This window comes from Cupriavidus sp. 22TCCZM01-5 (genome assembly GCF_057798915.1).
The window spans coordinates 224,740-280,267 of the sequence record NZ_JBYOJR010000004.1; the positions used below are offsets into that span (position 1 = coordinate 224,740).

General features: G+C 66.9%; 53 protein-coding genes, 1 tRNA gene and 2 pseudogenes (2 of these 56 running past the window's edge). 24 read left to right on the forward strand and 32 right to left on the reverse strand.

Annotated features, from left to right (window positions below):
* The 3 genes from AC3FNH_RS06045 to AC3FNH_RS06055 form a co-directional block, all read right to left on the reverse strand.
* A protein-coding gene (locus tag AC3FNH_RS06045; RefSeq protein WP_488719381.1) for a cytochrome c crosses the window boundary here: on the reverse strand, positions 1-1,354 show its beginning. It extends 1,583 nt beyond the left edge of the window; the window shows 1,354 of its 2,937 coding nt (coding positions 1-1,354); its start codon is at positions 1,352-1,354; its stop codon lies off the left edge, out of view.
* On the reverse strand, positions 1,351-1,848 hold the full coding sequence (locus tag AC3FNH_RS06050) for a (2Fe-2S)-binding protein (RefSeq protein WP_488719382.1): 498 nt from the start codon (positions 1,846-1,848) through the stop codon (positions 1,351-1,353). The genes AC3FNH_RS06045 and AC3FNH_RS06050 overlap by 4 nt, the downstream gene beginning before the upstream one ends.
* Positions 1,849-1,975: 127 nt before the next feature.
* Entirely contained in the window at positions 1,976-3,136 is a 1,161-nt protein-coding gene (locus AC3FNH_RS06055; protein ID WP_488719383.1) for an FAD-dependent oxidoreductase, read from the reverse strand.
* Between the two features lie 364 nt (positions 3,137-3,500).
* On the opposite strand from AC3FNH_RS06055, the gene AC3FNH_RS06060 reads away from it, so the two are divergent.
* From AC3FNH_RS06060 to AC3FNH_RS06075, 4 genes are read left to right on the forward strand one after another with little or no spacing between them, the layout of a single operon-like run.
* Positions 3,501-4,253, forward strand: coding sequence for a maleate cis-trans isomerase family protein (locus AC3FNH_RS06060; protein WP_488719384.1), 753 nt, complete (start codon positions 3,501-3,503; stop codon positions 4,251-4,253).
* 10 nt (positions 4,254-4,263) lie between these two features.
* Entirely contained in the window at positions 4,264-5,097 is an 834-nt protein-coding gene (locus AC3FNH_RS06065; RefSeq protein WP_488719385.1) for an alpha/beta fold hydrolase, read from the forward strand.
* A 23-nt stretch (positions 5,098-5,120) separates the two neighbouring features.
* Positions 5,121-6,200 carry a 2,5-dihydroxypyridine 5,6-dioxygenase NicX family protein gene (locus tag AC3FNH_RS06070; RefSeq protein WP_488719386.1) on the forward strand — a complete coding sequence of 360 codons (1,080 nt, stop codon included), beginning with the start codon at positions 5,121-5,123 and terminating at the stop codon, positions 6,198-6,200.
* Entirely contained in the window at positions 6,193-6,849 is a 657-nt protein-coding gene (locus tag AC3FNH_RS06075; protein ID WP_488719387.1) for an N-carbamoylsarcosine amidohydrolase, read from the forward strand. Before AC3FNH_RS06070 ends, AC3FNH_RS06075 begins: the two co-directional genes overlap by 8 nt.
* Positions 6,850-6,876: 27 nt before the next feature.
* On the opposite strand, the gene AC3FNH_RS06080 is transcribed toward AC3FNH_RS06075, so the two are convergent.
* Complete coding sequence (locus AC3FNH_RS06080; protein ID WP_488719388.1) at positions 6,877-7,620, reverse strand: TetR/AcrR family transcriptional regulator; 744 nt, start codon at positions 7,618-7,620, stop codon at positions 6,877-6,879.
* Positions 7,621-7,714: 94 nt separating this feature from the next.
* Between AC3FNH_RS06080 and AC3FNH_RS06085 the strand changes: the two genes are divergently transcribed.
* Entirely contained in the window at positions 7,715-9,994 is a 2,280-nt protein-coding gene (locus tag AC3FNH_RS06085; protein ID WP_488719389.1) for a xanthine dehydrogenase family protein molybdopterin-binding subunit, read from the forward strand.
* A gap of 29 nt (positions 9,995-10,023) precedes the next feature.
* Here AC3FNH_RS06085 and AC3FNH_RS06090 read toward each other — a convergent pair whose 3' ends face one another.
* Entirely contained in the window at positions 10,024-10,503 is a 480-nt protein-coding gene (locus AC3FNH_RS06090) for a MarR family winged helix-turn-helix transcriptional regulator (RefSeq protein ID WP_488719390.1), read from the reverse strand.
* 74 nt (positions 10,504-10,577) lie between these two features.
* Positions 10,578-11,585, reverse strand: a complete 1,008-nt coding sequence (locus AC3FNH_RS06095; RefSeq protein WP_488719391.1) for a Bug family tripartite tricarboxylate transporter substrate binding protein — start codon at positions 11,583-11,585, stop codon at positions 10,578-10,580.
* Positions 11,586-11,844: 259 nt separating this feature from the next.
* On the opposite strand from AC3FNH_RS06095, the gene AC3FNH_RS06100 reads away from it, so the two are divergent.
* The 4 genes from AC3FNH_RS06100 (at position 11,845) to AC3FNH_RS06115 (ending at position 15,073) form a co-directional block, all read left to right on the forward strand.
* Entirely contained in the window at positions 11,845-12,744 is a 900-nt protein-coding gene (locus AC3FNH_RS06100) for a DMT family transporter (RefSeq protein ID WP_488719392.1), read from the forward strand.
* A gap of 65 nt (positions 12,745-12,809) precedes the next feature.
* On the forward strand, positions 12,810-13,598 hold the full coding sequence (locus AC3FNH_RS06105) for an SDR family oxidoreductase (RefSeq protein ID WP_276099816.1): 789 nt from the start codon (positions 12,810-12,812) through the stop codon (positions 13,596-13,598).
* A 64-nt stretch (positions 13,599-13,662) separates the two neighbouring features.
* A complete protein-coding gene (locus AC3FNH_RS06110) occupies positions 13,663-14,055 on the forward strand; it encodes a methylglyoxal synthase (RefSeq protein WP_488719393.1) in 393 nt (130 codons plus the stop codon).
* 40 nt (positions 14,056-14,095) lie between these two features.
* Positions 14,096-15,073: a quinone oxidoreductase family protein gene (locus AC3FNH_RS06115; protein WP_276099818.1), complete on the forward strand. Its 978-nt coding sequence runs from the start codon at positions 14,096-14,098 to the stop codon at positions 15,071-15,073.
* Between the two features lie 43 nt (positions 15,074-15,116).
* Here the strand turns inward: AC3FNH_RS06115 and AC3FNH_RS06120 are convergent, their stop codons facing one another.
* Positions 15,117-15,935, reverse strand: a complete 819-nt coding sequence (locus AC3FNH_RS06120) for a PP2C family protein-serine/threonine phosphatase (protein WP_488719394.1) — start codon at positions 15,933-15,935, stop codon at positions 15,117-15,119.
* A 307-nt stretch (positions 15,936-16,242) separates the two neighbouring features.
* Here AC3FNH_RS06120 and AC3FNH_RS06125 point away from each other — a divergent pair, with 307 nt between their 5' ends.
* Positions 16,243-16,716 carry a lecithin retinol acyltransferase family protein gene (locus AC3FNH_RS06125; protein WP_276099820.1) on the forward strand — a complete coding sequence of 158 codons (474 nt, stop codon included), beginning with the start codon at positions 16,243-16,245 and terminating at the stop codon, positions 16,714-16,716.
* A 273-nt stretch (positions 16,717-16,989) separates the two neighbouring features.
* Here the strand turns inward: AC3FNH_RS06125 and AC3FNH_RS06130 are convergent.
* The 3 genes from AC3FNH_RS06130 to AC3FNH_RS06140 all read right to left on the reverse strand — a co-directional run bounded on the left by AC3FNH_RS06130 (position 16,990) and on the right by AC3FNH_RS06140 (position 17,852).
* A tRNA-Arg gene (locus AC3FNH_RS06130) sits at positions 16,990-17,064 on the reverse strand.
* A 257-nt stretch (positions 17,065-17,321) separates the two neighbouring features.
* Positions 17,322-17,471 carry a hypothetical protein gene (locus AC3FNH_RS06135; protein WP_276099821.1) on the reverse strand — a complete coding sequence of 50 codons (150 nt, stop codon included), beginning with the start codon at positions 17,469-17,471 and terminating at the stop codon, positions 17,322-17,324.
* Positions 17,472-17,519: 48 nt separating this feature from the next.
* Positions 17,520-17,852: a DMT family transporter gene (locus AC3FNH_RS06140; RefSeq protein ID WP_488719395.1), complete on the reverse strand. Its 333-nt coding sequence runs from the start codon at positions 17,850-17,852 to the stop codon at positions 17,520-17,522.
* A 239-nt stretch (positions 17,853-18,091) separates the two neighbouring features.
* On the opposite strand from AC3FNH_RS06140, the gene AC3FNH_RS06145 reads away from it, so the two are divergent.
* Positions 18,092-18,598, forward strand: a complete 507-nt coding sequence (locus tag AC3FNH_RS06145; RefSeq protein ID WP_488719396.1) for a hypothetical protein — start codon at positions 18,092-18,094, stop codon at positions 18,596-18,598.
* 12 nt (positions 18,599-18,610) lie between these two features.
* Here AC3FNH_RS06145 and AC3FNH_RS06150 read toward each other — a convergent pair.
* Positions 18,611-18,847 (reverse strand): annotated as a pseudogene (locus AC3FNH_RS06150) (benzoate/H(+) symporter BenE family transporter); the annotation flags it as partial.
* Positions 18,848-18,983: 136 nt separating this feature from the next.
* Positions 18,984-19,919 carry an amino acid ABC transporter substrate-binding protein gene (locus tag AC3FNH_RS06155; protein ID WP_276099824.1) on the reverse strand — a complete coding sequence of 312 codons (936 nt, stop codon included), beginning with the start codon at positions 19,917-19,919 and terminating at the stop codon, positions 18,984-18,986.
* Positions 19,920-20,414: 495 nt separating this feature from the next.
* Between AC3FNH_RS06155 and AC3FNH_RS06160 the strand changes: the two genes are divergently transcribed.
* Positions 20,415-22,343, forward strand: a complete 1,929-nt coding sequence (locus AC3FNH_RS06160) for an ATP-binding cassette domain-containing protein (protein WP_276099825.1) — start codon at positions 20,415-20,417, stop codon at positions 22,341-22,343.
* On the opposite strand, the gene AC3FNH_RS06165 is transcribed toward AC3FNH_RS06160, so the two are convergent.
* Positions 22,340-22,483, reverse strand: coding sequence for a hypothetical protein (locus AC3FNH_RS06165; RefSeq protein ID WP_276099826.1), 144 nt, complete (start codon positions 22,481-22,483; stop codon positions 22,340-22,342). The two genes, AC3FNH_RS06160 and AC3FNH_RS06165, sit on opposite strands and share 4 nt — an antisense overlap.
* A complete protein-coding gene (locus AC3FNH_RS06170; RefSeq protein ID WP_488719397.1) occupies positions 22,480-23,691 on the reverse strand; it encodes an MFS transporter in 1,212 nt (403 codons plus the stop codon). The genes AC3FNH_RS06165 and AC3FNH_RS06170 overlap by 4 nt, the downstream gene beginning before the upstream one ends.
* Positions 23,692-24,003: 312 nt before the next feature.
* Between AC3FNH_RS06170 and AC3FNH_RS06175 the strand changes: the two genes are divergently transcribed.
* From AC3FNH_RS06175 to AC3FNH_RS06195, 5 genes are all read left to right on the forward strand, one after another.
* Positions 24,004-25,995: a DNA topoisomerase IV subunit B gene (locus AC3FNH_RS06175; protein ID WP_276099828.1), complete on the forward strand. Its 1,992-nt coding sequence runs from the start codon at positions 24,004-24,006 to the stop codon at positions 25,993-25,995.
* Between the two features lie 76 nt (positions 25,996-26,071).
* Positions 26,072-26,851, forward strand: coding sequence for a lytic transglycosylase domain-containing protein (locus AC3FNH_RS06180; protein WP_276100665.1), 780 nt, complete (start codon positions 26,072-26,074; stop codon positions 26,849-26,851).
* Positions 26,852-26,923: 72 nt separating this feature from the next.
* Positions 26,924-29,266, forward strand: coding sequence for a DNA topoisomerase IV subunit A (parC, locus tag AC3FNH_RS06185; RefSeq protein ID WP_488719398.1), 2,343 nt, complete (start codon positions 26,924-26,926; stop codon positions 29,264-29,266).
* A 106-nt stretch (positions 29,267-29,372) separates the two neighbouring features.
* On the forward strand, positions 29,373-29,930 hold the full coding sequence (locus AC3FNH_RS06190) for a chromate transporter (RefSeq protein WP_488719399.1): 558 nt from the start codon (positions 29,373-29,375) through the stop codon (positions 29,928-29,930).
* Positions 29,900-30,457: a chromate transporter gene (locus AC3FNH_RS06195; RefSeq protein WP_276099831.1), complete on the forward strand. Its 558-nt coding sequence runs from the start codon at positions 29,900-29,902 to the stop codon at positions 30,455-30,457. The genes AC3FNH_RS06190 and AC3FNH_RS06195 overlap by 31 nt, the downstream gene beginning before the upstream one ends.
* Positions 30,458-30,467: 10 nt before the next feature.
* On the opposite strand, the gene AC3FNH_RS06200 is transcribed toward AC3FNH_RS06195, so the two are convergent.
* Both AC3FNH_RS06200 and AC3FNH_RS06205 read right to left on the reverse strand, forming a co-directional pair.
* Positions 30,468-32,300: an ABC transporter ATP-binding protein gene (locus AC3FNH_RS06200; RefSeq protein ID WP_488719417.1), complete on the reverse strand. Its 1,833-nt coding sequence runs from the start codon at positions 32,298-32,300 to the stop codon at positions 30,468-30,470.
* 192 nt (positions 32,301-32,492) lie between these two features.
* Positions 32,493-34,169 (reverse strand): L-lactate permease, encoded by a 1,677-nt coding sequence (locus AC3FNH_RS06205; protein WP_276099833.1) that lies wholly within the window; start codon positions 34,167-34,169, stop codon positions 32,493-32,495.
* 364 nt (positions 34,170-34,533) lie between these two features.
* Here AC3FNH_RS06205 and AC3FNH_RS06210 point away from each other — a divergent pair, with 364 nt between their 5' ends.
* Positions 34,534-35,181 carry a LysE family translocator gene (locus AC3FNH_RS06210; RefSeq protein ID WP_276099834.1) on the forward strand — a complete coding sequence of 216 codons (648 nt, stop codon included), beginning with the start codon at positions 34,534-34,536 and terminating at the stop codon, positions 35,179-35,181.
* Positions 35,182-35,201: 20 nt separating this feature from the next.
* Here AC3FNH_RS06210 and AC3FNH_RS06215 read toward each other — a convergent pair whose 3' ends face one another.
* The 8 genes and pseudogenes from AC3FNH_RS06215 to AC3FNH_RS06250 all read right to left on the reverse strand — a co-directional run bounded on the left by AC3FNH_RS06215 (position 35,202) and on the right by AC3FNH_RS06250 (position 40,348).
* The gene (locus AC3FNH_RS06215; RefSeq protein WP_276099835.1) at positions 35,202-35,846 is read right to left on the reverse strand and encodes a glutathione S-transferase family protein; all 645 of its coding nucleotides are present in this window, start codon (positions 35,844-35,846) and stop codon (positions 35,202-35,204) included.
* A 34-nt stretch (positions 35,847-35,880) separates the two neighbouring features.
* Positions 35,881-37,071, reverse strand: a complete 1,191-nt coding sequence (locus AC3FNH_RS06220) for an aminotransferase-like domain-containing protein (protein ID WP_488719400.1) — start codon at positions 37,069-37,071, stop codon at positions 35,881-35,883.
* 42 nt (positions 37,072-37,113) lie between these two features.
* The gene (locus AC3FNH_RS06225; RefSeq protein WP_011298500.1) at positions 37,114-37,443 is read right to left on the reverse strand and encodes a DHCW motif cupin fold protein; all 330 of its coding nucleotides are present in this window, start codon (positions 37,441-37,443) and stop codon (positions 37,114-37,116) included.
* A 19-nt stretch (positions 37,444-37,462) separates the two neighbouring features.
* Positions 37,463-37,918, reverse strand: a complete 456-nt coding sequence (locus AC3FNH_RS06230; RefSeq protein WP_276099837.1) for a RidA family protein — start codon at positions 37,916-37,918, stop codon at positions 37,463-37,465.
* A gap of 11 nt (positions 37,919-37,929) precedes the next feature.
* Positions 37,930-38,184, reverse strand: a pseudogene (locus AC3FNH_RS06235) (EamA family transporter); the annotation flags it as partial.
* 88 nt (positions 38,185-38,272) lie between these two features.
* On the reverse strand, positions 38,273-38,911 hold the full coding sequence (locus AC3FNH_RS06240) for a LysE family translocator (protein WP_488719401.1): 639 nt from the start codon (positions 38,909-38,911) through the stop codon (positions 38,273-38,275).
* Positions 38,912-38,916: 5 nt separating this feature from the next.
* On the reverse strand, positions 38,917-39,630 hold the full coding sequence (locus AC3FNH_RS06245) for an alanyl-tRNA editing protein (RefSeq protein ID WP_276099839.1): 714 nt from the start codon (positions 39,628-39,630) through the stop codon (positions 38,917-38,919).
* A gap of 40 nt (positions 39,631-39,670) precedes the next feature.
* Positions 39,671-40,348: a VOC family protein gene (locus tag AC3FNH_RS06250; RefSeq protein WP_488719402.1), complete on the reverse strand. Its 678-nt coding sequence runs from the start codon at positions 40,346-40,348 to the stop codon at positions 39,671-39,673.
* 84 nt (positions 40,349-40,432) lie between these two features.
* Between AC3FNH_RS06250 and AC3FNH_RS06255 the strand changes: the two genes are divergently transcribed.
* The 3 genes from AC3FNH_RS06255 (at position 40,433) to AC3FNH_RS06265 (ending at position 44,554) form a co-directional block, all read left to right on the forward strand.
* Positions 40,433-41,971 (forward strand): aminotransferase-like domain-containing protein, encoded by a 1,539-nt coding sequence (locus AC3FNH_RS06255; protein WP_488719403.1) that lies wholly within the window; start codon positions 40,433-40,435, stop codon positions 41,969-41,971.
* 105 nt (positions 41,972-42,076) lie between these two features.
* Positions 42,077-43,978, forward strand: coding sequence for a molecular chaperone HtpG (gene htpG / locus AC3FNH_RS06260; RefSeq protein WP_488719404.1), 1,902 nt, complete (start codon positions 42,077-42,079; stop codon positions 43,976-43,978).
* Between the two features lie 72 nt (positions 43,979-44,050).
* Entirely contained in the window at positions 44,051-44,554 is a 504-nt protein-coding gene (locus AC3FNH_RS06265) for a DNA-deoxyinosine glycosylase (RefSeq protein WP_276099843.1), read from the forward strand.
* A 10-nt stretch (positions 44,555-44,564) separates the two neighbouring features.
* Here the strand turns inward: AC3FNH_RS06265 and AC3FNH_RS06270 are convergent, their stop codons facing one another.
* The 4 genes from AC3FNH_RS06270 to AC3FNH_RS06285 form a co-directional block, all read right to left on the reverse strand.
* Positions 44,565-44,936, reverse strand: a complete 372-nt coding sequence (locus tag AC3FNH_RS06270; protein ID WP_488719405.1) for a type II toxin-antitoxin system VapC family toxin — start codon at positions 44,934-44,936, stop codon at positions 44,565-44,567.
* A complete protein-coding gene (locus tag AC3FNH_RS06275; protein ID WP_276099845.1) occupies positions 44,933-45,130 on the reverse strand; it encodes a type II toxin-antitoxin system VapB family antitoxin in 198 nt (65 codons plus the stop codon). The genes AC3FNH_RS06270 and AC3FNH_RS06275 overlap by 4 nt, the downstream gene beginning before the upstream one ends.
* A 152-nt stretch (positions 45,131-45,282) precedes the next feature.
* On the reverse strand, positions 45,283-46,365 hold the full coding sequence (locus AC3FNH_RS06280) for an SRPBCC domain-containing protein (protein ID WP_488719406.1): 1,083 nt from the start codon (positions 46,363-46,365) through the stop codon (positions 45,283-45,285).
* Entirely contained in the window at positions 46,362-46,730 is a 369-nt protein-coding gene (locus tag AC3FNH_RS06285; RefSeq protein ID WP_488719418.1) for an ArsR/SmtB family transcription factor, read from the reverse strand. Before AC3FNH_RS06285 ends, AC3FNH_RS06280 begins: the two co-directional genes overlap by 4 nt.
* 171 nt (positions 46,731-46,901) lie before the next feature.
* On the opposite strand from AC3FNH_RS06285, the gene AC3FNH_RS06290 reads away from it, so the two are divergent.
* Together AC3FNH_RS06290 and AC3FNH_RS06295 are read left to right on the forward strand one after the other, a co-directional pair.
* Entirely contained in the window at positions 46,902-48,044 is a 1,143-nt protein-coding gene (locus AC3FNH_RS06290; protein WP_488719407.1) for a PLP-dependent cysteine synthase family protein, read from the forward strand.
* A 68-nt stretch (positions 48,045-48,112) separates the two neighbouring features.
* Entirely contained in the window at positions 48,113-48,985 is an 873-nt protein-coding gene (locus AC3FNH_RS06295; RefSeq protein ID WP_488719408.1) for a class I SAM-dependent methyltransferase, read from the forward strand.
* Positions 48,986-49,032: 47 nt separating this feature from the next.
* Here the strand turns inward: AC3FNH_RS06295 and AC3FNH_RS06300 are convergent, their stop codons facing one another.
* A complete protein-coding gene (locus AC3FNH_RS06300; RefSeq protein WP_488719409.1) occupies positions 49,033-50,649 on the reverse strand; it encodes an ABC transporter substrate-binding protein in 1,617 nt (538 codons plus the stop codon).
* Between the two features lie 162 nt (positions 50,650-50,811).
* On the opposite strand from AC3FNH_RS06300, the gene trmB reads away from it, so the two are divergent.
* Positions 50,812-51,489, forward strand: a complete 678-nt coding sequence (trmB, locus tag AC3FNH_RS06305) for a tRNA (guanine(46)-N(7))-methyltransferase TrmB (RefSeq protein ID WP_488719410.1) — start codon at positions 50,812-50,814, stop codon at positions 51,487-51,489.
* Between the two features lie 69 nt (positions 51,490-51,558).
* On the opposite strand, the gene AC3FNH_RS06310 is transcribed toward trmB, so the two are convergent.
* The 3 genes from AC3FNH_RS06310 to acnA all read right to left on the reverse strand — a co-directional run.
* Positions 51,559-52,761 (reverse strand): DUF2863 family protein, encoded by a 1,203-nt coding sequence (locus tag AC3FNH_RS06310; protein ID WP_276099852.1) that lies wholly within the window; start codon positions 52,759-52,761, stop codon positions 51,559-51,561.
* Between the two features lie 103 nt (positions 52,762-52,864).
* On the reverse strand, positions 52,865-53,005 hold the full coding sequence (locus AC3FNH_RS06315; RefSeq protein WP_276099853.1) for a hypothetical protein: 141 nt from the start codon (positions 53,003-53,005) through the stop codon (positions 52,865-52,867).
* 228 nt (positions 53,006-53,233) lie between these two features.
* Positions 53,234-55,528 carry the 3' portion of an aconitate hydratase AcnA gene (acnA, locus tag AC3FNH_RS06320; RefSeq protein ID WP_488719411.1) on the reverse strand. 411 nt of this gene lie beyond the right edge of the window, so only the last 2,295 of its 2,706 coding nucleotides appear in the window; the start codon falls outside the window, past its right edge; its stop codon occupies positions 53,234-53,236.

A 55,528-nucleotide genomic window follows, 5' to 3' on the forward strand; every position in this document is an offset into this window, starting at 1 on the left:
TTGCGGCCTGCGCCACCACGTGTTCGAGTGCTGGTGAAGCGGGCGTGGCGCGCTGCGGCACGGCCGCTTCGCTGTCGTGACCGATGGTCACACGCGTGACGGCGAGTTCGCCGGTGGTGCCATCGACTTCCACTTCCGCGACCCACGCCGACCAGCTTTGCGCATCATCGCTCTCTATGGCATGCGCATACGCGAAGCCGCGACCACGACGCACGTTGCCCGAGCGCGCAGCGCCGGCACGCGGCGCTGACGGGTTCCATCCGGCGCGTTCGGCCACGTCGCGAACCAGCGCCGCGCCGCGCGCGTCGTCGAGGTGTTCCAGCCGCAGTGCTACCGGATCGGCGCCGGCACTTGCGGCAATCTCGTCAAGGTGCGATTCCTGCGCGAATACCCGTGCGCGGGCGCTGGCGAGCGGTGCATCCGGCGAGCCGGCATCCGCACCGGCAGCGCTGATGTCGATGTTGGGGATACGGTACGGCGGCAGCACGCTGTCGCTCGCTTGCGCGTCGCCGGCGGCTTCGGTCACCGGCGCCGGCGTAAGGGTCAGCCACAGCGCGAGCGGCAGGACCGGCGCTGCGGTGCCGCCATGCGTGGCGGCGTACGCGTCGATGACGGCGCCGGCGCGCGCGCTGTCGATGTGCCAGTCCAGCGTCGCATCGGCCAGCCCGATGTCTTCAGCGGTAATGGTTCGCCGCACGCAGCAGCCAGCGGCGTGCGCCATCAGCGCGGCGTCGGCGGCGGCATGGTGCGCGAGCAGGCCAGGATCGGCACTGTCGTCGGCGCTTTGCCAGGACACCAGCGTGACTTGATGTTCGGCGATGCCAAGCAGCGCGGCCAGTTCGGCACGCAGCGCGCCCGGACGCGTGCTGGGCAGCCAGACGTGCAGCGTGCCGTCGCGCCAGTCCGCGACCGCCGTGCACGTCGCTGTCGCTGCCTCCACGCCAGCCAGCGGCCACTGGTAGTGCTGTGCCTGGCGTGCGCGCGACTGTGCAAGCGCCCCCGCGGCGTTGCCAAGCTGCGCGAGCGCCTGCCGCCGTACGGGTGCCGTATCCGCTGCTGGCGCAGCGGTCCAGCGCGCGCGCAGTGAAGCAGCCGCGTGCGCGGCCTGTTCGGGGGTGTCCGCCACCACGCCAGCGAAGTTGTTCCTGACGACGATGGCACGCACGCCCGGCGCCGCCGCGGCAGCGTCCTGGTCCTCCGCGCCGAGCAGGCGCGCCACGAGCGGCTCGCCGCCGGCCCAGCGCAGTCCGGGCGGGCGCAGCACATGGGCGGACAGGCAGCGCGGCAATGGCGGCGGGCTCTCCGCCATCATCGAGACCCCGGTGCCGGAGCGGAGTGCCAGCGTGTCGTTCACGGCTGCGCTCCTTGCGTGCATTCGCGCTGCAGGACCGCCGCGCGCTGCACGGCGCGCACGATCTCCACGTGCGTGCCGCAGCGGCACAGGTTGAAGCGCAGCGCCTCGCGGATCTCGGCCTCGCTCGGGTCCGGATTCTCCGCGAGCAGCGCCTTCGCGGTCATGATCATGCCGTTGAGGCAGTAGCCGCACTGCGCGGCCTGCTCGTCGATGAACGCCTGCTGCACCGGGTCGGGGTGCGCGGGCGTGCCCAGTCCCTCCAGCGTGGTCACGTCATGGCCAAGCACGGCCTTCACCGGCAGCACGCACGAGCGCGCGGCGGTGCCGTCCACCAGCACCGTGCAGGCGCCGCACTGGCCCAGTCCGCAACCGTACTTCGGGCCATTGCAGGCCAGGTCGTTGCGCAGGATATAGAGCAGTGGCGTGTCGGGCGCCACGCAGACCGTATGGTCGGCGTGGTTGACATGCAGCGTCAGGGGGCGGGGCGCGTTCATCGGGGGCAGGGGGCGGTTTGAACATCACGCATCGCTGCGCCGCGCCCCTTCATGGCGAGGGGCTGTGGCGCGTCGGACCCATACAGCGGCGACACCGGCCGTACGGGCAAGCCGGCTCAGGCGGACATCATGCAGCCACCGACAGCGGCGGACGTCCGGCCGAAACCAGCGGCACGTTGTACACATCGTAGCCGAAACACCAGTCGGGATTCTCGTTGGTGCGCAGCCACGTGTTGTTGTGCGAGACCAGCTGGACCTTGCTGGCGCGCTCGGCACGGTTGGCTTCGTACAGCGCGAAGGTGGCGGCGTGGTCGTCCGTGCCGGCCTCGACGAAACAGCGCGTGAGCATGGCGGCATCCTCGATCGCCATGGCAGCGCCCTGGGCCATGTGCGGCTTCATCGGGTGGCAGGCGTCGCCGAGCAGCACGAGGCGGCCGCGGCTCCATACCGGCAGCGGATCACGTTCCAGCAGGGGCCACTTGGTCACCTCCACGGTGCCTTCGATCAACGACTGCACGCCCTGGTGCCAGCCGTCGAACGCGGCGCGCATCTCTTCGATGCTGCTGGGCACCCAGCTCTTGCTCATGTCCCACTCGGGCTCGGGCACGCCGGTCACGTAGTAGATCTCGTCGAGCTTGCTGGTGTCGAAGTACACCATCATGTGGCGGTCGTCCGACCACCACTTGGTGCAGCGGTCATGCGTGAAGCCCTTGACGCGCGAGATCGGGAACACCGCGCGGTGCGCGACATAGCCGGTGTACTTGGGCGGCTCCGCGCCGAGCAGCGTTTCGCGGATGCGCGAGTTCACGCCATCCGCGCCGATCACGATATCGGCCTCGTCGACGGTACCGTCCGTGAAGCGCAGTTGCACCACGTCGCCCTGGTCGGTCACGCTTTCGAGCTTCTTGTTGAAGAACAGCGTGCCAGGCGCCACGGAATCGGTGAGCAGCTTGTGGAAGTCGCCGCGGTGCACGGTCAGGTAGCTGGCGCCGTAGTGCTTCAGGGCGTAGTCGCCGAGCGGAATCTGCGCGATCACCTCGCCGCTCTCCCAGTCGCGGCTGTACCAGTAGTCGGGGTGGCAGCCCATGTCATTGAGCGCGTCCTCGATGCCGATGCGCCGCATGATCTTCATCACGTTCGGACCCACGTGGATGCCAGCCCCCAGGCGCGAGAACGCCGGCGCCTGTTCATAGAGCCTGACCTGGAAGCCGGCGCGCTGCATCAGGGCGGCAGCGGCCGTCCCTCCGAGTCCTGCGCCGATGATTGCGATTCGCGGTTTGCCTTGCACGTTATTTCTCCTGGCGGTGACACATGGGTCGATGAGTGGGGGCCGGCTCCGCGGCCAGTTGTTGAAAACGAGTGTACACACTCAAAAAATCAAGGTAAAGCCAGATTTGCATCAACCTATGGAAAACCCTGATGTTGATGTGATCGCCATCGGGTTTCTCCCAGCAATGGCGAATTTATGCGCAAATTAAGGGCGTCAGCTATTCAGTGCGCACTGAATGAGTGCTCTTTTCGGTGCGCAGAATCTGTTTGCGCATATAGAGTGTGTACACTACAATCAATCGCAACCGCGGACGACCGGCATCACTGCCGGGAGCGGCCGGGTAGACAAGGCATTCCCAAGACAACAGATGACGGAGTCGACAGTGCAGAAAGTTTTCCGAATCGGCCAGATCGTGCCGAGCTCCAACACCACGATGGAAACCGAGATCCCGGCCATGCTGACCGCGCGGCAGCAGATCCGCCCCGAGCGCTTCACCTTCCATTCCAGCCGCATGCGCATGAAGAAGGTGGTCAAGGAAGAACTGGCCGCGATGGATGCCGAATCCGACCGCTGCGCCGTGGAGCTTTCCGATGCACGCGTGGACGTGCTCGGCTACGCCTGCCTGGTCGCGATCATGGCGATGGGGCACGGCTACCACCGCAAGTCGGAGCAGCGCCTGAAGGCCCACACCGTCGAGAACGGCGGCGACGCACCGGTGATCACGAGCGCCGGTGCGCTGGTCGACGCACTCAAGGTGATCGGGGCGAAGCGCATCGCCGTGGTCGCGCCGTACATGAAGCCGCTGACCGAGCTGGTGGTCGACTACATCCGCAACGAAGGCTACGAAGTCGTCGACTACCGCGCGCTGGAAATCCCGGACAACCTCGAAGTGGGCCGCCACGATCCGGCCAAGCTGCCGGGCATCGTCGCGCAGATGAATATTGCCGACGTCGATGCCATCGTGCTGTCGGCCTGCGTGCAGATGCCGTCGCTGCCGGCCGTAGCCAAGGTCGAGGCGATGACCGGCAAGCCGGTGATCACCGCGGCCATCGCCACCACCTACGCGATGCTGCGCGCGCTGGATCTGGAGCCGGTCGTGCCGGGTGCCGGCGCGCTGCTGTCGGGCGCCTACTGAGGGCCGCGCCATGAGCACCTTCCTCTATGGCGGCAACGTCCAGGCCAATGGCATCCGTCAACACTATCTGCGCTACGGTGGCAACGATGGCGAGCGCGCGTCGCGCGACGCCGTGATCATCGTGCCGGGCATCACGAGCCCGGCGATCACCTGGGGCTTCGTCGGCGAACAGTTTGGCCAGCGCTTCGATACCTATGTGCTGGACGTGCGCGGCCGCGGCCTGTCTGAAGCGAGCGACACGCTGGACTATAGCCTCGATGCGCAGGCCACCGACGTGATCGCCTTCGCGCAGGCATTGGGCCTGCAGCGCTACGCGATCGTCGGCCACTCGATGGGCGGACGCATCGGCGTTCGTGCCGCGCGGCAGCAACCGGCAGGCCTGACGCGCCTGGTGATGGTCGATCCGCCGGTCTCTGGCCCGGGCCGCCGCGCTTACCCGGCGCAACTGCCCTGGTATATCGATTCGATCCGCCTCGCGCGCGCCGGCATCGACGCCGAGGGCATGCGCCGCTTCTGCCCGACCTGGACGGAAGAACAACTGCGCCTGCGCGCCGAATGGCTGCACACCTGCGACGAACGCGCGATCCTGGCGAGCTTCAACGGCTTCCATGAGGACGACATCCACGCTGACCTGCCGCACGTGTCGGTGCCGACGCTGCTGATGCGGGCGGGCCGCGGCGACGTGGTGCGCGATGAGGACGAACAGGAAATCCGCACGCTGCTGCCGGGCGTGCTGGTGAGCCACGTGGCCGATGCCGGCCACATGATCCCGTGGGACGACGAGGCGGGTTTCTACCGTGCCTTTGGCGATTTCCTCGGCGCGCCGTTGCCCGCGCTGGCCTGATTACCGCGATCGGAGGAGCGAACATGCCCGTAAGCGATTACGACCTGACCCAGGCGTGGAAGCAGGTGCTCACGCTGTCGAAGCTGGAAGCCGGACAGACGGTCACGGTGTTGACCGGTGCCGCCACGCATCCGCAGACCTTGCGTACCGCCATGGTGGCGGCCGCGTCGATGGGCGCCATCGTCAACCGGCTCGACCTGCCGCCGGTCAATGGCGAGAAGGCGCTGAGCCGCGACGCACTGGCCTATCTCGGCACCACGCCGCTGACCGGCAACCGCGCCGCCATTGCAGCGCTCAAGGCGAGTGATCTTGTGCTCGACCTGATGACGCTGCTGTTCTCGCCCGAGCAGCACGACATCCTGAGCGGTGGCACGAAGATCCTGCTCGCGGTGGAGCCGCCCGAGGTGCTCGCGCGCATGGTCCCCACCGAGGCCGACCGCACGCGCGTGAAGGCCGCCACGGCGCGGCTGTCGCGCGCGCGGGAAATGCATATCGTCTCCGACGCGGGCATGGACTTGCGCTGCAGCCTCGGCGAGTTCCCGGCGATCAGCGAGTACGGCTTCGTCGACGAGCCCGGCCGCTGGGACCACTGGCCGAGCGGCTTCGTGCTGACGTGGCCGGACGAAGGGGGCACCAACGGCACCATCGTACTGGACAGCGGCGACATCCTGCTGCCGATGAAATCGTATATCCAGGAGCCGATCCGCATCAAGGTCGAGGCCGGCTATGTGAAGGCGATCGAAGGCGGGCTCGATGCCGAGCTGCTGGCCGACTACATGGCATCGTTCAACGACCCGGAAGCGTATGCGATGTCGCATATCGGCTGGGGCCTGCAGCCGCGCGCGAGCTGGTCCGCGCTGGCCATGTACGACCGGGAGGCCACCATCGGCATGGACGCACGCGCATTCGAAGGCAACTTCCTGTGCTCGTTCGGCCCCAACAACGAAGCGGGCGGCAGCCGCACTACCGCCTGCCATATCGATATCCCGGTGCGCCGCTGCACGGTCAGCCTCGACGGCGAGCCCGTGGTGGTGCGGGGCAAGGTGACGGACGGCCACCACGCACCCGTCAACACATTATTCAAGGACGCCAGCCATGCATGACGAAGTCCAGACCTACCAGCGGCAAGGCTTTGGCACCGCCATGGAGATCCGGCCGCCGTACGGGCTGCTGATCATCGATTTCGTCAACGGCTTTGCCGATCCGGGGGTCTTTGGCGGCGGCAATATCCCGGAGGCCATCCGCAATACCCGGCCGCTGCTGCGCGCGGCGCGCGACCAGGGCTGGCCGGTGGCGCACAGCCGCATCGTGTTTGCCGATGACGATGCCGATCACAACATCTTCACCCTGAAGGTGCCCGGCATGCTGACGCTCAAGGAAGACAGCCACAACAGCGCGATCGTGCCGGAGCTGGCGCCGGCGGCCGGCGAGCTGGTGGTGCGCAAGACCGTGCCGTCGGCGTTTTTCGGCACCTCGCTCGCGGCATGGCTCACGCAGCGCGGCGTGCAGACGCTGCTGGTGGCCGGCTGCGTCACCAGCGGCTGCGTGCGCGCGAGCGTGGTGGACGCGATGTCGCTCGGCTTCCGGCCGCTGGTGCTGTCGGACTGCGTCGGAGACCGCGCGCTCGGCCCGCACGACGCGAACCTGTTCGACATGGAGCAGAAGTACGCCACCGTGCTGACCCGCGACGAAGCGCTCGCGCAGATCGCGCAGATCGCGCAGCGCGCGGCGGGCGTGCGCGCGGCGGCCTGACGCGTGCCGGCGAGACCGATGCGCCGCTCAGCCGGCCATCGCGCTGCGTTTCCGGGCCGGCTTGCCGGAAGGCCTGGCCGGCGCGGGCGGGGCGTCGGGGACGGCGCCGGGCACCGCCACGGCGCGCAGCACCGTCTGCTGGATCACATCGCGCCAGTGCGACACCGCGGCCGGGCTCATCATGGGCTCGCCAAGAAAGGCACTGAGCGTATGATGGTTCGAGTTATAGAAGTAGCCGAGCGAGGCGATCACCATGTAGACGTCGCGCGCGCCGGCGTCGGGCCGGAACAGGCCCGCCGCCTTGCCGCGCGACAGGATGCCGTCGAGCACGGACAGCGCGTAGCTGGAAATGTCGCGCAACCGCACGGACTTGCGCGCGTGCTTGCCCTGGCTGATGTTCTCGCTGGTCAGGATCGCCACGAACTCCGGGTGCTCGAGGTAGTAGTGCCAGATGAAGTCGATGAGCTGCGAGAGCGCGCGCACCGGATCGGCCGCGTCGAGTTCGCCTTCGAGCTTCTGCTCGGCCTCGTTGAGTTGCAGGTAGATGGTCTCCAGCACTTCGACAAACAGCTTTTCCTTGCTGCCGAAGTAGTAGTAGATCATCCGGTCGTAGGTCTTGGCGAGCGAGGAGATGCGTTCGATGCGCCCGCCGTCGTAGCCGCGCTGCGCGAAGACCTTGATGGCCGCCTTCAGGATCCGGTCGCGGCTGTCCTGCGCCTGCCGGGCGCGCGTGCCGACTGCCGCGCGCTGGGTTGCGGTCTTGAGGGTCATGTTGGATGGCTCGGCATGAGGTCTGTGTCTGGCAGGCAGTATAACGGTGGCATCGAGGGTGCCGCCTGAAGCGAAGCGGCAAAATTCACGAGCTATGACTGCGACAATCCTCGATACCGTTCCCGAGGCAGAGGCCTCCACCCCGCGCGCAAAGCGCCTGGCGCTGCTGCAGGCCAGCGGCGTGCTGCTAGTGACGCGCGCCCCGCAGGCGGCGGCGCGTCCCGCGCCAGGCCAGCCGGGCGCCGCGTCGGACTATGTGCCGGCGCTGCCCGATATCTTCGTGGCCGTGCGCGATACCGGCGAGGTGCTCGCCTTCAACGGCCATGTCGACCTGGGCACCGGTATCCGCACCGCGCTGGCGCAGATCGTCGCTGAAGAGCTCGACGTGCCGCTCGCGCGCGTGCGCATGGTGCTTGGCCATACCGAGGCCACGCCCAACCAGGGCCCGACCATTGCCAGCGCGTCGATCCAGATTTCCGCCATCCCGCTGCGGCGCGCGGCCGCGCAGGCGCGCGCATGGCTGCAGGCGCGCGCGGCGCAGCAACTGGGCGTGGCGCCGGAAACGCTGGAGGCCGACGACGGCGTGTTTCGCGTAAAAGGCGTGCAGGACGGCATCGGCTACGGCGCCCTGGTGGCCGGCGGACATGTCGAGCTGCCGCTGGCCGACGACGTGCAGACCAAGCCGGTCGAGGCCTATCGCATTGTGGGCCGTGGCGCGGGCCGCGTGGATATCCCCGACAAGGCGCGCGGGGTGCTGACCTTCGTGCATGACGTGCGCGTGCCCGGCATGCTGCATGGCCGCGTGGTGCGCCCGCCGTACGCCGGCCGCGATGCCGGCGATTTCGTCGGGACCAGCCTGCTGGAAGTCGATCGCGATTCCGTGCGCGATGTGCCGGGACTGGTCGACGTCATCGTGCAAGGCGATTTCGTCGGCGTGGTCGCCGAGCGCGAGGAGTACGCGGTATTGGCGGCGCGGCGCCTGCGCGTGCGCTGGAAGCCGGTCCCGCCGCTGCCGGCGCTCGACGATCCCGAGCCTGCGCTGCGTGCCAATCCGGCCACGCGCCGCGCCTTGCTGGACGACGGCGAGATGCCGGCGGCCAATGCCGGCACTACGCTGGCACGCCACTATGTCTGGCCTTACCAGATGCATGGCTCCATCGGCCCGTCATGCAGTGTGGCGGACTGGCGCGAGGACGGCCTGACGGTATGGTCGGGCACACAGAACCCGCATGTACTGCGCATTGACCTGGCGCGGCTGTCCGGACTTGGCGAGGACAGCATCGAGATCGTGCGCATGGAGGCCGCAGGCTGCTACGGCCGCAATTGCGCCGATGATGTTTGCGCCGACGCCGTGCTGCTTTCGCGCGCGGTGGGCCGCCCGGTGCGCGTACAGCTCTCGCGCGAGCAGGAACACCTGTGGGAGCCCAAGGGTGCGGCGCAGCTGATGGACGTCAGCGCGACGCTTGGCGCCGGCGGCGAATTGCTCGGCTACGACTTCGTCAGCCGCTATCCGTCCAACGATGCGCCGACGCTGGCGCTGCTGTTGACCGGGCAGGTGCCCAATGCGCCGCGCATGCTCGAGATGGGCGACCGCACCGCGGTGCCGCCATACGCCTACGCGGGCCGCCGCATCGGCTGCGACGATACGCCCGCCATCGTGCGTGCATCGTGGCTGCGCGGGGTATCGGCACTGCCGAATACGTTCGCGCATGAATGCATGATTGACGAACTGGCGAGCGAGGCCGGCACGGACCCCGTGGACTTCCGCCTGCGCCACCTGCCGGACGAACGCGCCGCCGACCTGCTGCGCGCCGTCGCGCAAGCCGCGGGCTGGCAACGCGGGGCACAGGGTTCACGCGGCGTACCGGATGCGGACGGCAAGCTGCGTGGCCGCGGCGTGGCCTATGCGCGCTATATCCACAGCCGCTTTCCGGGCTTCGGCGCGGCGTGGGCCGCATGGATCCTCGATGTTTGCGTCGATGCCGACACTGGCCAGATCGCCGTCGAAAAGATCGTCGTGGGCCAGGACACCGGCATGATGGTCAACCCCGACGGCGTACGCCACCAGATCCACGGCAACGTGGTGCAGACGCTGAGCCGCGTGCTCAAGGAGCAGGTGCGCTTTGACGGCACGGGCGTGGCCAGCCGGGAGTGGGGCGGCTATCCGCTGCTGACTTTCCCGGAGATCCCGCCGATCGAGGTGGTGCTGATGCCGCGGCAGTCGGAGCCACCTTTGGGCGCGGGCGAGTCGGCATCATTGCCGGGCGCGCCGGCGATGGCCAACGCATTGTTCGATGCGATCGGCGTGCGCTTGCGGCGGCCGCCGTTTGTGCCGGAGACGGTGCTGGCCGTTCTGCGTAGCCGTCGGCCCTAGCAAACCGGCAGCAGTATTTGCGCTGCCGCTCAGTTCCCGCCGTTTGATTCGTCGATCTCGCTCATCTTGCGTAGCAGGTAAGTTACCGCCACGCGCTCGGCCGGGTTCAGGTTGCCAAACGTCTGTTCGGAAATCTGCTTCGCGAACGGCACCGTCTCGTCGATCAGCGCCAGCCCGGCCTCCGTCACCGTCACCACCACCTTGCGCCGGTCATTCGGATCGTGCGATACCGCAATCAGCTCGCGTGCCTTGAGCCGCTCGATGATGCCGCGCACCGTGGCCTGGTCGATCGCCGTGGCGCGCACCACTTCATTGAGCGAGCACGGTTGCCGGTCCCTGACCGCGCACAGCACCACGAATTGCGAGGCCGTGAGCTGCGAATCGGGAATGGTCTGCTGGAAGATGGCCACGTGGCGCTGGTACGCGCGGCGCAGCAGGTGGCCCACCTGTTCGGTGAAATCGTAGCCGGGGTCGGTCTTGCCGGCGGGCTGGTCGGAGGAGGAGGGCACTTCGATCGTGGTGCGATGGATGGTGTGCCCCGAGTATACCGACGAAGGTGGCGAAGGTGCGCCTGTGGCGAAGCTTAATCGACGGTAATGGCCGCGCTTTTCGCGACCTTGCCGAAGCGCTCATATTCCTGCAGCGTGAGCGTCTGCAGTTCCGCGGCGCTCGAGCCCTTCGGGTTGAAGCCGGCCTGCGTCAGCTTCTCGCGCACGTCGGCGCGGCCCAGCGCTTCGACGAAGGCGGCGTTGAGTGCCTGTGCCACGGGCGCGGGCAGGTTGGCCGGGCCGTAGACGCCGAACCAAGGTTCCACCGCGTAGCCGGGCAGGCCGGCCTCGGCCAGCGTCGGCACGTCAGGCAGCGACGGCGAACGGCTCTTGCCGGCTACGGCCAGCGCGCGCAGCTTGCCTGCCTGGATGTGCGGCAGCGAGGCCGGCAGGTTGTCGAACATCACGGCGATATGCCCGCCGAGCATGTCGTTGATGGCCGGGCTGCTGCCCTTGTACGGCACGTGCGTCAGGCCGGTATGCGTCATCTGCGAGAACATCGCGCCGGCCAGGTGCATCGACGTGCCGGTGCCCGCGGTCGCGTACGTCAGGCCGGGATGCGCCTTGGCATAGGCAATCAGTTCCGGCACGGTCTTCACGGGCAGCGACGGGCTCACCTCCAGCACGATGGTCGAGGTGCCAAGCAGGCTGATGGCGGTGAAGTCCTTGCGCGGGTCGAACGGCACCTGCCTGTAGATATGCGGATTCAACGCATTCGTGGAGATGGCGCCGAAGCCGATGGTGTAGCCATCGGGCGCGGCCTTGGCCACGGCATCCATGCCGATGTTGCCGCCGGCGCCGGGCCGGTTTTCGATGACCACCGGCTGGCCCAGCTTCTCGGCCACGCGCTGGCCGACGGTACGCGCGACTAGATCCGTGGTGCCGCCGGCGGCGTATGGGACGACAAAGCGGATCGGCCTGGCCGGGAACGTGTCGGCCGCGGCGGCGGCCAGCGGCAGGGTGCCGAGCGTGGCGGCCGTGGCGGCGCCGAGCGACAGGGCGATCAGCGTGGCGCGGCGGCGAAGGGCAGGGCGTTGCGGCATGGCGCGGAAACTCCTCTACGGGTTGCGTTGTTCTGTAGTCCCGGCACGGCCATCGGTCCATTGTCGATGGATGTCCGTGCGGAAGCGCCCATTGTAGGCAAATGCGGACGAGCGGAGGCATACCGGGCGGTAGGCCGATGTCCATGCTTCTTTTCGAATACAATCTTCTGGTCGTCTTTGCCGACCCGGCCGGCCACGGTTGCGGCGGCAGCCTCTCCGCCTGAATTCCCCCGTGCCAGTTTCACCAAAATCTCTTGCCATGCCCGCTGCGCTGCCGTTGCCGCAGCGTTCGGGGCTGGCTATCGCGGCCGTTGGCGCCGTGCTGTTCTCCGCCAAGGCCATTGTCGCCAAATTGATGTACCGCTACAGCGTCGACGCCGTCATGGTGATCACGCTGCGCATGCTGTTCGCCGTGCCGCTGTTCATGGCGATCGGCTGGTGGCAGTCGCGGCGCCTGCCGGCGCTGTCGTGGGCCGACCGTGGCCGCGTGGTGTTCCTCGGCTTCATTGGCTACTACCTGTCGAGCTTCATGGATTTCCTGGGCCTGCAATACATCACGGCGGGGCTGGAACGGCTGATCCTGTTCCTGACGCCGTCGTTCGTGCTGCTGGCCACGGCGCTGCTGTTCCGGCGCCCGATCGCCGCGCGGCAGTGGGTGTCGCTGCTGCTGGCCTACCTCGGCATCGTGCTGGTGTTCGCCCATGACCTCGATGTCAGCGGCGCGCAGGTCTGGCTTGGCGGCGCGCTGGTGCTGGCCAGTGCCTTGACGTATGGTATCTACCTGATCCTGAGCGGCGAGCTGGTGCAGCGCATCGGCTCGCTGCGGCTGGTGGCGTATGCGATGTGCGTGTCCACCGCATGCTGCGTGCTGCAGTACCTGGCGCTGGGCCGGCCTGTAGCCGAGCTCGCGCAGCCGGCGCCGGTGATGTGGCTGTCACTCGTCAATGCGGTGTTCTGCACGGTGCTGCCCGTCTCGATGACGATGGTGGCCGTGGCCCGCATCGGTGCGCCGATGGCCTCGCAGGCGGGCATGATCGGCCCGGTATCGACGCTGTTCCTGGCCTTCTGGCTGCTCGACGAACCGGTCAGCGGCGTGCAGCTGGCGGGCAGCGCGCTGGTGCTGGGCGGGATGTACCTGTTGTCGGCGCGCAAGGCATGACCGGGCGGCGACACCACCCCTGACTGACAAACGATACAGGCAACAAGCAACTGGGAGAACGAGAAATGGATCTGGGACTGCGTGGCAAGCATGCACTGGTGTGCGGCGCGAGCAAGGGCCTGGGCTTCGCCTGCGCGGACGCGCTGGCCGCCGAAGGCGTGGACGTGGTGATCGTTGCGCGCGGCGCCGAGGCGCTGGAGAAGGCCGCGGCCGACCTACGCGCGCGCCATGGCCGCCGCGTGATCGCGGTGGCCACCGACATCACGAAGCCGGAAGGCCGCAAGGCCGCGCTCGATGCCGTGGCCAAGCTGGGCGATCTCGACATCCTGGTCAACAACGCCGGCGGCCCGCCGCCGGGCAATTTCCGCGACTGGGACCGCGACGCATGGCTGGCGGCGCTGGACGCCAACATGCTGACCCCGATCGAACTGATCAAGGCCACGGTCGACGGCATGATCGCGCGCAAGTGGGGCCGCATCATCAACATCACGAGCGGTGCGGTGAAGGCCCCGATCGACATCCTGGGCCTGTCCAACGGCGCGCGCTCGGGCCTGACCGGCTTCATCGCCGGGCTGGCGCGCGAAGTGGCGCAGCACGGCGTGACAGTGAACAACCTGCTGCCGGGGCCGTTCAACACCGATCGCCTGGCCAAGACCATGGAAGGCGCGGCACAGAAGGCCAACCTGAGCATCGAAGAAATCGCGCAACGCCGCGCCGCGCAGAACCCTTCGCGCCGCTTCGGCGACCCGGCCGAGTTCGGCGCCACCTGCGCCTTCCTGTGCAGCCGCCAGGCCGCGTACATCACGGCGCAGAACATCCTGCTCGACGGCGGCGCCTACCCCGGCACGTTCTGAACCCGGCGCGGCCCCGCTACTGGCCGCACCTTTTACCTGCAGTCGCTTACCGCAACAAGGATCCTTGATGACCCGCCCACGTATTGCCCTGATTGCACACGACCACAAGAAGGACGACATCGTTGCCTTTGCCACACGGCATCGCGAATTCCTTGCGCAGTGCGAGCTGCTCGCGACCGGTACCACCGGTGGCCGGCTGATCGATGAAGTCGGGCTCGATGTGACGCGAATGCTGTCCGGGCCCTGGGGCGGTGACCTGCAGATCGGCGCCCAGCTTGCGGAAGGGCGAGTGCGCGCCGTGATCTTCCTGCGCGACCCGATGACGCCGCAGCCGCACGAGCCGGATATCAACGCGCTCGTGCGCGCGTGCGACGTGCATAACGTGCCGTGCGCGACCAACGTCGCCACGGCGGACCTGCTGATCGCCGAGCTGTGCCGCATCGAGGCGAAAGGCTGATCCCCAACCCCAATTTGCCTGACTGACAGGAGACATGCAGATGACCAAAGCCATCCGGATCGAACAGACCGGCGGACCGGAAGTGATGCAGTGGGTCGACGTGGAAGTCGGCGAGCCCGGCCCGGGCGAAGTCCGGGTCCGCCATGAAGCGGTGGGGCTCAACTATATCGACGTCTACTTCCGCTCGGGCCTTTACAAGCAGCCGCTGCCCGCCGGGCTGGGCATGGAAGGCGCGGGCGTGGTCGAGGCGGTGGGCGCGGGCGTGACCCACCTGCGCGCGGGCGACCGCGTGGCCTACGCGGGCCGCCCGAACGGCGCCTATGCGCAGGTGCGCGTGATGCCTGCCGATATCGTCGTGCGCCTGCCCGATTCGATTTCCTTCGAGCAGGGCGCGGCCATGATGCTGCAGGGCCTGACCGCGCAGTACCTGATCCGCGACAGCTACCGCGTGCAGGCCGGCGACACCGTGCTGCTGCATGCGGCGGCCGGCGGCGTCGGGCTGATCGCCTGCCAGTGGCTCAAGGCGCTCGGTGTCACGGTGATCGGCACGGTCGGCAGCGACGAGAAGGCGGAGCTTGCGCGCGCGCATGGCTGCACGCATACCGTGGTCTATACGCGTGAATCGTTTGTGGACCGGGTCAAGGAGATCACTGGCGGCAAGGGCGTGCCGGCCGTGTATGACTCGATCGGCGCCGACACCTTCCACGGCTCGCTCGACTGCCTGGCGCCGCGCGGCACCATGGTCAGCTTCGGCAATGCCTCGGGCCCGGTGCCGCCGTTCGATATTTCAGTCCTGGGCAGCAAGGGGTCGCTGCGGCTTACGCGGCCGACGCTGATGACCTATGTGGTTCACCGCGAATTGCTGGAGCCGATGGTGGCGGACCTGTTTGAGGCGGTCGGCAGCGGCAAGGTGAAGATCGATATCCGGCAGAGATATGCGCTGGCCGATGTCGCGCAGGCGCATCGGGACCTGGAGGCGCGCAGGACGACGGGGTCTACGGTTCTGTTGCCGGGATAGAAGGCGATCGGGGGGGGGACGCATGCCACGAACGATGTTGCCCCTATACCTCCGGATTCACCAGCGTCATATCCGAACCGTAAGGATCCTCCGCCCGCACCACCACGACGGTGACGTTGTCATGGCCGCCATGATCCAGCGCCATCTTCACAAGCGCCTCGGCCGCGGCAGCGGGATCGCCGCCTGCGGCCAGTACCGATGCAATGCCATCGTCGTCGACTTCATTGCTCAGGCCGTCGCTGCAAAGCAAGAACACATCGCCATCGGCGACATCGACGAACAGCTGTTCCGGCATGAGCGTGTCGGCCGCGCCGACGGCACGCGTGATGGTGTTGTGCGCAGGGTGGTGCCGCGCTTCCTCCGCGGTGATCAGCCCGCGTGCGAGCAGCCGCTCTACCTGGCTGTGGTCGCGCGTCAGGCGCTGCAGCCGTCCGTCGCGCATCCGGTAGAGCCGGCTGTCACCGGCCCAGAGACATCCGCAGCGGCGGTCACCCACTGCCAACGCCACCACGGTGGTGCCCACGCAGCGCACCTGCAGGCGCGCGGCTTCGGCAATCAGCGTGCGGTTGACGTCCTGCAGCGCGGCGCCCACGTCGGCCAGCCGTTCTTCCAGTGATGGCCGCGCCGCCAGGCCCGCCAGTGCCTGTGTGACGGCCTGGCTGGCGAAATCACCGACCGCGTGGCCGCCCATGCCGTCGGCCACGACCCAGATGCCCAGGTCAGGAAGATCCAGGCACGCATCCTCATTGCGCTCGCGTACGCGGCCCACGTCGGTGCAGGCCGCCGATGTCCAGCGGAATTGCGACACGCCAGTCAAGATGCCCTCCGTCAGTGGAAGCGCTTGCTCGCATCTGATCAGCATAGAAGCTGTTGCTGGTCTCGTAAAAGCGGATCACCCGGCCCCGCCCGATACCTCTTTGCCCGTGGCGAACGGATGGTCCTGCCAAAAACCCGCTGTGTGCAGTTGGCCCGGAGCGTAATGGTGGCGCCCGGCCAACAACCTGGCGGCAATGTTGTTGGTCGCCAGGCAACAGTCGACGCGCCTCCACGACGCCACATTGGCCGCAAACGCCGAGCTGGCGCGACCAGGGGGCACTGGCACGTGTCATGCAGAGGGTCTGGCAACGACGCAGCAATGACTGCAGCGACCAGACACCCCGAGGCCAGCCATGCCACACCAGCACGCACCACAAAACGAACGTCGCCACGATGACGGAAGCCTGGCCGCTGAGCTATCGCCGGGTGCCCATCTGGTGACGAGGCGCTACGGCTATGTGCATCACGGCATCTATGCCGGACACGGCCGCGTCATCCACTATGCCGGCTTCGCCCGTACGCTGCAGGCTGGGCCGGTCGAGGAAACCAGCCTGGAAGCGTTTGCCGCCGGTTGCGCGGTCGCAGTCCGGGCGGAGCCGTGCGCCAGCTTTGTCGGTATCGAGGCGGTGGCCCGTGCGCGTTCCCGCCTGGGCGAGAACCGCTACCACCTGTTTTCCAACAACTGCGAGCACTTCTGCTCGTGGTGCCTGTCCGGCGAGAGTCGCAGCGAACAAGTGGAAACCTGCCTGCGCCACCCCCGCGCCGCGCTGTGCGCCATGTTGCGGCTTGCGGCCAGCATCTTGCAGGTCAGCCTTCGGGTGGCCTGAAACGTTTTCGGTACAGAACACGAAGGAGCCAGCCATGTCCGGACTGATCGTCAGAGCAGATTGCGCCGTGTATCGCGGTCGCCAGAGCCACCGCAACGGCCACGCTGCCGTCGCCTCGGCAGGAGGCCGGCACGTCGGCAGCAGGGTGGGGCGCCACGCGCCGCGCCGGGCGCGACTGGCCTCGCAGGGGCGGTCCCTGGCGGCGGGCGAATGCCGGCGGCGATGAATGGCAGTGGTGTCTGGCGAAGATCCGGTACGGATGAAGCGAGGGATTGGTCCCGCCGACAGGAATCGAACCTGTATCTAGCGCTTAGGAGGCGCTCGTTCTATCCATTGAACTACGGCGAGGGACAGAGTTGTCAGGACCATGGTTCCGCAGGGCTGCGGTGATCCTGAAGACGGGGCGGAGTATATCAAAATCCTCTCGCCCGGAGCGTGTTCCAGCGGCGGGGAAGGCCGATCGGCCGCGGCCGGGGGACGGACAATGCCGGTCGCCGGCGGCGAGCATTTCGCCGAAATTCGCAAGTTTGCGGTAGCCAGCGCGGGTCGGGTGGCACCGCTGCACGGCGGCTTCCATTGCTTTGCCGCCGCGCGGTACCCGGCAACTACTTCTTGTGATGCACCAGCCGGTTCCACCAGTACTGCACCGGATGTTCGTGTTCGGGGTAGAGCGGCGACTTGTGGAAGAACTCGGCCCTCACGGCAAGGATGTACAGGGCGATGATGGCTGCGGCGAAGAGCAGGGCGGTAAGCATGGCGGTCTCCCGTGGCAGGAACCAAATCCATTCTAGGCGCCGCCGCTGCTAGTGCCCGCTGGTTTTCGAGAAAAGCTGGATCACCGCCACGCCGGCGATGATCAGCCCGATGCCCAGGCAGGCCGCCACGTCCGGCACCTGGCGGTACAGCACCATGGCGATCAGCGTGATCAGCACGATGCCGGCGCCGCTCCAGATGGCATAGGCGACCCCGACCGGCACGGACTCCATGACCAGCATCAACAGGTAGAAGGCGCAGGCGTAGCCGGCCACGACCAGCATGCTGGGCACCAGCCGCGTGAAATTCTCCGCAGCTTTCAGGCTGCTGGTGGCAATGACCTCGGCCACGATGGCCAGCGTTAGCAGGAGGTATCCGTTCATATGTGAAAAAGGGTTATATGGGCAAGCGGACGGAGCGCGGCGGGGCGGGCAAGTGTTGCGCAGACACCGCAGCGGACAGGTATGCCCTCCCTTGCGGTGGTTGTGCGAAGCAGTATTGCAGTTTTGAATGATATTGTGCGCTTCAAGCGACATGCAGGCGGTCGCGGCAGTACCCGACCAGGCCGGGCCATCCAAAACAACGTACGGCGGCGGGTGTTTTCAGTTTCCGGGGGAGCGGAATGAGCAATCAAGTCATTGACGGGGCAACGGTCTGGCCAGACACGCGTATGGCGGCCGCCGAGGCTGACGAATCGGGCGTCTGGCAGAACACGATCGCGGCGGCGGATTATGCCCTGGAGGAGGCGACCCGCATTCATCGCGGCGTGCAGAGCAATCTCAAGCTGGTTCAGGAAGTCCGGGCGCTGCGCGAGGAACTGCGCAAGGCGCACGCGGAAGCCGACCGCTACCGCGGCATGCATGCGCGCGTGGTGGTCAGCATGCGCCAGCTCGAGGAGGAGCATGCCGCCGAGATCGGCCGCCTGCAAACCGAGAACGAAATGCTGCTGGTGCGCCACCGCGTCTACAAGCTGCTGGCCGAGCACTACGGTCTGGCGGCGCTTCGCTTTGATACTCCGCAATTCTGCGAACATCGCGACCGTGTGCTCCAGCACGTGCTGTTCCAGCGCCGCAAGGGGGTGGCACTCGAAGATATCCGGTTTCGCGATATCGCCTTCCTGCTGCTCTAGGCTGGTCCGGCCTCAGGCGATCTTGCGGCGCAGCACGAACAGCGCCAGCATGCCGCCTGCCACGCCCCAGAAGGCCGAGCCCACGCCGGCCAGTGTCATGCCGGACGCCGTGATCATGAAGGTGAGCGGGGCGGCTTCGCGTTCGTCCGGCGTCTGCATGGCCACGGTCAGGCCGTTGGCGATCGACCCCAGCAGCGCGAACGCGGCCAGCCGCACCACCACGGCCTGCGGAAAGGCCACGGACAGCGCGCGCATCAGCTTGTCGAACCAGCCGGGCCCCGCCCCTCCCCCCTCTCCCGGATGGGGCCGGTCTGGTCGTGTCGCCCTGGTCGGCTACCTGGCCGCCGCAGGCGGAACGCGTCGCGGCCCGCTTGCGGCGTGGGGTTCAGTCCGCGACCTTGTCGCTGGGGAACTTGAAGGAATCGCGCAGCAGGTAGCTCATGGGGATATCGAGCGTGATGCCATGCGGAGGAATCGGTGCCTGGAACCACTTCCGGTAGAGCTTCGGCGTTTCCTGCTCGTAGACGGAGGCGACCAGGGTCCTGTCCACTAGCTTCTTGAACTCGGCATCGCCCTTGGGCAGCATGATGGCGTAGGGCTCGATGGTCAGCATCTCGCCAGTCACCTTGAAGTCGGCGGGCCGGCTGGCGTTGGCGCGCAGGCCGTACAGCAGCACGTCGTCCATCACGAAGGCGTCGGCCTTGCCGGCTTCGACCATGGCAAAGGCCTGCGCGTGGTCCTTGGCCTCGACCAGGCGCCACTGCATCACGCCGCCTTCGTCCATCTTGCGCAGCATGGCCAGCGGCGTGGTGCCGGACGTGGACACCACGGTCTTGCCGCGCAAGTCGGCCCACCGGGCGATGCCCGAATCGCTCTTGACGATCATGCGGCTGCCGGCGATGTAATGCGGGATGGTGAAGGCGACCTGCTCGCGCCGCTCGCGGTTGTTGGTAGTGGAGCCGCACTCCAGGTCGGCCTTGCCCCCGGCAATCGCGGCAATGCGGTTGGCCGGCGTGACCGGCACCCATTCGACGCGCAGATTGGGCAGGCGCAGCGAGGTACGCACGGCGTCGGCGATCCTCAGGCACAGGTCCACCGCGTAGCCGACCGGCTTGCCGTCGACCACGAAGGAGAACGGCACCGAGCTTTCACGGTGGGCAATGCGGATGACGCCGCTTTGCTGGATGTGCTGGAGGACCGGCGCGGTGGCGGATTCGGCGGGACCGGCTCCCGCGGCCAGCAGCCCGGCACATGCCAGGGAAGACAAGACAAAGGCGACATTGGAGCGCGAAGCCCGGCGCGACAGACCCTTCTGGATCATGGAAACCCCCGTCAAAGGAAAGCAAAAAAACTAATGGCGGCCGTCAGGTGTGGTTCCGTGCGGCTCTGCTCTGAGTTGTCGTTGTCGTGCTGTACCCCGCGGGCTATTGTTCCATGTGCGCCGGGTTGCCGACAACCTGCGGCAAGACCGCCGTGCGACGTACGCAACGGCAGGCCGCCACCCCAGTTGACGGGGCTTTCCCTTACGGATATTTCCGAACTGGAGCGGCGTGCCGGCGATTGATATGCTTGCTTCCGTGTCCTGCGAGCAGGGCACCGAGGAGAGACTCTTGGGCCCGCGCTGCGGGCCCTTTCTTTTCTGCCTGATCCGAGGGGCGGCGCTTTCTTCTTTGGCTCCGGTCACCTGACACAAGACCCGCAGACGGGTTCCGGCGCCGTTGTTCTACAATGCGGCCTGCCTTGCGCCGAAGCCGCCAGCCCTCGCGGTTGCCGGTGCGCGTTCCGATCCTGCACTTCTGCCGCCCGATTTCCTCCCATGGCCCTGTTTTCCATTACCGATGCCCAGCTTGCTTTCGGGCACGTGGCCTTGCTCGACCACACCGATTTTTCGCTGGAAGCCGGCGAGCGCGTCGGCCTGATCGGCCGCAACGGCTCGGGCAAGTCCTCGCTGCTGAAGATCGTGGCCGGCCTGGCGGCGCCGGATGACGGCCTGATCGCACGCCAGTCCGGCGTGACGTCGGCCTACGTGCCGCAGGAGCCGCAATTCGAGCCCGGCATCACGGTGTTCGACGCCGTGTCGCAGGGCATGGGCCAGGCGCATGACCTGCTGGTGCGCTATGAAGCCGCGGCCGAGAGGCTGGCCGACAGCCATGACGAGGCTGCGCTGGCGGAACTGCACCGGCTGCAGTCCGAACTCGACGCCGCCGGTGCCTGGCACCTGCGCACGCGCGTGGAAAGCACGCTGGCCCGGCTCGGGCTGGATCCGCATACGCGCGTCGACGCGTTGTCCGGCGGCCTGCAGAAGCGCGTCGCGCTGGCGCAGGGCCTGGTCGCGGAACCCGACATCCTGCTGCTGGACGAGCCGACCAACCACCTCGACGTGGAAGCCATCCGCTGGCTGGAAGACTTGCTGCTGGGTTTCCGCGGCAGCGTGCTGCTGATCACCCACGACCGCGCCTTCCTGGACCGCGTGGCGACCCGCATCGTCGAACTCGACCGCGGCCGCCTGCTGTCCTTCCCGGGCAACTTTGCCGCCTACCAGGCGCGCAAGGAGGAACTGCTGGCCGCCGAACAGGTGGAGCAGGCCAAGTTCGACAAGCTGCTCGCCCAGGAAGAAGTGTGGATCCGCAAGGGCGTGGAGGCGCGCCGCACGCGCAGCGTGGCGCGCATCCAGCGCCTGGTAGCCATGCGCAGCGAACGCGCCGCGCGGCGCGAGGCGCAGGGCAACGTCAAGCTGGAAGTCTCGCAGGCCGATCGCTCCGGCAAGATCGTGGCCGAGCTGACCGACGTGAACAAGGGCTACGGCGACAAGATCGTGGTGCGCGACTTCAGCGCCACCATCATGCGCGGCGACAAGGTCGGCCTGATCGGCCCCAACGGTGCCGGCAAGACCACGCTGCTGCGGCTGATCCTGGGTGAACTGCCGCCCGACAGCGGCACCGTGCGCAATGGCAGCAACCTGCAGGTCGCGTACTTCGACCAGATGCGCACCCAGCTCGACCTGGAAAAGTCCCTGGCCGACACCATCAGCCCGGGCAGCGACTGGGTCGAGGTCAACGGCCAGCGCAAGCACGTGATGAGCTACCTGGGCGACTTCCTGTTCGCGCCGGAGCGCGCGCGCTCGCCGGTCAAGTCGCTATCCGGCGGCGAGCGCAACCGGCTGCTGCTGGCGCGCCTGTTTGCCCGCCCGGCCAACGTGCTCGTGCTTGACGAACCGACCAACGACCTCGACATCGACACGCTGGAATTGCTGGAAGAGCTGCTGCAGGACTACAGCGGCACGGTGTTCCTGGTCTCGCACGACCGCGCGTTCCTGGACAACGTGGTGACCTCCACGATTGCCGCCGAGGGCGACGGCCAGTGGCGCGAGTCGGTTGGCGGCTATTCCGACTGGGTCGCGCAGTCCGAGCGCAGCGCCGCGCTGCAGGCAGCGCGCAAGCCCGAGCAGAAGACGGCCGAGCCGGTGAGGGCAAAGGACTCCCGCGAGGCGCGCGGCGCCAACCGCACGGTCAAGCTGTCATACAAGGAGCAGCGCGAGCTGGATGGGTTGCCCGAGCGGATTGCGTCGCTGGAAACCGAACAGAAGACGATCTCGGCGCAGCTCGAAGACGGCTCGCTTTATGTCAGCGACGCGGCCAAGGCCGCCACGCTGGCGACCCGCCACGACGAGATCGAGATGGAATTGCTGGAAGCGCTGGAGCGCTGGGAAGTGCTGGAGGCGAAGTCGAAGGGCGAAGCGGGCTAACCGCACCACGCCAGCACCATATTGGTCAGGTCGACCATGAACGAGGGCCGCAGGTAACCGATAAACCCAAGTACCAGCGCCGCCGCCAGCACCAGCAGGCCGGCAGCGCGCAACACGTGCTCGCGGGCGGCGGTAGTCATGCCGCAACCGGCTGCGGGCGCGCCAGCGCGTGCTCGCGGATCGGCAGGTTGACCAGCGCGGCCATCACGCCCAGCGCGATCGCGATCATCCACACCGTGTTGTAGCCGCCGGTGCGGTCATACAGGTAGCCGCCCAGCCAGGCGCCCAGGAAGCTGCCGATCTGGTGCGAGAAGAACACCACGCCGGACAGCATCGACAGGTATTTCACCCCGAACACCTGGGCGATGATGCCGTTGGTCAGGGGCACGGTCGACAGCCACAGGAAGCCCATCAGCGCCGCAAATATCCAGGTGCTGGCGGTCGAGAGCGGCAGCAGCAGGTAGCCGGTAATCACCACCGAGCGCGTCAGGTAGATGGCCGACAACAGATAGCGCTTGGGCATGCGCTGGCCCATGGCGCCGGCGGTGTAGGTGCCGAACACATTGAACAGGCCGATCAGCGCGAGCGCCACGGTGGCGATCTTCGGATCGGTCAGGCCCTGGTCCTTCAGGTAGGGGGCCAGGTGTACGCCGATGAACACCACCTGGAATCCGCATACGAAGTAGCCCAGCGTCAGCAGCTGGAAATTGCGGTTGCCGAACGCCTCGTGGATAGCCTGCCCGATGGTCTGGTGATGCCCGCCGTCATGCGCGGCCATCTTCGGTTCGCGCAGCGTGAACGCCAGCGGCAGCATGACACAGGCCATCAGCGCCATCACGAACAGCGCGTTCTGCCAGCCCATCCCGGAGATCAGCGTCTGCTCGACCGGGATCATCAGGAACTGGCCGAAAGAGCCCGCCGCGGCGGCAATGCCCATGGCCCAGACGCGCTTCTCGGCGCTCGCCACGCGGCCGATGACGCCGTACACCACGCTGTAGGTCGTGCCCGACTGCGCGATGCCGATCATGACGCCGGCGCCGGTCGCGAAGGCCGTGCCGCTGGTCGACAGCGCCATCACCACCAGGCCGCCGACGTACAGCGCCACGCCGATCAGCATGATGCGCAGCGCGCCGAACTTGTCGGCCAGCGCGCCGGCAAAGGGCTGGCTGGCGCCCCACATCAGGTTCTGCAGCGCCAGCGCGAACGCGAAGGTCTCGCGGTTCCAGCCGTGGGCCTGCGTGATCGGCAGGTTGAACAGGCCGAAGCCATGCCGGATGCCCATCGAAAGGGTGACGAGCAGGCCGCCGCACACGAGTACGGTGGTCAGGGAGAGTTGTCGGTTCTGCATATCGGGCTCGCTGCGGGCGGCGGGGTGCCGTAGTTGTTGTCGTTCTTGTTGAGCTGGCCGGGGGCGGCATTGGGGGTGCCGGAGCCGGTCTGCGCGAGTTTACCCCGGCTTTCCGGAACGCGTCGGGCAGGGCCCGCAAGTCCGGACGGGCGGCATGGTAATCCGGACGGCCGGCAAGCAAGCGCGCCGGCGCCGCTGCCTTTTTGCCACGTTTGCCGGTCCGGGCTTCCATTACAATGCAGTGCCCGGCACCCCGGCGCAGCCACGAATGCGCGCCCGAACCGCCGGGATCTCCACTTTCGTAGCGACTCCATGGCGAGCAAAACCAGTCAGTACAGCGAATCCTCCATCCGGGTCCTGAAGGGCCTGGAGCCGGTCAAGCAGCGTCCCGGCATGTACACCCGCACCGACAACCCCCTGCATATCGTGCAGGAGGTGATCGACAACGCGTCCGACGAGGCGCTGGGCGGCTTCGGTTCCGAGATCCTGGTCACGCTGCACCGCGACGGCAGCGTCAGCGTGGAGGACGACGGCCGCGGCATCCCGGTCGGCATCCACCCGGAAGAAGGCGTGCCGGTGGTCGAGATCGTCTTCACGCGGCTGCACGCCGGCGGCAAGTTCGACAAAGGCAAGGGCGGCGCCTACGCGTTCTCGGGCGGCCTGCACGGCGTGGGCGTGTCGGTGACCAATGCGCTGTCGACGCAGCTCGACGTGTCGGTCTGGCGCGACGGCATGATGTCCACGCTGACCTTCTCCGGCGGCGATGTGACCACGCCGCTCAGCTCGCGCAAGCTCGAGCGCGGCGAGAAGAAGAACGGCACGCGCGTCCAGGTATGGCCGGACGCGAAGTATTTCGATTCGGCCGCGATCCCGCAGGCCGAACTGCAACGCCTGCTGCGCAGCAAGGCCGTGCTGCTGCCTGGCGTGAAAGTGACGCTGGTGATCGAGAAGACCGGCGAGTCCCAGACCTGGCAGTACGACCAGGGCCTGAAGGGCTACCTGGTCGAGGCGCTGGCGCAGGGCAGCGGCGCCGAACTCGTGATCCCGATGTTCGAGGGCGAGCATTTCGCCGACCCGGACGCCAACCCCGGCGAGGAAGGCTTTGCCGATGGCGAAGGCGCCTCGTGGGTGGTGGCCTGGACCGAAGAAGGCGCGCCGGTGCGCGAGTCCTACGTCAACCTGATCCCCACGCCGGCCGGCGGCACGCACGAGTCCGGCCTGCGCGAAGGCCTGTTCCAGGCGGTCAAGAGCTTTATCGAGATGCACGCGCTGCAGCCCAAGGGCGTCAAGCTGATGAGCGAGGACGTGTTCGCGCGCGCCTCGTTCGTGCTCTCGGCCAAGGTGCTGGACCCGCAGTTCCAGGGCCAGATCAAGGAGCGCCTGAACAGCCGCGACGCGGTGCGTCTGGTGTCGACCTTCAGCAGGCCGGCGCTGGAGCTGTGGCTGAACCACCACGTCGAGTACGGCAAGAAGCTGGCCGAACTGGTGATCCGCCAGGCGCAGGCGCGCACGCGCGCCGCGCAGAAGGTGGAAAAGAAGAAGGGCTCCGGCGTGGCCGTGCTGCCCGGCAAGCTGACCGACTGCGAGTCGACCGACGTCACGCGCAACGAGATCTTCCTGGTCGAGGGCGATTCCGCCGGCGGCTCCGCCAAGATGGGCCGCGACAAGGAATTCCAGGCCATCCTGCCGCTGCGCGGCAAGGTGCTCAATACCTGGGAAACCGAGCGCGACCGCCTGTTCGCCAACAACGAGGTGCACGACATCGCGGTGGCGATCGGCGTGGACCCGCACGGCCCGCACGACGAGCCCGACCTGTCCAACCTGCGCTACGGCAAGATCTGCATCCTGTCCGACGCGGACGTGGACGGCGCGCATATCCAGGTGCTGCTGCTGACGCTGTTCTTCCGCCACTTCCCGAAGCTGATCGACGCCGGTAACGTCTGCGTGGCGCGCCCGCCGCTGTTCCGAGTCGACGCGCCCGCGCGTGGCAAGAAGCCCGCGCAGAAGCTGTACGCGCTCGACGAAGGTGAACTCGAAGCCATCCAGGACAAGCTGCTCAAGGACGGCGTCAAGGATGGCAGCTGGCAGATTTCCCGCTTCAAGGGCCTGGGCGAAATGAGCGCCGAACAGCTCTGGGAAACCACCATGAACCCGGACACGCGGCGCCTGCTGCCCGTGGCGCTGGGCGAGTTCGACCTGCCGCAGACCGTCGAGATGATGAACATGCTCATGGGCAAGGGCGAGGCCGCGCAGCGCCGCAGCTGGCTGGAAGAGAAGGGCAACGAAGTCGAGGCCGATATCTGACGGGCTATCTGTACGCGGACGGACAAAGGGGGATAATGCCCGCTTTGGCGTCCTCGCACCCAAGCCGGATCGCATGATGACAATGAGACCGACACGCAAACCATGGCATTCAGCGGCCGCGGCCGTGCTGATGGTGGCCGGTCTCGCCTGTGCGCCGGCGGCGCATGCCGAACTCTACGGCTTCATCGACTCGGATGGCATCGCCCACTTTGCCGAACGCAAGCTCGATGAGCGCTACAAGCTCTTCATGAGGAACGGCGGCAGCTTCGATACCTCGCGCGACGCGAATGCCGCGGCGACCGATCTCGAACAGAACAAGCTGTACCGCTACGTCGTCAACCATCCGAATATCGCCAAGGTCGAGCCGATGATCCGGCAGATCGCGGAGAAGCAGGACGTCGACCCGGCGCTGGTCAAGGCGGTGATGGCGGTGGAGTCCGGCTTCAACCCGTCGGCCGTGTCGCCCAAGGGCGCCATCGGGCTGATGCAGGTCATTCCCGACACCGGCACGCGCTTTGGCGTAAGCGCCGACGCGCGCCGCAGCGTGGAGGAAAAGCTGGCCGACCCGCGCACCAACATCTCGGCCGGCGTGCGTTACCTGCGCTGGCTGATGGAGCTGTTTCCCGACAACCTGGAACTGGTGCTGGCCGCCTATAACGCGGGCGAGGGCGCGGTGCAGCGCTACAACAACCGGATTCCGCCGTACCCGGAGACGCAGCAATACGTGAGCACCGTGCTGCAGTTCTACCGGCTTTACAAGCCCGGCGGCGGCCCGGTCGTGACCCGTACCAGCGCGGCAGCCGGCGCGCCGTCGCGCGTGAAGATGGTGATCGGCGGACGGCGCAGCATGCCCTGACCTGAATTCCCGATAAACAAGCCACCCGGCGCGCCGGCTTCACATCATGGCGCGCCGTCTTCTTGCCAATCCATGGAACAACAAGACATCACGTTTCAACCTGAAGAGCCCGCGGATTCGCTGACGCTGGCGCGCTACGCCGAGCGGGCCTACCTCGACTACGCCGTCAGCGTGGTCAAGGGCCGCGCGCTGCCCGAGGTCGCGGATGGCCAGAAGCCCGTGCAGCGGCGCATCCTGTTCGCCATGCACGAGATGGGCCTGCGCGCCGACGCCAAGCCGGTCAAGTCCGCGCGCGTGGTGGGCGACGTGCTCGGCAAATACCATCCGCACGGCGACCAGTCGGCCTATGACGCGCTGGTGCGCCTGGCGCAGGACTTCTCGCTGCGCTATCCGCTGATCGACGGCCAGGGCAACTTCGGCTCGCGCGATGGCGACGGCGCCGCGGCGATGCGCTACACCGAAGCGCGCCTGACGCCGATCTCGCGCCTGCTGCTCGACGAGATCGACGAGGGTACGGTCGACTTCATCGCCAACTACGACGGCTCGATGGAAGAGCCGAAGCTGCTGCCGGCGCGCATGCCGTTCGTGCTGCTCAACGGCGCGTCGGGCATTGCCGTGGGCATGGCCACCGAAGTGCCGCCGCACAACCTGCGCGAAGTGGCCGGGGCCACGGTGGCGATGATCCGCAACCCGAACATCTCGCTGGCCGAACTGCTGGCGCTGATGCCCGGCCCGGACTACCCGGGCGGCGGCCAGATCATCTCGCCGGCCGCGGATATCGCCCAGATCTATGAATCCGGCCGCGGCAGCCTGAAGGTGCGCGCGCGCTGGACCATCGAGGAAATGGCGCGCGGCCAGTGGCAGCTGGTGGTGACCGAACTGCCGCCGGCCACGTCGGCGCAGAAGGTGCTGGAAGAAATCGAAGAGCTGACCAATCCGAAGGTCAAGACCGGCAAGAAGGCGCTGACCCCGGAACAGCAGCAGCTCAAGGCCACGGTGCTGGCGGTGCTGGACGCCGTGCGCGATGAATCGGGCAAGGACGCACCGGTGCGGCTGGTGTTCGAGCCCAAGAGCAAGAACATCGAGCAGCAGGAATTCATCCAGACGCTGCTCGCGCATACGAGCCTGGAATCGGGCGCGCCGGTCAACCTCGTGATGATCGGCACGGACGGCCGTCCGCGCCAGAAGGGCCTGCGCGACATCCTGCGCGAGTGGATCGACTTCCGCTTCGCCACCGTCACGCGGCGCACGCGTCATCGCCTGGGCAAGGTGGAAGACCGCATCCACATCCTCGAAGGCCGGATGCTGGTGCTGCTGAACATCGACGAGGTGATCCGCATCATCCGCGAAAGCGACGAGCCCAAGCCCGCGCTGATCGAACGCTTCGGCCTGAGCGACCGGCAGGCCGAGGACATCCTGGAAATCCGCCTGCGCCAGCTGGCCAGGCTGGAAGCGATCCGGATCGAGAAGGAACTGAAGGAGCTGCGCGAAGAGCAGGCCGACCTCGACGTGTTGCTGAAGTCCGACACCATGATGCGACGTCGCATCATCAAGGAGATCGAGACCGACGCGAAGCAGTACAGCCCGGAAGACAAGGACCCGCGCCGCACGCTGATCCAGGAAGAGCGCCGCGCCGCCGCCGAGATGCGCGTGGTGGACGAGCCGGTCACGGTGGTGGTGTCGCAGAAGGGCTGGGTGCGCACGCGCCAGGGTCACGGCCACGATGCGCAGCAGTTCACCTTCAAGGCCGGCGATGCGCTGTACGGCACCTTTGAGTGCCGCACGGTGGACGTGCTGCTGGCCTTCGGCACCAATGGCCGCGTGTACTCGGTGCCGGTGGCCGGCCTGCCGGGCGGGCGCGGCGACGGCGTGCCGCTGACCACGCTGATCGAACTGCAGCCGGGCAGCCAGATCGCCCATACCCTTGCCGGCAGTGCCGAGCAGCGCGTGCTGATCGCTACGCAGGGCGGCAATGGTTTCCTGACCAAGGTCGGCGATATGACGGGCCGGCAAAAGGGCGGCAAGTCCTTCCTGACGCTCGATGACGGCGATGCCCCGCTCGCGCCCGCGCCGATCGGCGACGAGGCCACGCACGTGGCCTGCCTGTCCGGCAACGGCCGCATGCTGCTGGTGGCGCTCGACGAGGTCAAGGTGCTGTCGGCCGGCGGCCGCGGCGTGATCCTGATGGAGCTGGAGCCGAAGGAGACCTTGCTGCAGGCGGTTGGCGTGGGCGCGCCGGGGCTGCTGGTGTCAGGCACTACGCCGCGTGGCGGCAAGCCTGACTCGCAGAAGCTGGCGGGCGCGAATCTGCTGCCGTATGTCGGCAAGCGCGCGCGCAAGGGCAAGGCGCTGGAAACGAAGCTGAAGGGCGTGCGGATTGATCCGGTGAAGGTTGTGGCGCCTGCGGGGAACTGAACCCGCGAGGGTTTCTGCCCTCTCCCGCCAGCGGGAGAGGGCAGACCCGCAGCGGCAGATTTCACGCTGCCGCAGTTGCTTGCCGTTGTCGCAATTCTTCTTCCTCATGTCTTCCCTCGCCCCGCCCCCCACCCCCCGCACCCTGTTCATCGAGTTCGCCCGCATGGGCCTGTCCGGCTTTGGCGGCGTGCTGCCGTTCGTGCGCCGCGCGGTGGTGGAGCGCAACCGCTGGATGGATGACCGCGATTTTGTCGAACTGCTGAGCCTGGGCCAGGTCCTGCCCGGCCCCAATGTCATCAACCTGGCGTTGATGCTGGGCTTGCGCTTTGCCGGCTGGCGCGGCGCGCTGGCCGCGTTCGGCGGCCTCGTCATGGTGCCGATGGGACTGGTGCTGGGTTTGCTCCTGTTGTACCAGCACTACCAGGATGTGCCCGCCGTGCAGCGCATGCTGGCCGGCATGACGGCGGTATCGGCCGGCCTGATGCTGGCCATGGCCATCCGGCTGGCGCAGAGCCTGTCGCCGACCCTGCGCGCCGTGCTGGTTGGCGGTGCGGCTTTCCTGGTGATCGGACTGCTGCGCTGGTCACTCGTGCCGGTCATGGCGGTGCTCGTGCCGCTCGCGCTGGTGCTGGAATGGCGCGCGAGCCGCGGAGGGCAGTCGTGAGTCCGGCCGAAGTGCTGGGCAGCCTGTTCGCCCATTTCAGCGCGCTGTCGCTGCTGGCCATCGGCGGCGCCAGCTCCACGCTGCCGGACATGCACCGCTACCTGGTCGAGGCCAATGGCTGGCTGACCGATGCGCAGTTCTCGGCCATGTACGCGATTTCGCAGGCGGCGCCTGGCCCCAACGTGCTGTTCGTCTCGCTGTTCGGCTGGCAGGTGGCGGGCTTTGCTGGTTCGCTTGCGGCCATGTTCGGCATGTGCGGGCCGTCCAGCCTGATCGCGCTGGCGTTCGAATACTTCTCGGGCCGTTCGCCGCATGCGAACTGGCCCGGCCTGATCCGGCGCGGGCTGGCCGCGCTGACGATCGGCCTGCTGGCCTCGTCGGGGTGGGTGCTGGCGCGCAGCGTCGACCACGGCTGGGGCGCGGCGGCGATTACCGTGGCGACTGTCCTGCTGATGCTGAAGACGCGCGTGCACCCGCTCGTGCTGGTCGCCATCGGCGGTCTGGCCGGCCTGCTTGGCTTGCTCTGACCGGAGTCGTTCAGTCCACGCCGACGAAGCCGCCGGTCTGGTGCGCCCACAGCCGCGCATACAGTCCGCCATGCGCGAGCAGCTCCGCATGCGTGCCGCTCTCGGCGATATGGCCCTGGTCCAGTACCACCAGCCGGTCCATGCGCGCGATGGTCGAAAGCCGGTGCGCGATCGCGATCACGGTCTTGCCCTGCATCAGCGTTTCGAGGCTTTCCTGGATCGCCGCTTCCACTTCCGAGTCGAGCGCCGAGGTGGCCTCGTCCAGGATCAGGATGGGCGCATTCTTCAGCAGCACGCGTGCAATGGCGATGCGCTGGCGCTGGCCGCCCGAGAGCTTCACGCCGCGTTCGCCGACCAGCGCTTCCAGCCCGGTGTTGCCGCTGGCATCCGCCAGGTGCGGGACGAACTCGTCGGCGCGCGCGCGGTGCAGCGCTTGCGCGATCTCGGCATCGCTGGCGTCGGGCCTGCCATAGAGCAGGTTGTCGCGGATCGAGCGGTGCAGCAGCGAGGTGTCCTGCGTCACCATGCCGATCTGCGCGCGCAGGCTTTCCTGCGTCACGCCCGCGATATCCTGGCCGTCGATCAGGATGCGGCCACGCTCCAGGTCGTAGAGCCGCAGCAGCAGGTTGACCAGCGTCGACTTGCCCGCGCCCGACGGGCCGACCAGCCCGATCTTCTCGCCCGGCCGCACCGTCAGGTCCGCGCCTTCGATCACGCCCGAGCCCTTGCCGTAGTGGAACCCGACCTGCTCGAAGCGCACCGCGCCATCGGTGACGCGCAGCGGCTGCGCGCCAGGCCGGTCGGTCACGGTGCGCGGCACGGAGATGGTCTTCATGCCGTCCTGGACCTGGCCGACGTTCTCGAAGATGCCGTTGACCACCCACATGATCCAGCCCGACATATTGTTGATGCGGATCACCAGCCCGGTGGTGAGCGCAATGGCCCCGGTCGTGACCCGGCCCTGGCTCCACAGCCACAGCGCCATGCCGGTCGTGCCGGCGATCAGCGCGCCGTTCATCGCGGTGATGGTGATGTCCATCGCGCTCACCATGCGCCCGGCCAGGCGCGACTTGTCGGTCTGGTCGGCCATGGCGTTGCGCGCGTAGTCCTCTTCCTTGCGCGTGTGGGCGAACAGCTTGAGCGTGGCGATGTTGGTGTAGCCGTCGACGATGCGGCCCATCAGCCGCGAGCGCGACTCGGTGGCAACGACCGAGCGCTGCTTGACGCGCGGCACGAAGTGGAGCAACGCCGCCACGTAGCAGGCAATCCACAGCAGCAGCGGGATCATCAGGCGCCAGTCGGCCTCGGCGAACAGCACCAGCGAGGTGACCGCGTAGATCAGCACGTGCCACAGCGCGTCGACGGCCTGAACCGCCGAGTCGCGCAGCGAAAAGCCGGTCTGCATGATGCGCTGCGCGATGCGGCCGGCAAAGTCGTTCTGGAAGAACGACAGGCTCTGCTTGAGCACGTAGCGGTGGTTCTGCCAGCGGACCAGGTTGGCCAGGCTCGGGTTGATGACCTGGTGCACCAGGACGTCATGCAGGCCGAGGAACAGCGGCCGCAGCACCAGAGCGACCAGCGCCATCCACAGCAGTTCGTTGCGGTGGCGGCTGAAGAAGCCTGCGGCGGGCGAGGTCTGCGCCAGGTCCACCAGGCGGCCGAGGAAGCTGAACAGCGATACCTCGATTAGCGCGCCGACCAGCCCGACCACCAGCAGGGCGCCGAACACCGGCCAGACTTCGCGCAGGAAATAGGCGTAGAAGCGCCATACTTCGCCCGGCGGTTTATGGTCGGGCATATGGCGGAAGGGATCGATCAGGCGTTCCAGGCGGCGTATCGGCATGGCGGTTCCATGGCGTCCGTTCGGGCCGGCGGCATCCGGGTGGGGTGGCGCGGCCGGAAACGGAGGTGCGTCGGTGCGGTGGATCAGACGCAACATGATACGCCCCAAAACAAACAGCCCCGCCGGGGCGGGGCTGCAAGGGGCAGGCGAATCAGCCGGCGAATCGGCTGCCGGGTTTGCGGCCTGGCCAGGTCAGTGGATGACCATCTGCGTGAACGGATGCACGTAGGCCTGCAGCGTCACGAAGATGCCGACCAGGATCGCCAGCGCGATCGAATGGAAGAACACGTAGCGCAGGATGTCGCCTTCATGGCCGTACCACTTGGTGGCGGTGGAGGCCACCACGATGGACTGCGCGTCGATCATCTTGCCCATCACGCCGCCCGAGCTGTTGGCCGCGGACATCAGCACCGGCGACAGGCCAAGCTGCTCGGCGGTGGTCTTCTGCAGGCCGCCGAACAGCACGTTGGAGGCGGTGTCCGAGCCCGTCAGCGCCACCCCCAGCCAGCCCAGCATGGTGCCGAACAGCGGGTAGAGCACGCCGGTCTGCGCGAACGCCAGGCCCAGCGTGGCGTCCAGGCCCGAGTAGCGGGTCAGGTAGCCGATGCCGAACATGGCGCTGATGGTCAGCAGCGAGTACTTGGTCAGCTTGATGGTTTCCCAGTACTCCTTGATCATGCGCGGCACGGAATAGCCCATCACCAGGCCGCCCACGATTGCCGAGACCAGGATCCCCGTGCCGGCCATCGACAGCACGTTGAAGGCGAATATGGCAGGCTCGGCGATCTCCTTGGGCGTCACCGGCGGATGCTTGAGTACCGCCTTGTCCAGGCCAGGGATCGGGAATTTCCACTGCCAGACGGCATCCATGAACTTCTTGAACTCGGGGATGCCCCAGACAAACACGAACACCGTCAGGATGATCCAGGGCACCCAGGCCTTGGCCACCGAGATGCCGGCCGATGCGGCGGTGGCCCGGGCGTCGGCTTCGAGCGCTTCGGGGTGGTCCACCTTGGATTCGTCGTGGCGGCCCAGGATCTTGGTGGTGGTCCAGATTTCCTTCGGATGCCAGATCTTCAGGAACAGCGTCAGCGCACCCAGCGAGATCAGGGCCGAGATCACGTCGACCAGCCACGGACCGTGGTAGTTCGACACCAGGAACTGCGGGACGGCGAAGCTCACGCCTGCGACCAGGATCGCCGGCCAGATCGCGAGCATGCCGCGGAAGCCGGCAAAGGCCCAGATCAGCCAGAACGGCACCAGCACGGAGAAGAACGGCAGCTGGCGGCCGATCATGGCCGACAGCGTGACCTGGTCGATGCCGGTCACCGAAGACAGGCCGATGATCGGCGCACCGAGCGCGCCGAAGGCCACCGGCGCGGTGTTGGCGATCAGGGCCAGGCCCGACGCGGCCAGCGGCGAGAAGCCCAGGCCGATCAGGATGGCGCCGGTCACGGCCACGGGCGTGCCGAAGCCGGCGGCGCCCTCGAAGAACGCGCCGAAGCTGAAGGCCACCATCAGCAGTTGCAGGCGGCGGTCCTCGGTCACGCCGGAGATCGAGGTCTGCAATACCTTGAAGGAGCCGTTCAGCGTGGTGAGCCGGTGCAGGAAGATGATGTTGAGGACGATCCACCCGATCGGGAACAGGCCGGAGACAATGCCCAGTCCGGCCGCCTTGCCGGCCATGGCCGCAGGCATGCCGAAGACCGCCGAAGCCACGACGACACCCACCACCAATGCCAGGCCGGCGGCCAGGTGCGCCTGCATGTGAAAGAAGGCCAGCGCTGCCAGCAGCACGGCTACGGGGATGCCCGCGGCAATGGTCGACAGCGCCATATTGCCTAGCGGGTCATAGACTTGACTCCACACGATTGAAATCCTCCTCAGGTTTGGCTCGGGCAGCCCGGGCGATCTCCGTGCCCTTGGCTGCCGTTGTACATCGCGTACAGACGTGCGGCGTCAGCCGCACACGCGAGTCGAACAAGGATTGTAAGGATGGGCTCCCACCACGCCGCCTTAAATCCGGTCATGGCATACATGAACCGGATTCAGGGGTCAGGGTTTGCCTGGGGGCAGCATGGAGCATGTGCTGCCCAAAGCGCAGAGTACTCTAAACGGCGCCTCTTCGAAATGTATGCCAACCAGGGAATGACCATAATGTCAGCTTGGCAGCGGTGCGCGGTGTGCGTAGCCTGTCTGCCGAATGCCGATGGATCCGACAAAGGAAGACACCATGCCCGAGTTCCTTCCCCCGTGGCCGCTGCTTGGCGCCTTCGTGCTGGCCAGCCTGGCGCTGGCCGTGACGCCAGGCCCGGCGGTGGTCTATATCGTGACGCGTACGCTGGCGCAGGGCCGGCGTGCCGGGCTGGCGTCCGTGGGCGCCGTGGCGCTGGGCAATCTTGGTAATGCCGCGGGCGCCGCGCTCGGACTGGCCGTGCTGTTCTCGGTGTCGGCGCTCGCTTTTACCGTGGTGAAGTACGCGGGGGCGGCGTACCTGATCTGGCTGGGCATCCGTACCTTGCGCGCCGCGCCGGCAGTTGCCACGGATACGCCGCCGCCGGCGCGTCCGCTGCGCCAGGTATTGCGAGACGGCTTCGTGGTGGCCCTGCTGAATCCCAAGACCGCGATCTTCTTCGCCGCCTTCCTGCCGCAGTTCATGAACCCGGCCGGTTCTGCGCTGACGCAGAGCCTGGCGCTGGGCGTGGGCTTCGTGCTGATCGCGGCGACCACCGACGTCTGCTACGTGACCGCGGCGGCCGCCGTGATGCCGGCGCTGCGCCGTGCCGGCCGGGCGCGGGCGGCAGGCCGCTACCTGACGGCTGCAGCCTTCATCGGACTCGGGGTGTTCACGGCGGCGTCGGGCTCGCGCGCCGGCAAATAAGCGGGTCAGCCGCCGCGTGCTCAGCGCAGCGGCAGTTCCAGGATGCCTTCGGCGGCCGGGCGCGCGCGCATGGCCGCCAGCCAGCGCTCCAGCTCGGGGCGCGGTTCGTGGGCGACCGGCGTGCCCATCCAGCGATGGGCGGCGCAGGCCAGCGAGATGTCCGCCATGGTGAAGCGGTCGCCGCCGATGAACTCGCGCCCGGCCAGGGCCTTGTCGAGCAGCGCGGCCAGCGGCTCGGTGCGTGCGCATGACGCGGCCACGGCGGCATCGTCGCGCTTCTCGGGTGCTACGCGCACCATGTTCAGGAAGGCGGTGACCATGGCCGGGCTGAAGGTGGTGGTCTGCCAGTCCATCCAGCGGTCGGCCGAGGCGCGCGCCTTGACGTCTTCCGGCCACAGCGTGCCCTCGCCATACCGCGCGCACAGGTAGCGCACGATGGCATTGGATTCCCACAGCACGAAGGGCTCGCCGCCCACGTCCGTGCCGCGGAAGTCCTCGATCACGGGGATCTGGCGGTTGGGGTTGAGGCGGACATAGGCTTCGGTGTCCAGGTCGCCCTGGTTGACGCCGATGTCCACGCGCTCATGGTCCAGGTGCAGCTCGCGCGCGCACCAGACCACCTTCTGTACATTGATCGACGACAGTCGACCCCAGATCCGCAGCATGAAGATTCTCCCCCTGATCTTTTGCGGTTGTTTTTCAGGCCACGCGGGCCTGCGGCGCCGAGGCGATGGCTTCGCGGAACAGCTTGCCCAGGATCGCCACGCCTTGTTCAATGCGCTCGGGCGGCACGGTGACGAACGCCAGGCGCAGCGTGTTGCGCTGCGGGTTGCTGGCATAGAAGGGCGCGCCCGGCACGTAGGCGACGTTGCGCTTCACCGCTTCCTCCAGGATCGCCATGCTGTCCAGCCCCAACCCTTGAGGCAACTGCACCCAGATGAACATCCCGCCCTCGGGCTGGTTCCAGCTTACGCCTTCGGGCATGTGGCGCGCCAGCGCGTCGAGCATGACCTGGCACTGCTTGCCGTACAGCGCGCGGATGGTCGGGATGTGGCGATCGAGCAACCCGTCGCGCACGGTCTCGTAGGCCACGCGCTGGGTGAAGCTCGGCGTATGCAGGTCGGATGCCTGCTTGGCCTGGCACAGCTTGAAGTGCAGTGCCGGCGGCGCGATCACGAAGCCCAGGCGCAGGCCCGGCGCCAGGATCTTGGAGAACGAACCCATATAGATCACGCCGTCGGGGTTCATCGACAGCAGGGTCGGGAGCTGGTCGCCGGTGTAGCTCAGTTCGCCATAGGGATCGTCTTCGACCAGCAGCACGCCGAACTCCTTGGCGCGCGCCACCAGGGCCTGGCGGCGTTCCAGCGGCAGGCGGCGGCCGGTCGGGTTCTGGAAGTTGGGCAGGGCGTACAGGAAGCGCGCGCCGGCGGTCAGCTCGGCGGTCAGCGCTTCAGGCTGCAGGCCCTTGTCGTCAGTGGGCACGGAGGTGAATTCCGGCTCGAACAGCGAGAACGCCTGCAGCGCGCCGAGGTAGCTCGGCGTTTCCACCAGCACCTTGCTGCCCGGATCGATCAGCACCTTGGCAATCAGGTCCAGCGCCTGCTGCGAGCCGGTGGTGATCAGCACGCGCTCCACGGCCACGTTGTGGCGCCTGGCGATGAATTCGCGCAGCGGCAGGTAGCCTTCGGTGGCCGCGTATTGCAGTGCGGCGGCCGGGTTGTCGGCAAATACACGGGCCGTCGCCGCCTCCATGGCCGCTACCGGGAAGGATGCCGGCGAGGGCAGTCCGCCGGCGAAGGAAATGACTTCCGGACGCTCGGTCACCTTCAGGATTTCGCGGATGGCCGAGCTGGTCAGTTGCTGCGCCCGGCGGGAGATGGCCCATTGCATGATATTTCTCTTTTGTCTGGGGAGAACCGCCTCGCGGGCGGTTCAGTCAACGATGAATAGTCTGGCCCCGGTCGGCGTGGACGATCGGTGCGGTTCCGCCTGGTCGGCGACCTGGTAGCTCGTGCCCGCGCGGAGCACGAACTGGCGGCCGTCTTCCAGTTCGGTATGCAGTTCGCCGTCCAGGACGAACAGGATATGGCCCTTGGTGCACCAGTGGTCCGCCAGGTAGCCGGCCGAGTACTCGACCATGCGCACCCGGATGTCGCCGAACTGGCGCGTGCGCCACAGCGCCTCGCCCCGTTCTCCGGGGTGGCGCGTGGGTTCGACCGCGGACCAGTCGGTGGTGCCGAAGGGCAGGTTGTCGATGCGCATCGCGGCAGCGGCAGTCCGTTCAGTTCACTTCGACGATCATTTCGATCTCGACGCAGGCGCCCAGCGGAATCTGCGCTACGCCGAACGCGCTGCGCGCGTGCTTGCCCTTGTCGCCGAAGACTTCGGCCAGGAACTCCGAGGCGCCGTTGGTCACCAGATGCTGCTCGGTGAATTCCTGCGTCGAGTTCACCAGGCTCATCACCTTGACGATGCGCGTGACGCGGTTCAGGTCGCCCACGTGCGCATGCAGCGTGGCCAGCAGGTCGATGGCGATGGAACGCGCGGCGGCCTTGCCGGATTCGGTGTCGATGTCCTTGCCGAGCTTGCCGGCCCATACCTTGCCGTCCTTGCGGGCGATATGGCCCGACAGGAACACGGTATTGCCGGTCTGCGCGGCCATGACATAGGCGGCAGCCGGGGCGCCGGCGGTGGGCAGTTCCACGCCAAGGCGTGCAAGGGTGTCATAGACGGACATGTGATCTCCTGTCAGTGAGTGCGTTCGGAAAGGATAGGGGGTGTTTGTGCTGCGGTTGTGGGGACCGTGGGGACGGCCTGTTGCACGGCGGCGCGGCGGACCAGTGCCACCACGGCGATCACGGCCACCGCGAAGGCGATGGTGGCGGGGTCAAGCGGCTCGGCCAGCAGCAGGGTGCCGCCCGCCAGCGCCAGAAACGGCTGCAGCAATTGTATCTGCCCGACACGCGCCACGACGCCTTTTGCCAGGCCCGCGTACCAGAAGCCGAGCAGCATGCCGCTGAAATGCGGCGGATGCGAAGCGGAGGGGAGCGTCTGCGCAGAAGTCATGGCAATGTTGGCGGTCATGGCCGGATCAGGCCGCCGCGGGGTGCACGCTTACGGCGATCCACGCGGCGGTGAGTGCCAGCGCCAGGCCCATGGCGCGGTTGAACCAGCGCACGCGCTTGCCCTGCATCAGCCATTGCCGCAACGAAGCGCCCAGCACGCCGTACACGCTGTTGCTGACGAAGCCGAAGATGCCGAAGGTCGTGCATACCAGCAGCACCCGTTGCGCGGGCGAGGGCGCACCGGCCATGTACGACGCCGCGGTGGCCAGCGCCATCATCCACGCCTTGATGTTGGCGTACTGCAGCACGGCTGACTGCCACACACTGAGCGGGCGCAGGACCTGTTTCTCCGCGAGCACGGTGCTGCGCGCGAGCCTGGCCGCCAGCCACAGCAGGTAGCCCACGCCGGCCATGTGCACGATGGTGGCCAGCGCCGGATTGCTCAGGATCAGCGCGCCGACGCCGACCGCGCACAACGCGAGGATGCTGGCAAAGCCGAAGGCCACGCCCACGCAATGGGGCAGCGTCGCGCGCAAGCCGAAATTGGCGCCGGTCACCGCGGCAATGGTGGTATTGGGCCCCGGTGTGAACGAACCCACCGCAAGCAAGGTGACGAGCGCCAGGAATTGCGCGGCCGAGAGGCCGGTCAAAAAATCTCCGGTCATGGCGCTCAGGCGAAATTGACGACCACGCGCCGGTTGGTGCGGCTCTTCTTCTCGATCTTGGTGACGGCCACGGTGCCGATCTCGCCGGTGTTGGCCACATGCGTGCCGCCGCACGGTTGGCGGTCCACGCCCGGGATCTCGACGATGCGGATGCTGCTGGTGCCGGCCGGCGGCGCGGCGCCGATGGTGCGTACCAGCTCGGGCTGCGCAGCCAGCTCCTGCGGCGTGATCAGCGTGATGCGCACCGCGGTGTTGGCACGGATCAGCGCATTGAGCTGTTCGGTCAGCTCGGCCTTGTCCAGCGTCGATTCGGGCAGGTCGAAGTCGATGCGCGCCGAGTCGGGCGAGATGCCGCAGCCCGTTACCGGCACCGGAATCAGCGAGCCAAGCAGGTGCAGGCAGGTGTGCAGGCGCATGAGCCGGTGGCGGCGTTGCCAGTCAATGGCTACCGTGACGCGCTCGCCCGGCCGCGGCAGCTGCGCCCCCGCCACGGGCACGTGCAGGATGCGGGCGCGGTCGTCGGCATAGACGGTGTCCGCGATCCCGATGGTGCGGCCATCCGCCAGGGTCAGCGTGGCCGTGTCGCCGGCCTGGCCGCCGCTGCGTGCATAGCAGACGGTCTCGTCGAGCTCGATGCCGGCCTCGCTCGCCGACAGCACGGTCGCGCTGCAATGGTCGAGGTAGGGATCGTCGTCGAAGCGTTTGCGCGTGGCGGTCATCGGTGAGTCTCCGTGGTCTTGTTCTTGTCGATGTTGGGGTCTAGCGCAGGGTACGGATGCCCTGCGGCGTTTCGATTTCTGCGATGAGCTGCGGCGGAGCGTCGCTTTGTTCCAGCGTCATCAGAGGCTCGCAGCCCAGCCACGCCAGGCCATGGCGCAGCAATTCGGCGTTCGGGTGCCGGCCGGTGAGCCGGCGCAGCGCCAGGTCCTGGCGCGGCAGGCTTGCGCCCGGATGAGCGGCCACGTCCCACTGGATCAGGCTCGGCAGCAGGCCGTCGCCAGCGCTGGCGGCTTCACCATGCCATGCCGGCAGGCTGCCGTCCTCGGGCACCGTGATGCGCCAGTGCAGGTCGCCGCGCTGCATGGCAATGACCGGCGCGATCCGGTCGGGATACTGCGCCTGCCAGCGCGTCAGGTCGGCGGGTCGGGTCACGCGTGCTGCCCAGTGGAGCAGGCAGGGGCCGCCCTCCAGGCGCGCGCGCACGCTGTCGCTGTCGAGCCCGAACCAGCGCGGGCGCCGCGGCGCAGGGGCGTCCGGGTCGATCGCGATCACTTCCAGGTACATCCCGCCAAAGAGCCCGAGCACGCGGTTGTGCGTGCCCATGGCCGCATGGGCGCCGCCACCGTGCGGGGCAGCGCCGAGCACGTCGGCGACGTATTCCGTGCCGGCATCGAGCGTCTGGGCGGCAATGACGAGGTGATCGAGGGCGAGCTTCATGTTGGCTTGATGGTAGACAAGGTAGTCGGTACAGTACCGGTACAGTTATGCGGATCGTATTCAGTACAGTTGCGGGAGCACTACATGGATGGCAGCCACCAGCAGGATTCCTCCGCCGCGCCCGAGCGCAAGGATAGCGAAGGCGGCGCACAGGACACGTCGGCGCGCCCGTTGCGGCTGGTCGTGCCGCCAGGCGCGGCCGGCAGCACCGAACGCATGCCGGACCCGGTGCCGTCGGCGCAGATGACGCTGGTCGAGCAACTGACCGAATGGGCCCGCATGCGCATCGACGAACGCGTGTTCCGCGCGGGCATGCGCATGCCGTCGATCCGCCAGCTGGCGCAGGAGAAGGGCATTTCGCGCTTTACCGTGGTGGAGGCCTATGAACGCCTGGTGGCGCTGGGCTACCTGGAATCGCGCCGCGGCTCGGGCTTCTACGTGCGCGAACGCGTGGCGCAGGCCTCGGCCGCGCCGGTGGCACCCGTGGCGGTGGCCGCGCGCAATATCGACGTGACCTGGCTGCTGCGCAGCATGTTCCATACCGCCGAGACCCACAAGGCGCCGGGGCTGGGGTTCCTGCCCAACGAATGGCTCGATGGCGAACTGATCGCCAGCGCGCTGCGCGGGCTGGGCCGCCAGCCCGGCAGCCATTTCCTGGCCAGCGGCACGCCGCAGGGCTTCCTGCCGCTGCGCCAGCAGCTGCGCACGCGGCTGGAGGAACTGGAGATCGGCGCCACGGCGGAGCAGATCGTGCTGACTTCGGGCATCACGCAGGCGCTGGACCTGATCGCGCGGCTCTACCTGCGCCCGGGCGACACCGTGCTGGTCGGCGACCCGGCCTGGTTCGTGATGTTCGGCCGCTTTGCCGCGCAGGGCGCGCAGGTGACCGGCGTGCCCTACACGGCCGAAGGCCCAGACCCGGAGGCGCTCGAGCGCATCGTCCAGGCGCACCGGCCGCGCCTGTTCGTCATCAACTCGGTGCTGCACAACCCGACCGGCACCTCGCTGTCGGCCGCCAAGGCGTTCCGGCTGCTGCAGATGGCCGAGCAGTACGATTTCCTGATCGTCGAGGACGACATCTACTGCGACCTGTGCCCGCCGGGCCACGCGGCGACACGGCTGGCCAGCCTGGACCAGCTGCGCCGCGTGATCTACCTGGGCAGCTTTTCCAAGACGCTGGCGGCGAACCTGCGCGTGGGCTTTGTCGCCGCGCACCCGGACCTGGCCGCGACGCTGACCGACAGCAAGCTGCTGGCCGGCCTGGCCACGCCGGAAATCAACGAGCGCGTGCTGTACAAGGTGCTGACCGAGGGCCACTACCGCAAGCACGTGGAGCGCGTGCGCGGCCGCCTCGACCGGGCGCGCGACGAAACCCGCCGCGAGCTGGAACGCCGCGGCCTGCGCCTGTTCCCCGGCCAGCATGCGGGCATGTACCTGTGGGCCGATACCGGCCGCGATACCAATGCCATCGCCACCGCGGGGCACGAGGAGGGCTACCTGTTCGCGCCCGGCAGCCTGTTTTCCCCGTCGCAGATGCCGTCGGGGTGGATGCGCTTCAATGTCGCCAGCAGCGGCGATCCCGACATGCTCGACTTCCTGTCCCGGCAACTGGACCGGCGCTGAACGGCAGGCCGGCCTTGAAATTGGCCGGAACCGGCCCTATTTCCGGGAGCATTGGCCCTGCGCCGACCCCAATTCCCTGATTTTCCGGATTCGAAAAGGAGAACCATGTCCGCACCGCACGAAACGATGAGCTTCCAGGCGGAAGTGAAGCAACTGCTGCACTTGATGATTCACTCGCTGTACAGCAACAAGGAAATTTTCCTGCGCGAGCTCATCTCGAATGCTTCCGACGCCACCGACAAGCTGCGCTTCGAGGCGATCGCGAACCCCTCGCTGCTCGAAAATGACGCCGACCTGGCCATCCGCATCGAAGCCGACGCCACCGCGCGCACGCTGAAGATCACCGACAACGGCATCGGCATGAGCCGCGACGAGGCCATCCGCAACCTGGGCACCATCGCGCGTTCGGGCACCAGGGAATTCTTCCAGCAGCTGTCCGGCGACCAGCAGAAGGACGCCGCGCTGATCGGCCAGTTCGGCGTGGGCTTTTACTCGGCCTTTATCGTGGCCGACAAGGTCACCGTCGAAACCCGCCGCGCGGGCGTGGCCGCCGACGAAGCCGTGCGCTGGGAAAGCGCAGGTGACGGCGAGTTCAGCGTCGACGCCATCACGCGCGCCGAGCGCGGCACCACCATCACGCTGCACCTGCGCGAAGGCGAGGACGATTTCCTCTCGGCCTGGCGCCTGAAGAGCATCATCCAGAAGTACTCGGACCATATCTCGCTGCCGATTCGCATGCCCAAGGAAGTGTGGGATGCCGATACCAGCGCGTACAAGCGCACCGACGAGTGGGAAAGCGTCAACCAGGCCAGCGCGCTGTGGACGCGCGCGAAGTCGGACATCACGGAAGAGCAGTACGCCGCGTTTTACCAGCACATCGCGCACGACAACGAGGCGCCGCTGGCCTGGACGCACAACCGCGTGGAAGGCCGCAGCGAATACACGCAGCTGCTCTACATCCCGTCGCGCGCGCCGTTCGACATGTGGGACCGCAACCACAAGCACGGCCTCAAGCTCTATGTGAAGCGCGTCTTCATCATGGACGACGCCGAGCAATTGCTGCCGTCGTACCTGCGCTGGGTCAAGGGCGTGATCGATTCCGCCGACCTGCCGCTGAACGTCTCGCGCGAACTGCTGCAGGAAAGCCGCGACGTCAAGGCGATCCGCGAAGGCAGCACCAAGCGCGTGCTGTCGATGCTGGAGGCGCTGGCCGACAGCGAGGAAGAAGCGGAGCGCACCAAGTACGCGACCTTCTGGCAGCAGTTCGGCCAGGCGCTGAAGGAAGGCATGGGCGAGGACCAGGCCAACCAGGAGCGCATTGCCAAGCTGCTGCGCTTCAGCTCGACGCACAACGACAACGCCGAGCAGACCGTGTCGCTGGCGGCCTATGTCGGCCGCATGAAGGAAGGGCAGGACAAGGTCTACTACGTGACGGCCGATACCTGGGCCGCCGCGAAGAACAGTCCCCACCTCGAAGTCTTCCGCAAGAAGGGCATCGAAGTGCTGCTGCTGACCGACCGCGTCGACGAGTGGATGCTGTCGTTCCTGCGTGAGTTCGATGGCAAGGAACTGGTTTCGGTGGCCCGTGGCGACCTCGACCTGGGCACGCTTGCCGACGAGGCTGAAAAGGCCGAGCAGGAGAAGGCCGAGACCGAATGGAAGGATGTTGTCGCTCGCGCCAAGACCGTGCTCGAAGGCAAGGCCAAGGACGTGCGCGTAACGCTGCGGCTGACCGAATCGGCGTCGTGCCTGGTCTCGGACGAAGGCGACATGAGCGGCTACCTGCAGCGCCTGCTGAAACAGGCTGGCCAAAAGGCGCCGGACGCACAGCCGATCCTGGAACTCAATCCCGAGCACGCGCTGGTGAAGAAGCTGCGCGACCTGCCGGAGGGTGATGGCTTCAATGACCGCCTGCTGGTGCTGTTTGATCAGGCACTGCTGGCTGAAGGGGGCATGCTCGATGATCCGACTGCCTACGTGCAGCGTGTGAACAAGCTGCTGGCCTGAATGCAGGCGTGAGCAAGAGGGCCGGGTGACCGGCCCTTTTGCTTCCGGCTGCGGATACAACCATAACGACTCATGACGCTGAAGCGCTGCTTTCCTCCAGTGGTCGACGCCGAGACGCGCGTATTGGTTCTCGGCAGCCTGCCGGGCGAGGCGTCATTGGCGCAAGTTCAGTATTACGCCCACAAGCAGAACCAATTTTGGCGCTTGGTCGGCGACATTCTTGGCGAAGACCTGGTTCACATGGACTACGCTGCGCGGTTGCAAACGCTTCTGGCGCGTCACGTTGGTCTATGGGACGTCGTGGCTGAAGCCAAGCGCGAGGGTAGCTTGGACAGCAACATTCGCAGTCATGCGGGAAATGATTTGGTGGGATTGATCGAATCGCTGCCGAAGCTGAGTGTGATTGCGTTCAATGGGGGTACGGCTGAGCGTATTGGCTTGAAGGCTCTCGGGCGGTATGGCGGCAACCATCGCATTCTCAGGCTTCCTTCAAGTAGTCCTGCCCATACTATGCCGTACCCGGAAAAACTGCATGCCTGGCGGGAGCTGCGGGCATGGTTGGTCAAGGCTGGCTGACGCCCCTCGACTAATGCTCAAGCATTGCGCCCAAGTTGAGTTCGTCGGCAACCCTCTTCAATCGCTTGTCGCGAGTCCAGATGGTGGCGCCGGGATGCAGACGTGCGGATGCCAGCAGCGATGTATCGACATAGCCGATCCCACGATTGAATAATCCTTCTCGTTCGATCAGGTAGAACGTCTCTTCTGGCGTTGCAATCGGGGCCCGGGGCAGATCGAGCAAGGCACCGAGCACAACTTCCCGGTTGCGCAGACTGCCCAGCGATATCTCGCCAATCACGAATGGATGAGCCAGGACACGCTCCTCGACAAGCAGACTGACCAGCAAAGGATCGGACGCATTAATGTGGTCGATCCAGACCGAGGTGTCGACAAGAATCATTCGACGTCCTGCCGGCGACGCGGCACCCCCTGTATGCCGGGTTGGCTACCGCCAAGATTCGCGAGCCGCCTCGCGGCCTCACGTTGGATCAAGGCTTTGAGCGCTTCGCGCACAAGCGCCGACTTTTCCTCCAAGCCCGTATAGGCTTGAGCCTTGGCGATCAATTCGTCATCAAGAGCGATGGTGGTACGCATGGACGGCTCCACAAGTGGAGCATCTATATTAGCATCGTTTGATGCCTTATTTCGTGCATTGCTCTCTGGTGCATCGGTTGGAGCCAAGTTGGCGGTGTCGCCTCTTCAATGGAGATAGAGGCCCCCTTATAGGAGCCTCTGCTCTCGAACGGTCAGCCGAGATCCGGTTGCGTGGCCGCGTAGCTCGGCCGCGCGCGCATGACCGCATGAGCACGCCGGATGTTCGGCCGTGCCTCCAGCATCGCGGCGCTTTCCGGGAATCGCCCCAGATACTCGACGATCGGTGCGAAGAACAGGTCGGCCATCGACAACGCATTGCCGACCAGGAAATCGCGCCCGTCGTAGGCCTGCTCGAGGGCGTCAAGATTGCGCGCGATATCGGGCAGGGCCCCCTCGATGGTGGCGCGATCGGGCTTGCCGTCCGGGCCCTTCGGGAATACGTACTGCAGCACATAGCGGCGCACCATCGCATCGTAGGCGTGGCAGTTGATCAGGCTGATCCACTGCTCGCAGCGTGCGCGCGCAGTAGGGCCGGTTTGCGGAATCAGGTTCGGGCCGCCAAAGACCTCGTTGAGGTAGCTCAGGATGGCGCGCGTTTCATAGAACTCGATCGGACCGTCGGCGAATGCCGGAATGCGGCCGAACGGGTTGTGGGCCAGCAGTTCGTCGCTGTGCGGCGCAACCGGCTTGAGCGTGTAGCGCACGCCTTTTTCTTCGAGCGCCAGGCGCACGGTGCGAACGTAGGTGCTGCGCGCGTCGCCGTAGACGGTCAGCGTGCCGGCGCTGCCTTCGGCATCCAGATAGTCGCTGAGGTTGTTGAAGACGGATTGCCAGCCGCTCTCGTGCGAATCGCGCGTGGCGGCATCGGGGAAGCCGCTATGGCGCATGTGCAGGTGGGTACCGCCATCCTTGTCGGTCAGCGTGATCTCGATCAGCGTGCGTACGCCGGCGGGTAGTTCGCTGCCTTCCCATTGCCACGTATAGGCCAGGAAGTTGGCGCGATCGATTGCCTGATACTCGCCCCCGACAATGTGCTGTTCGCCGTCCTTCGCTCCCATCACCAGCCGATAGCGGCCGCCCACGCGCGCATCCGCGCTGGCTTCCCGCACCTGCATGCCACGCGGGCAATGCCAGGCGGCCAGGGCGGCCTGGTCGGTGAATGCATCAAACACCCGCTCGCGCGGCGCGCGGATCTGGCGGGTCATCTCCAGGTGAAACGTTGCAGCTTCAGTCATGACTTGATCCCCTTTTTCGAATGGGTGACAGCGGTCTCGCTTTGCGTTTGCTCGACAAAGGCCACCAGCCTGTCGAGATTGCCTTCCCAAAGCCGGCGATAGGTCTCCAGCCAGCCGTGCGCATCGCGCATGGCGCCAGGGCGCAAATGGCAGATGCGCCAGCGTGCGTCGATCTCCCGCTCGATCAGTCCCGCCTCCGCCAGCACACGCAGATGCCGGGAGATGGCCGGACCGGAGATATCGAACGGGCGCGCCAGTTCGCTGACCGGGGCGTCGCCCTCGGACAGCCGCGCCAGGATCGCGCGGCGCGTCGGGTCGGCCAGGGCGGCAAAGATGGTGGAGAGCGGGTCGCTGGTGTTCGGCATGTTGTCATTTAACGTGTTGGTTAAATGAACATCAAGGGCTGTTACAACTCGCATGTGCCATGCCGGTCGTGGCTGCGGGTCTCGGCACTCCTGTACGATGGCGGCACGCCCCACCGCCCCGGCCTCTGAGCAGACCGGGCCTGTCACTCGCAGTATTGCCGGGGAAGCGCCATGCCGCATTCAGACTGGACCCACGAAGCGATCCACAGGATCGAGGCCGATTTCAACCGGTCTTCCGACACCCACCTCATTCCCCTGGACTTGCCCGGCTATCCGGACATCCGCTTCTACTTCAAGGACGAATCCAGCCACCCGACCGGCAGCCTCAAGCACCGGCTCGCGCGGTCGCTGTTCCTGTATGCGTTGTGCAACGGATGGCTGCATGCCGGCAGCACGGTGGTGGAGGCCTCCAGCGGCTCGACCGCGATTTCCGAGGCCTATTTCGCGCGTCTGCTGGGCCTGCCGTTCGTGGCGGTGATCCCGGCCGGCACCTCGCGCGCGAAGGTGGAGGCCATCGAGTTCTACGGCGGGCGTTGCCACCTGGTCGACAATCCGTCCGAGATCTACACCGAGTCGCACCGCATCGCGCGGGAATCGGGCGGGCATTTCATGGACCAGTTCACTTACGCCGAACGCGCGACGGACTGGCGCGCCAACAACAATATCGCCGAGTCCATCTTCAAGCAGATGGCGCAGGAGGTGCATCCGGTGCCGGCCTGGGTCGTGGCGAGCGGCGGCACCGGCGGCACCGTCGCCACGCTGGGGCGCTACGTGGCCTACCGGCGGCACCAGACGCGTATCCTGTGCGCCGATCCGGAGAACTCAGTGTTCTTCGATTACTTCTGCGGCTGTCTGGCGGGGAAGCCAGATCAGGCGCTGACACTCGAGACGGGCTCGCGCATCGAAGGCATCGGACGCCCGCGCGTGGAGCGGTCTTTCATTCCGACCTGCGTCGACGCCATGCTCAAGGTGCCCGACGCACTGTCGTTTGCCGCCATGCGCTATCTGGCGCAGCGGTTCGGACGCCGTGTGGGCGGCTCGACCGGCACCAACTTCGTTGGCGTGCTGTACCTCGCGCAGCGCATGCGCGCGGCCGGGCAGGCCGGCGCGATCGTGACCCTGCTGTGCGACAGCGGCGAACGGTACGCGACGACCTATTATGACGACGACTGGTATCAGGAGCAGCGCATCCACGTGGATGCCGGGGACGTCCTGATCGGCCGCGCCGTCAATGGCGAACCGGTGCTGACGCCGCAGACCGTGGACGGGCTGGCGGCCGCGGGTGCCGGTATTCCCGGCGGCGCCGGACAATGATCGCGCGGGTTTCTGTCACAATCGCGGCTTTCCTGCGCTGGCTGCTGGCCTGCCCGAACAAGCAAGACATGACCCTACTGAAACGCAAATCGATCGAGGCCGTCGCCTCGCGCCGCCCCGCGCGCGGCATCCGTACCCGCGGCGAACGCCCGGCCCGGGAAGAAAAGCGCATGACGCCGCGCTTTGCACCGGTGACTTTTTCTGAGCTGGACGGCGTCCGCTACCTGCACTTCGGCACCGAGTGGGTACAGGGCGCGATGCGCCTGCGCAAGCCCGATGCCATCGAACTCGAATACGCCCAGCAGATGATGGCCTGGCTGCTGTTCCTGTCGCCGTCGGCGCCGGACTTCCACGTGGTGCAGCTCGGGCTGGGCGCGGCGGCGCTGACCAAGTTCAGCCACCGGCACTTCGCGCGGGCCCGCGTGACCGCGGTGGAGCTGAATCCGGCGGTCATCATTGCCGGCCGCAGCATGTTCGGCCTGCGCGAGGACGACGCGCGCCTCAACGTGCGCGAGCAGGATGCCTGGGACTATGTGATGGACGCCACCAGCACGGACTCGGTCGACGCATTGCAGGTGGACCTGTACGACGCCACGGCGCGCGGCCCGGTGCTTGACACCACCGCCTTCTACCGCGCCTGCCGCCGTACCCTGAGGTCGCCGGGCGTGATGACCATTAACCTGTTCGGCGACCACGACAGCTTCCCGAAGAACATCGAACGCATCTGCGATGCCTTCGACAACCGCGTGCTGGTGTTCCCGGAAGTCCATGACGGCAACGTCATCGCGCTGGCCTTCAACGGGCCGGCTATCGACGTGTCGTGGGAAACGCTGGAAGCCCGCGCCGACGTGGTGGAAAAAGGCACCGGGCTGCCCGCGCGCGACTGGGTGAACAAGCTGCGCGCTGCCAATGCGCGCCAGGAAGAGAAGCTGGTGATTTGATGCACTGGCCTGATGCCCGGCGCACGGCTCCGGGCATCAGCGGGCCGTCACTCCTTATGGAAGAACTGCGCGAGCGACCACTCGTCGGTGCGCGCTTCGTACTTCAGGCCCTTCTTCATCGCCCACATGGCCAGCTGGCTGTGCGACGGAATGATCGCATGATCGTCCAGCGCGAATTTCGCGGCGGCCTTTGCGTTTTCCTCGCGTGCCTTGTCGCTGCTTACCGTGGTGAGCGACTTTTCGATCAGCTTGTCCAGCTGTGGGTTGCTGTACTTGCCCCAGTTCCAGGTGCCGTAACCGGTCTTGGCGTCAGGCGTGCCGGTGATCGAGCGCAGCGCCACGTCGGCGGCGGCGGAGCCCCAGCCAAGCATCTCGAACGAGAAATCGCCCTGGCGCGCGCGCGTGAAGTACACGGCCACGGGCATGGTTTCCACCTTGGCCTGGATGCCCACGCGCGTCAGCATGCTGGCCGTGGCCTGCGCGACGGCGGCATCGTTCAGGTAGCGGTTGTTGGTCGCATGCAGCGTCAGCCCGAAGCCGTTCGGATAGCCGGCGGCGGCCAGCAGCTTCTTTGCGCCTTCCGGGTCGAAGGCCTCGGGTTTGGTTCCCGGGTGCCCGAAGATCTGTGGCGACACCAGTGACGATGCCGGCACTGCCAGGCCCTCCATGATGCGGCTGACGATGGCGTCGCGGTTGATCGCCTTGGCGATGGCGGCGCGCACGCGCGCGTCCTTGAACGGGTTCTTGCCCAGCGGCTTGCCGGCCTTGTCGGTGACGTACGGCGGGTTGTCGCGCGACTGGTCCATCTGCCAGAAGATGGTGCGCCATGACACGGTCTGCTCGATGCGGAACTTCGGGTTCTGCTTCAGCTTGGCCACGTCGGCGGCGGGCACGCTTTCGATGACGTCCACATCGCCGGCCAGCAGGGCGGCGGAGCGCGCACCGTTGTCGGTGATGATGCGGAAGACCGCGCGGTCCCATTCCGGCTTGGGGCCCCAGTAGTCGGGATTGCGCGCCATCACGATTTCCTGGCCGCGCGCGAAGCGCACGAACTTGAACGGGCCGGTGCCGATCATGGCCTTGCCCGAATCGAACTCGGCCTGCGTCAGCGTGGCGGCCACCTTCTTCGGCATGATCGGCACGCTGTTCAGGTCATTGGCGAGGTTGGCGTAGTTCGGCACGTTCATGGTCAAGCGCACCGTGAGGGCGTCGGGCGTGTCGATGCGTGCGATCGGCTTGGTGTAGCTCGTGAACGAGCCGGGGCTGTTGACCAGCTTCTCGGGCCGCTCCAGCGAGGCCTTGACGTCCGCACTCGTGAACGGCGAGCCGTCGTGCCATTTCACATTCGGGCGCAGCTTGATTTCCCAGGTGGTCGGGTTGAGCGGTTTCCAGGACAGCGCGAGCCCCGGGATGTAGCGCGCGTTCTTGTCCATGAACACCAGCGACTCGAAGATATGCAGCGCAATCGCGTTGTTCGGGCCGGCGTTGTTCCATTGCGGGTCCATGGATGTGACGTCGGCCGCCAGGCCTATGCGCAAGTCTTCGGCGCGCGCGTTGCCGGTGGGCGACAACGCGAAGACAGCGCCACACCATAGCGCGGCGCCTGCGGTGCGCAACGCGGCGCGCGTGGAGCGGGTGGTAGTGGAAGGATGGCGGAAAGGCATGGCGCTAGGCTCCTCATGCTGGCCCGGGCGACCGCGGGCGAGGAGGGCGCGCGGCCATGGGCCGTTGTCAGGCACGTTATCAGGCAATTTGCCCGCATTGTGCAGGCAAAACGACATCCATGCAGGCTTTCCGGGCAGGCGTGTGTGACCGGCACCGTTAAAATGTCTGCCATGTTTGCCAATTCCCCCACCATTGTTTCGGCACAGTCCGATGTACACGAACACCTCGCGGCACGCGTGGCGCGCCATCTTGCCGAGCCGTTTCGCAAGCCGATCGGCGAGGTGAGCCGGCGCGCGCTGGACCAGGCGCTGGCGCGCTGGCGGCAGGCCGGCGACGTGCCGCTGATCCTCGACGCCGGCTGCGGCGTGGGCGAAAGCACGCTCCGGCTCGCCACGGCATTTCCGGATCATTTCGTGATTGGCGTGGACCAGTCGGAGAAGCGCCTGGGCGCGGGCAAGGACTGGTGGGGCGATGCCCCCATGCCCGGCAACTTTTGCTGGGCGCGCGCCGACCTTGTCGACGTGTGGCGCCTGCTGCAGGATGATCGCGTGCCCGTGGCGCGACACTATGTGCTCTATCCGAACCCCTGGCCGAAGATCGGGCACCTCGGGCGGCGCTGGCAAGGGCATGCCGTGTTCCCCGCGCTGGCAGCCTGTGGCGATTATCTGGAGTGCCGCAGCAACTGGAAGGTCTACATCGACGAGTTCGTGACTGCCCTGGGCATGGTCGGTCGTTCGTCAGTGACCGAGGCGTGGCAGCCCGAAACAGCGATGACGCCGTTCGAGCGCAAGTACGGGGCGTCGGGCCACAGCCTGTGGCGCTGCGTGACGCAGCGCTAGCCACAAAGCACAACGGCCCGCAGTGCGGGCCGTTGCATTGGCGGAGGCGAGGCGCACAGGCCTCCCGCGTTAGTGGAACAGCGGCTGCTGCGTCGGGGCATCCTCGGGCAGCTCGGCGTGGACGATCTCGCCGTTGCGGTCCGCATAGAGAGGCGTGCCGCAATCTTCGCAATATTCCGGATCGAACAGCGCGGCGTGGCGGAAGATGTCCTCGACGCCGGCATTGCGCAGCTCCTCGCAGATCTGCTCGAGAGGGTTGCCCTTTTCGTCGGCATCCACTTCGCCGGCTTCGCGGCCATAGACCGGCCAGACGATCCCGTAGATCACATCCTTTTCGCCGCGCATGGTGAAGCCGACACGGTACTCTTCCACCACTTCCTCGCCGAACGCCGCCACCACCGCCGCGAGTTGGCCGGCGGGAACGTCCAGCGTGCCGCTCAGGTAATTCACGGCCGCGCGCACGGTCAGCGGGCGGATGCTCTTGTCGGATTCGCGGCAGGACAGGAAGAACGCGTCCGGCAGCAGCAGCTCGAATTCGCAGCCCGGCAGCAGCAGGGCCACCGTGGCCTGCACCTGGCTGCGCCACTGTTCGAGGCAGGTCGAGCGCTCGGCATGGTGCTCCTTGGCATCCTCCTGCCAGCGGAACAGCGCCTGCTCGTGCGGTGCGACCACCACGGCCAGCAGGTAGCGCGGATCGGCCAGGATCGGCGCCGTTTCCGGCAGGTCGCGCAGGTCCACCTTGGGTACGGCAGCGCTCAGCGCGGCGGCCGCGAGCTTTTGCGTCAGCGCGAAGGTGTCGCTGTGCGTGCGCGGCAGCTGGTCGATGCTGTACAGATACGGCGACAGTGCGACCTTGGTGCCCGTGGCCAGCACGTGCGCCTGCAGGTGCACGGCGAGGGTCTGCGCCAGGTCCGGCTTCAGCGAGCCGGACGGAATCGCGTAGCGCGTATGCGCGAGGATGGGGGCGGCTACCAGCAGGGCATCATAGCGCACGCCGTCGACTTCCAGCGTGGCCGATTCGGCCAGCGTCTCGGCCTGCTCGGCCAGGACGTCGGAGGCGTCAGCATTGTGCTTGAACAGGTGTTCGAGCGCCGCGTCCAGCGCGGTCTGGCTGCCGTTCTTCAGCAGCCGGCCCAGGCGTTGCGAGAGCCGCCGTTCCCAGTACGCGTCCTCCATGCGGCTGCCCGATGCGTCGAGGGCGAGCGCATCGGCCACCAGTCGCTCGGCATCGGGCGAAAGACGCGGGGAAGCCTTGGGGCGAAAACCTGCCATATAGAGAAACCATCCGTTTTTTCGTAAAACGGTATTCTACTCGCTGCGTTGACAGGAATGACGCCAGTCCGGCCCGACTGGCAGGTATGTCCTGCCGGCAGCCTTATTTTTGCTCGGCGGCAGCCGGAGCGTGGATTTCGGTGCCGTGCTGCTCGCCGCCCATCGACACCTCGCCGCCGCCCTTGCTGAGCAGGTAGAAGGCGGCGCCGGCGAGGACGACGAACGCGATGATGATCTTGACCATGGTGTCTCCTGGAGGGGTGGTCTGGGGGACGATGGCCTGGATGGCTGTCCTCCGGGCGTTGAACGCCGTTCTTGTGAGGACAGTGTGGCAGCGCTGGCTTGCGTGGAACTTACACGCTGGCAGGCCGAAAAGTGACGGATCTAGCGCGTCTTGCACCAGTGAAAACCGCCCGCCATCCCCGGCACGGGGCCGGGGCGTGGCGGGCGGTGGCGTCAGTGCGCGGGCTGGTCAGGCAGCCAGGAGCTGGCGCAGCACGAACGGCAGGATGCCGCCGTGGTTGTAGTAGTCGACTTCGATCGGCGTGTCGATGCGCAGCAGCACGGGCACGCGCTGCACGTCGCCATTGGTGCGCCGGATCACCAGCACCACGTCCTGCTGCGGCTTGAGATCCCCTTCGACGCCTTCGATGTCGAAGGTTTCGTCGCCCGTGATGCCCAGCGTCTGCGGGCTGTCGCTGCCCTTGAACTGCAGCGGCAGAACGCCCATGCCGACCAGGTTCGAGCGGTGGATGCGCTCGAAGCTGCGCGCGATCACGGCCTTCACGCCGAGCAGCTGCGTGCCCTTGGCCGCCCAGTCGCGCGACGAGCCGGTGCCGTATTCCTCGCCGCCGAACACCACCGTGGGCGTGCCCTCGGCGATGTACTTCATGGCGGCGTCGTAGATCGACATTTCCTCGCCGCTCGGCTGGTGGATGGTCAGGCCGCCTTCCACGCGCGAGCCGTCGGCCTTGGGCGGGATCATCAGGTTCTTGATGCGCACATTGGCGAAGGTGCCGCGCATCATCACCTCATGGTTGCCGCGGCGCGAGCCGTAGCTGTTGAAGTCGGCCTTCAGCACGCCGTGCGAGAGCAGGTACTTGCCGGCGGGCGAGGTGTCCTTGATCGAGCCGGCCGGGGAAATATGGTCGGTCGTCACGGAATCGCCGAAGATGCCGAGGGCCCGCGCGCCGCGCACGCTGGCGCTCGCGCCGGACGGCTCCAGGCTGAAGTCCTGGAAGAAGGGTGGCTCGGCGATATACGTCGATTCGGGCCAGTCGTAGACCTGGCCCTTGGTGCCCTTGATCGCGCCCCACAGCTTGCTCGGCTTCTTGACCTGCTCGTAGTTGCCCTTGAAGGTCTTGGCGTCCATCGCGAACTTCATCAGCGCGTGGATTTCCTCCGAGCTCGGCCAGATGTCGCCAAGCCAGATGTCCTTGCCGCCCTTGCCCTTGCCGACCGGTTCGGTCATCAGGTCGCGCGTGACGTTGCCGGCGATGGCATAGGCCACAACCAGCGGCGGCGAGGCCAGGAAGTTGGCGCGGATGTTCGGGTGGATGCGGGCCTCGAAATTGCGGTTGCCCGACAGCACCGCGGCCGCGACCAGGTCGTTCTTGACGATGGCCTCGTTCAGCTCGGGCGTCAGGTCCCCGGCGTTGCCGATGCACGTGGTGCAGCCGTAGGCAGTCACGCCGAAGCCGAGCTTTTCCAGGTACGGCAGCAGCCCGGCGGCCGTCAGGTATTCGGTAACCACGCGGCTTCCGGGCGCCAGCGAGGTCTTGATGTGCGGCGCCACCGTGAGCCCGGCTTCCACGGCCTTCTTGGCCAGCAGGCCGGCGCCCAGCAGCACGCTGGGGTTCGAGGTGTTGGTGCAGGAGGTGATGGCCGCGATCAGCACGTCGCCGTTCTTCACGTCGATGCCGTCGGCGGTCTGATACGTGCGGTCCAGCTCGGCCGGCGCCTTGTTGAAGCCGTTCTCGGCCACGGGCTTGCTGAACAGCGAGCTGAACGTGCTCTTGACGTTGCCGATCTCGATGCGGTCCTGCGGACGCTTCGGGCCAGCCAGCGACGGGGCCACCGTGCCAAGGTCCAGCTTGACCACCTTGCTGAAGTCGATCTCGCCAGTCTTGGGGATGCCGAACATGTTCTGCGCGCGGAAATAGCCTTCGAATGCGGCGATTTCCTCTTCGGTGCGGCCGGTGCCCTTGAAATAGTCGATGGTCTTTTCGTCCACCGGGAAGAAGCCCATGGTGGCGCCATACTCGGGCGCCATGTTGCCGATGGTGGCGCGGTCCGGCAGTGCCAGGCTGGCCGTGCCTTCGCCAAAGAACTCGACGAACTTGCCGACCACCTTTTCCTTGCGCAGCATCTCGGTGATGGTCAGCACCAGGTCGGTCGCGGTCACGCCTTCGCGCAGGCGCCCGGTCAGTTCCACGCCCACCACGTCGGGGGTCAGGAAGTACACGGGCTGGCCGAGCATGCCGGCTTCCGCCTCGATGCCGCCCACGCCCCAGCCCACCACGCCGATGCCATTGATCATGGTGGTGTGGCTGTCGGTGCCGACCAGGGTGTCGGGATAGTACACGCCGTCCTTCTTGTGGACGCCGCGTGCCAGGTATTCCAGATTGACCTGGTGCACGATGCCGAAGCCCGGCTGCACCACGCCAAAGGTGTCAAAGGCCTGCATGCCCCATTTCATGAACTGGTAGCGCTCGTTGTTGCGCTGGAATTCCAGTTGCATGTTCAGGTCCAGCGCCTTCTTCTCGCG

Coding starts and splice junctions, on each gene's coding strand:
- AC3FNH_RS06050 (WP_488719382.1), bottom strand. CDS start 1,848: ATGAACGCGCCCCGCCCCCTGACGCTGCATGTCAACCACGCCGACCAT.
- AC3FNH_RS06065 (WP_488719385.1), top strand. CDS start 4,264: ATGAGCACCTTCCTCTATGGCGGCAACGTCCAGGCCAATGGCATCCGT.
- AC3FNH_RS06070 (WP_488719386.1), top strand. CDS start 5,121: ATGCCCGTAAGCGATTACGACCTGACCCAGGCGTGGAAGCAGGTGCTC.
- AC3FNH_RS06075 (WP_488719387.1), top strand. CDS start 6,193: ATGCATGACGAAGTCCAGACCTACCAGCGGCAAGGCTTTGGCACCGCC.
- AC3FNH_RS06080 (WP_488719388.1), bottom strand. CDS start 7,620: ATGACCCTCAAGACCGCAACCCAGCGCGCGGCAGTCGGCACGCGCGCC.
- AC3FNH_RS06085 (WP_488719389.1), top strand. CDS start 7,715: ATGACTGCGACAATCCTCGATACCGTTCCCGAGGCAGAGGCCTCCACC.
- AC3FNH_RS06095 (WP_488719391.1), bottom strand. CDS start 11,585: ATGCCGCAACGCCCTGCCCTTCGCCGCCGCGCCACGCTGATCGCCCTG.
- AC3FNH_RS06100 (WP_488719392.1), top strand. CDS start 11,845: ATGCCCGCTGCGCTGCCGTTGCCGCAGCGTTCGGGGCTGGCTATCGCG.
- AC3FNH_RS06105 (WP_276099816.1), top strand. CDS start 12,810: ATGGATCTGGGACTGCGTGGCAAGCATGCACTGGTGTGCGGCGCGAGC.
- AC3FNH_RS06115 (WP_276099818.1), top strand. CDS start 14,096: ATGACCAAAGCCATCCGGATCGAACAGACCGGCGGACCGGAAGTGATG.
- AC3FNH_RS06120 (WP_488719394.1), bottom strand. CDS start 15,935: ATGCTGATCAGATGCGAGCAAGCGCTTCCACTGACGGAGGGCATCTTG.
- AC3FNH_RS06125 (WP_276099820.1), top strand. CDS start 16,243: ATGCCACACCAGCACGCACCACAAAACGAACGTCGCCACGATGACGGA.
- AC3FNH_RS06135 (WP_276099821.1), bottom strand. CDS start 17,471: ATGCTTACCGCCCTGCTCTTCGCCGCAGCCATCATCGCCCTGTACATC.
- AC3FNH_RS06140 (WP_488719395.1), bottom strand. CDS start 17,852: ATGAACGGATACCTCCTGCTAACGCTGGCCATCGTGGCCGAGGTCATT.
- AC3FNH_RS06145 (WP_488719396.1), top strand. CDS start 18,092: ATGAGCAATCAAGTCATTGACGGGGCAACGGTCTGGCCAGACACGCGT.
- AC3FNH_RS06155 (WP_276099824.1), bottom strand. CDS start 19,919: ATGATCCAGAAGGGTCTGTCGCGCCGGGCTTCGCGCTCCAATGTCGCC.
- AC3FNH_RS06160 (WP_276099825.1), top strand. CDS start 20,415: ATGGCCCTGTTTTCCATTACCGATGCCCAGCTTGCTTTCGGGCACGTG.
- AC3FNH_RS06165 (WP_276099826.1), bottom strand. CDS start 22,483: ATGACTACCGCCGCCCGCGAGCACGTGTTGCGCGCTGCCGGCCTGCTG.
- AC3FNH_RS06170 (WP_488719397.1), bottom strand. CDS start 23,691: ATGCAGAACCGACAACTCTCCCTGACCACCGTACTCGTGTGCGGCGGC.
- AC3FNH_RS06175 (WP_276099828.1), top strand. CDS start 24,004: ATGGCGAGCAAAACCAGTCAGTACAGCGAATCCTCCATCCGGGTCCTG.
- AC3FNH_RS06180 (WP_276100665.1), top strand. CDS start 26,072: ATGACAATGAGACCGACACGCAAACCATGGCATTCAGCGGCCGCGGCC.
- parC (WP_488719398.1), top strand. CDS start 26,924: ATGGAACAACAAGACATCACGTTTCAACCTGAAGAGCCCGCGGATTCG.
- AC3FNH_RS06190 (WP_488719399.1), top strand. CDS start 29,373: ATGTCTTCCCTCGCCCCGCCCCCCACCCCCCGCACCCTGTTCATCGAG.
- AC3FNH_RS06195 (WP_276099831.1), top strand. CDS start 29,900: ATGGCGCGCGAGCCGCGGAGGGCAGTCGTGAGTCCGGCCGAAGTGCTG.
- AC3FNH_RS06200 (WP_488719417.1), bottom strand. CDS start 32,300: ATGCCGATACGCCGCCTGGAACGCCTGATCGATCCCTTCCGCCATATG.
- AC3FNH_RS06210 (WP_276099834.1), top strand. CDS start 34,534: ATGCCCGAGTTCCTTCCCCCGTGGCCGCTGCTTGGCGCCTTCGTGCTG.
- AC3FNH_RS06215 (WP_276099835.1), bottom strand. CDS start 35,846: ATGCTGCGGATCTGGGGTCGACTGTCGTCGATCAATGTACAGAAGGTG.
- AC3FNH_RS06220 (WP_488719400.1), bottom strand. CDS start 37,071: ATGCAATGGGCCATCTCCCGCCGGGCGCAGCAACTGACCAGCTCGGCC.
- AC3FNH_RS06225 (WP_011298500.1), bottom strand. CDS start 37,443: ATGCGCATCGACAACCTGCCCTTCGGCACCACCGACTGGTCCGCGGTC.
- AC3FNH_RS06230 (WP_276099837.1), bottom strand. CDS start 37,918: ATGTCCGTCTATGACACCCTTGCACGCCTTGGCGTGGAACTGCCCACC.
- AC3FNH_RS06240 (WP_488719401.1), bottom strand. CDS start 38,911: ATGACCGGAGATTTTTTGACCGGCCTCTCGGCCGCGCAATTCCTGGCG.
- AC3FNH_RS06245 (WP_276099839.1), bottom strand. CDS start 39,630: ATGACCGCCACGCGCAAACGCTTCGACGACGATCCCTACCTCGACCAT.
- AC3FNH_RS06250 (WP_488719402.1), bottom strand. CDS start 40,348: ATGAAGCTCGCCCTCGATCACCTCGTCATTGCCGCCCAGACGCTCGAT.
- AC3FNH_RS06255 (WP_488719403.1), top strand. CDS start 40,433: ATGGATGGCAGCCACCAGCAGGATTCCTCCGCCGCGCCCGAGCGCAAG.
- htpG (WP_488719404.1), top strand. CDS start 42,077: ATGTCCGCACCGCACGAAACGATGAGCTTCCAGGCGGAAGTGAAGCAA.
- AC3FNH_RS06265 (WP_276099843.1), top strand. CDS start 44,051: ATGACGCTGAAGCGCTGCTTTCCTCCAGTGGTCGACGCCGAGACGCGC.
- AC3FNH_RS06270 (WP_488719405.1), bottom strand. CDS start 44,936: ATGATTCTTGTCGACACCTCGGTCTGGATCGACCACATTAATGCGTCC.
- AC3FNH_RS06275 (WP_276099845.1), bottom strand. CDS start 45,130: ATGCGTACCACCATCGCTCTTGATGACGAATTGATCGCCAAGGCTCAA.
- AC3FNH_RS06280 (WP_488719406.1), bottom strand. CDS start 46,365: ATGACTGAAGCTGCAACGTTTCACCTGGAGATGACCCGCCAGATCCGC.
- AC3FNH_RS06285 (WP_488719418.1), bottom strand. CDS start 46,730: ATGCCGAACACCAGCGACCCGCTCTCCACCATCTTTGCCGCCCTGGCC.
- AC3FNH_RS06290 (WP_488719407.1), top strand. CDS start 46,902: ATGCCGCATTCAGACTGGACCCACGAAGCGATCCACAGGATCGAGGCC.
- AC3FNH_RS06295 (WP_488719408.1), top strand. CDS start 48,113: ATGACCCTACTGAAACGCAAATCGATCGAGGCCGTCGCCTCGCGCCGC.
- AC3FNH_RS06300 (WP_488719409.1), bottom strand. CDS start 50,649: ATGCCTTTCCGCCATCCTTCCACTACCACCCGCTCCACGCGCGCCGCG.
- trmB (WP_488719410.1), top strand. CDS start 50,812: ATGTCTGCCATGTTTGCCAATTCCCCCACCATTGTTTCGGCACAGTCC.
- AC3FNH_RS06310 (WP_276099852.1), bottom strand. CDS start 52,761: ATGGCAGGTTTTCGCCCCAAGGCTTCCCCGCGTCTTTCGCCCGATGCC.
- AC3FNH_RS06315 (WP_276099853.1), bottom strand. CDS start 53,005: ATGGTCAAGATCATCATCGCGTTCGTCGTCCTCGCCGGCGCCGCCTTC.